A 55298-nucleotide genomic window follows, 5' to 3' on the forward strand; every position below is an offset into this window, starting at 1 on the left:
TCCACGAACTCCATCACGATGTAGAAGAGCCCGTCCGTCTCGCCGTAGTCGAAGACGGTGACGATGTTCGGCTGATTTAGCCGGGCCAGGGTCTGGGCCTCGCGGGCGAAGCGCTCGGCGAATCGTTCATCACCGGTCTTCTCCGGCCGCAGGATTTTGATCGCCACCCAGCGGTCGAGCGACTTCTGGCGCGCTTTGTAAACCACACCCATCCCGCCGCTGCCGAGACACTCGGTGACTTCGAATTGGGGAAACTTGTCCGCGATTTCCTCCGGAGTCGGCGGCGGAGGAGGGGGCGTGCTTTCTTGCCCCGCGACGATGGTCCGGGACGCCAGCGCTTGCCGAAGCAGACAGGCGGGGCAGAGCGACTGCGGGGAATCGGCGGGCAGGGGAGCTCCGCAGTCGGGGCAGGAATGGGATTCGGTCATGGTGTTCTGCCTCCGTCAAAAAGCCGCGCCGGAATTTGTTACGGAAAAACTTCTCAACCCGCCAGCACCGCGAACAGAGCCTGCATTTCATCCTCCACTGCCTCGGGCGAGGAAAGCGTGCGTGCGATCTCATCGGTCAGCAGGGCGCGGTAGCGCTTGCGCAGCCGGTGGACGGCGACGCGCAGCGCGCCCTCGCTCATGTCGAGTTCCACCGCCAGGGATGCATAGGGGATCTTGCTGGAGTCAGCGGTCAGGCAGGGCTTCAGCTTCTCGAACTGCACACTTCCTTCTTCGCGGCAGGCGGCTTCAAGGTCGTCGAGCACCTTGCCTAACAGCGTCAGTGCCCACTCCCGGTCGAAAAGGCGGTCAGGGCTCCGCTCATCGGCGACTTCCAGTTTCAGGCCTGACTCCGCCTCTTCCCAATCGAACGAAAGTAGGGGGACTCCGCCGCCGCGCTTCTGCCTCGTTTCCCGCCTCCAGTCGTTGATCATCCAGTGGTTGAACGATGCCAGCAGGAAGGCACGGAACCGCCCCTTGTCCCGGCTGGTGTCACGCAGGGCCTGGGCTTCCAGCAGATGGCCGAAGAATCCCTGCACTAGGTCTTCCGCGTCCTCCTTTGATTTTCCCCGCCGCCGCGCATAGCGATAGAGCGGCTGCCAGTAGGTGCGGAATAGCGCACCGAGGGCTTCCGTCGCCACGGCATCGCCGCCGCGGGCCGCGTCGGCCACGATGGTCCAGCGGGTTGTGGCGAAGAAGGCGGCGTCGTGTGCGGACATGGCTCGGCCTTCCTTACCACGATGAGTCGCGGCTGTTACACCGATTCTTCAGGTCCGGACTTTTTGGCTTCGCAGACCCGGACCGGGCGGCAACCCTGCCGCCGCATGACTCCCGATGTCGCCATCCTCGGAGCCGGGCCGGCGGGCTCGACACTGGCAGCCTTGCTCTCGCAGCGCGGCTTCAAGGTGCTGGTCTTCGACGATGCAAAGCGCCCCGAGCTGTTAGTGGGAGAGTCGCTGGTGCCAGCCACCGTGCCGGTGATGCAGCGGCTGGGGATCGAGGAGAAGGTAAAGAGCTACTCGCAGCACAAGCCCGGCGTCACCTTCCTGCACCGCCACGGCAGCCGGGTGGATTTCACCTTCGGAGTCGTAGCCGGCACCGTGCCCTATGCCTACAACATCCCGCGCCCTCAGTTTGACGATACCCTGCGTGAGCGGGCAGAGGAACTCGGCGCACGCTTCGTGACGCACCGGGCTGGGGTCGAGAAAGGGGAGGGGACACGTGAGATCCAGCTTTCCTCAGAGTCCCTCGCCGCTGCGGGCCTGACCGAACATCCTCGACTTTTGATCGATGCAACGGGCCGGGCACGCTTGTTCGCGCGGACGCTGGGTATCGGCGCCAAGACCGGCGAACGCAGCGATGTCGCCTACTTCGCCCACTACGAGAACTTCAAACACGACTTCCCGCCGGATGGCCAGGTCGTGATCACCATCCTTGAGCAAGGCTGGAGCTGGCGCATTCCGCTGCCCGGCCGGCTTTCCGTGGGCGTGGTCGTTCACAAGGACGCGGCGAAGACCTATGGCAACACGCCGGAGGAACGGCTGGAGTATGCCCTGAAGAACGAGCCGCTGCTGAAGGAGCACTCGAAGGACGCGAGGCGAGTGACGCCGGTGATGACCTACACGAACTACCAACTTGTTTCCGACCGTGGCCACGGGCCGGGCTGGGCAGCATGCGGCGATTCGTTCGGTTTCGTCGATCCGATGCTTTCGCCGGGCCTTTTCATGGCACTAGAGGCCGCGCGCTTGTTCGACGTGCACGTGTTTTCAAAAGGAGCCGCTGTGCTCGATCAGCCACAGGAGCTTGCCGCCGGATTCGCCGCAGCAGAAGCCGAGCTCCACGACTGGCACGAGAGCTGGTGGGAACTCATCCGCCACTTCTACGATGGCGGCATCTTCTCGATGTATGAGACCGGCACAAACTTCTCAGCCCAATTCAAGGGCTGGCCCGGGATCAACTTCGTCGAGAACCACATGACGAAGCACATCGCCTCGATGGCTTCGGGTGCTTTCACACGACGGAGATACAGCCGCGGTCTGGTGAGCTTCATGCGCAAGTACATGCTCCGCAACTGCCGCCCGCCGGAAGACTACGCGGTGCTGCCAGTGAAATAAGGGGTGTCGACGTTCCGTCGACGCGAGGTGGACAGGATGTCCACGCTCCTCACACCCCGACCGCCGCCTCTTCGTGCGCTTTCCGCACCTCCTCACCGATGATCCCGATCCCACGCCGGACGATGCTCTCATCCATCGTGAACGTCATCCGCAGGCACTCGTGGCGGTGCCTCCACGACTCATCATCATGGCCGAAGAAGAAGTAGTGCCCTGAGATGATCAGCACCCCGCGCTTCTTGAGTCGCTCATACAGCTCACGCGATGTGATCGGCAGGCCGGGGAACCACAGCCAGAGAAAGAGCGCGCCTTCGCTACGATGAATGTAGTAGTTGAAATCCTCGCCAAAGCTCTCCGCCACAAACTCCCGTGCTTGTCGCGACTTCTCGATGTAAAACGGCCTCACCGTCTCATTCGCCAATCGCAGGATCTCGCCACTCTCCACCAACGGCTGCGCGATGGCCTGGCCGATATTCGGATTGGCGAGGCCGATCACCGCACTCATCGAGGCCACAGCGGCCGCGATCTTCGGATTCGCGATCACGATGCCAGTCCGCGTTCCGGGAAGCCCGATCTTCGACAGGCTCAGCGTCAGGATGATGTGCTCATCCCACACCGGCTTCGCTTCCGTGAAGATGATGTTCGGAAACGGCGCACCGTAGGCATTGTCGATGATCAGCGGGATCCCGTGCGCCTTTGCCAGATCGGAAAGCCGCGCGATCTCCTCGTCGGTGAGGACATTGCCGGTCGGATTCGTCGGACGTGAAACACAGATCGCCGCGATGTCGTCGGTCACCTTCAGCGCCTCGAAATCCACGCGATACTTGAACTCATGCGGGCCGGTCTTCTCGATCTTCGGCGGCACCGCGCGGAAGAGATCACCACAGGATCCCTGATTCGCGTAGCCGATGTATTCCGGCACCAGCGGCAGCAGGATCTTCTTCCGGCGGCCGTCGGGCATCTCGCCGGCCAACAGATTGAAGAGAAAGAAGAATGCCGTCTGGCCGCCCGAGGTCACGGCGACGTTTTCCGTGCCGATCTTCCAGCCGAATTCGCGGCGGAACAACGTGGCGACCGCGGCGATGAATTTCGGATTTCCCCGCGGCGGATCATAGTTTGCCAGCATGCGCTCCATCGTACCCGGCTCGGCGAGGATCTCCTCCATCCGGCGGCGCCACAGGGCATTCACCTCCGGGATGTGCGCGGGCTGTCCGCCGCCGAGCATGCAGACGTCGGGGCCACCGGTGGCGAGGGCGTGGCCCAGGTCATCCATGAGTTCCTCGATGCCGCTGCCGCCGGCGAGTTGCCGGCCGAAGTTGGAGAATTCCTGTGTCATATCGCGGGTGCCGTTGACCGTCGGGTGACGGAACCTATAGTGGCCGCTCTTGCCAGAACAACCTCTGAAAAACATGCCTCTCCAAGTTGGCGAAAAAGCCCCCGACTTCACCCTCGTGACCAAGACCGCCGAAGGCCCGCAGCTCGTGAAGCTGTCGGAGCAGATCGGCAAATCGAACCTCGTGCTCCTCTTCGTGCCGATGGCCTTCACCGGCGTCTGCACCACCGAGCTGTGCGACATCTCCGGCGGCATCTCCGAGTATGAAGCGCTCGATGCGAAGGTCTTCGGCATTTCCGGCGACAGCCCGTTCGCGCAGGAAGCCTGGGCCAAGCAGGCCGGTATCACGCTGCCGCTGCTGAGCGACTATGAGCACACCGTGGCCAAGGCCTACGGCGTCGCCTACGAGCAATTCCTGCCCGAGGCGAACCTGATCATGGGTGGCGTGGCAAAGCGCTCCGCCTTCGTGATCGATAAGGAAGGCGTCATCCGCTACTCCGAAGCACAGGATCACCCGAAGGACCTGCCGAACTTCGAGGCGGTGAAGGCGACCCTCCAGTCGCTCGCTTGATCGATTCTCTCCTGAAAAGGAAAAGCAAAAGGCCGCGGGGAGCACCCGCGGCCTTCTTCGTTTTCAGAAATCGGATCAGCGCTCGACCGGGGCCTCGTTGCCCGGCGGCAGCGGCGCGGGCCCGGCATCCGGGACCGGCGGGACATCCGGCACATTCTCCGGAACGACCATCGGCGCATCGGGATCGATGACCGGTGCGATCGTCGGGGCGCCCGGATCCACCACCGGCGGGATGCTTCCCGGGGCGGCTGGATAAACCTGGATGGCGTTCGGAGAAACCTGCGATTGGGCGCCTTGGTTGCCGATCAGGACCGATGGCACGAAGCCCACCTCGCCGCTCGTCAGCTCCACCTTCGCGTAGCTGCCATCGTCATTGATGACCTTCATTTCGGTATTCGCGGGCAGCATCTTCTCTGCAGTGGAGCTCCCACTCGGACGACCCTTGAAGAACGCCGTCTCCATGCTGGCCTGGACAAAGGAACCTGGCTTCAGGCCGCGTGCGGAGGCGGTCGGCGTGCGGGTCGAGCCGGGAGTGGCCAGCGGATCGAAGCTGCCGCCGGAAACCACGGTGCTGGTTTCGCAGGACGCCATGACGAACGCCAGCGGCGCGAGGGTCAGGAAATAACGATTCATGAAGATGCCATTACGCTGCCACGCACCCATGGAGGGGTCAACGGGATATCAGGAGCGCGTCCACATGATCCCTTAGGGCTGATTTCCAGTCCCTGGGCGCTTTTTCTAGCAGATCGGTCAGCCGGTCAGTGGCCATCGCCGTGTGACGGGGCCGCGGCGCGCGAAAAGCGGTCATTCCTGCCATGGAAAGCGCCTTCACCTCAGGCGCGGCGATGCCTCTCTCCCCAAGCAACGCCACGATTTCCAAGGCCATGCCGTGCCAGCTCACCGGCTCGCCGCTCTGGCAGCCGTGGAAGATTCCGCCGGGGCAGCCAGCGTCTAGCCAGCCATCCACCCATTCGCACAGGTCCGGCGTGAAACACGGCAGCGAGTACTTGTCGGCCACCGCCGCGAGTTCCTGACCTGCCAAGGCCTTGGCCACGATCTGATCGGGAAACGCCGGCTTCTCCGGGCCGAAGACCCACGAGATCCGCATCACCGTGCCTCCCGCGGCCAACACGCCGGCTTCGCCCGCAGCCTTCGTCTTGCCATAGACCGAAAGCGGGGAGGGAACTTCATCCTCATGCCGCAGGCCCGATGTCACACCGTCGAAGACGTAGTCCGTGCTGAAATGAAGCATCGGTCGGCCGCCGCATGCCTCGGCCAGCCTGAGGGGAGCCTCCGCATTCACCCGATGCGCCAGCTCCGGATCATCCTCGCACTGCTCCAGACTCGTCAGCCCGGCGGGATTCAGTAGGACGTCGAAGTCCAGCTCCGCCAGCACGCGTTCGCAGCCATCCGCGCCCAGATCGAGCCGGGTGCGTGGCAATTCGACGATCTCGTGACAGCCCGCCAAGCGGTCGGCCAAGGCCCGGCCGACGCGGCCCGTGGTCCCGGTGATCGCCAGCCGCATCGGTCAATCAGATGCCAAGCGGTTCGTCGTAGTCGCCGTGAGCCCCGGTGTCGCGGATCTTCCGCAGACGGCGGCGCGCGCCGAACTTGCTCTCCGGCCCGTTGACAAGATTCACCACTCCGCCGATGGCCAGCGGCAGCAGCGTCGCCACACCCATGACCGCGAAGCCGATGGCCACGCCGCGGCGCGCGCGGGCATGCATCATTTCGCCGAGGATCAGACCGGCCGCCGCACCCAGCAAGGCAGGTGCTGCCAAGGCCGTTGCTTCCGTCCAGTCGCGCTCGCCGTCGTCGTCGGGGTTCATGAAAGAAAGCCTAACATCCCCGCGGCGGCAGACAATCCCTGAAAATGCGGCACGATTCACCCTTTTCCCCGCGCCCCGGCACGTTAGGTTCCTCCCGGCATGCCCGACCCCTCGTCCACCTACGCCCTGATCCTCGCCGGAGGTTCCGGCACCCGCTTCTGGCCGCTCAGCCGCAATGCGAAGCCGAAACAGCTGCTCAATCTTTTCGGCGACACCACCTTGCTGGAGCAGACGATCGCCCGCCTTGAAGGGCTGGTGCCGGTCGAAAACATCCTCATCCTGACGAATGCCCAGCAGGAAGCCGGCGTCCGCGAGGTGGCGTCGATGCTGCCGCCGGAGAACATTTTTGCCGAGCCCGCCAAACGCGATACCGCCCCGGCCGTGGCCCTCGGCATCGGTCTCGTCGCTGCCCGGAATCCCGACGCGCTGATGATGGTGCTGCCGGCCGACCAGCTCATCCAGGACACTGCCGCCTTCCACGCGGTGATGCGGGACGCGCTGGCTGCCGCACAAAAGTCGGACGGTCTTGTGACCATCGGCATCAAGCCCACCTGGCCATGTCCGTCCTACGGCTACATCGAGCGCGGCCAACGCGCTACCATTCCGGGCCTCGTCTGCGACCAGATGCCGGCCGAGGTGAAGCGCTTCCGTGAAAAGCCCAGCACCGATCTCGCCGAGCAATTCCTCGCCCAAGGTGGCTTCTGCTGGAATGCCGGCATGTTCGTCTGGTCCATCCCGAATGTGATCCGCGAGCTGACCACCCACCAGCCGGAACTCGCCTCGTTCATTTCCGAACTCCGCCGTTCCTCAAACGTCGCCGCCACCGTCGCCGCGCAGTTCCCGAAGCTCACGCCGATCTCGATCGACTACGGCCTCATGGAAAAGGCCCGCCGCGTCCTCAATATCGAGGCAACCTTCGACTGGGACGATGTCGGCTCCTGGATTTCCGTCGCCGGCTACCTCGAAAAGGTCGGCAGCGACAACCGGGTGAACGCCCCGGTGTCCGAGATCGATTCGGAAAACAACATCGTCTTCAACGCCCGCAAGGGCAGCCATATCGCGCTACTCGGCGTGGATGATTTGATCATCGTGCAAACGGAGGATGCCCTGCTCATCGCCAACCGCCATCAGGCGGATGCGATCAAGAAGCTCTCCGACAAGCTCCCGCCGGGGCTGCTTTAAGGGCCCCGCAGAGTGTGATGAGGCTTCGGTCCCTACGGCACCACTGCTTTGGTCCCAACGGGACCACTTATAAAAGCCCGGCACGAAGTGCCGGGTTAAATGGGGAGGTGGATTGCGTCCTGAAGGGACGCCTCATGCGTCTCACGAATACGGACCGGACCGAGTGCGTGGCAGATCCACGTGGAAACTGCCGCACCCCGCATGAGGTCTCCCTGTGGGAGAGGAAGCCCTCGGCCAAGGTGACCCGGCACATTGTGCCGGGCTCTTAGAAGTCGTCCCGTTGGGACGGAAAACCGGGTGATCCGATCTCAACCTCTTACTTGTTCGGCACCATCGTGTAGAGCGCCATGGTCATGCAGAAGCCTTCGTCGGCACGCATGGCCTTCTTCTCGTGACCCGAACCCCACGAATCCGTGTAGTAGATCTGGTGCTCATTCGGGTCGGGCGAGGTGAAATTGTAGCCGATGATCAGGCGCATGTGGCCGCCGAAGCTCTGCGGCAGGCCCTTCTCCGGGAACATGCCGAGGTAAAGCGTCCAGCACAGCGGGATGCCTTGGTCGACGTATTCCTTGATCTTGCGCTCGAAGTGCTCGTAGCCCGGCTGGGCCCGCTTCATGTCGCGGAAGGTCTCCTTGTTCGCATTGAACCAGAACTGGCGCGGATCGACGTAGAACATGTCGGTGTCGATATCGATGGTCTTGACCCCGGCCTTCTTTGCCGCGGCGTTGTAGGCGCGAAGGTCGCGCTCGGCCCGCTTGTCGTCGTATTCGATGTGCTTGAGCGTGCGCAGGTGGACCTTGCCGGTGATCTTCTGGAAGGCCTTGTCCATGCCATCGCCGGTGGTGCCGTTTTCGCCGGTATTGGCGAGCTGGGCCATCTCGTGCTGGTCGATGTCCGCACCGAAGTAGCGGGCCACGCGCTCGACGCTGGCGACGACGCAGTAGCCCTTCTGGCCCTGGTCGACCATCGGAACACCGTCAACGTAGGTGAAGCCCTTCTCGTCCTTCTTCACATTGGCGGAGAAGCTGTCCCGGCGCGCCATCTTGGTCGGAGCGTTCTTGGACGCGCTGATCGAGGTGAGGCGCAGGCGGATGAATTCGGCGCGCTTCTCCGAGCGGGTCACGCTGCCTTCCAGCAGCACGGCCGTGTCACCTTTCCTCCACACCCAGCCTTCCAGCGGCACGGGAGTTTGCTGGTTTCGCACTTCGGAGCGCACGGCGAGCTTTTCATCCAGCAGGGTTTTCCACTCGTTGAGCTTGGCCTGGTAGGTCTTGATCGGGATCTCGCCATCGTCGCCGCGGTTGAAGAGGGAGACGGTGGCGTCGCCAGCCTTGCCCTCGCGGCCGCGGATGATCACTTCGCCGACCTTTTTGCCAAGAAGCTGGTAGGACGCCGGATCGGCACGCAGGCCGTCCTTGGCAGTGGAAAGCCATTCCATGCCCTGGAGGATGCGCCGGACGCTTCCGGTCTCGGTCTTCTTGATGACCTCCGGCGCGGGCTTGGTCGCGGTCTGCAGATCCTCAAGTGACTTGGTCCACAGCGCTTCGTCGAAAATCACGCCATCCAGCGAGGTCGCCGGGATCTTGTCCTTGTTGTCTGTGTCCTGCGCATGCAGCGGCACCAGGAGCAGGGCCGCCAAGAGAGCGGGGAAGGAGGATTTCATAAGTGCAAGCGTGTATCAGTGAAACCTTTCATGTCGATCCTCTGTTCCCGGAAAATTCGGCGTTTTATGGAATCGACAGCTGATTTCACACGGTTTTCACAGAATGCCGTGGGTTTCCGGCAGGGAGCCCGGGGGAGACCGTGCAGATACGTCGGGCGGGGAATCAGGTTGTCAAAAACGATGGGACTGGTAGTTCAACGGGGCATGACGCAAGACTCCCGGGAAGCTTTGATCGAGCTGCTTTTCCTCGCGCTTTACTTGGATGACCACCTGTCGCTGGCCGAGGACGGCGTGATCACCGACGCGCTCAATTCGATCGGCTGGGACTCGCCCCATCCGCGGGAAATCTGCATCCTCAACGCCTTCTCCAAGGCCCGCGAAGCGCACAGCTGCGATCTGAAGACCGAGGAGTATCTGGCCGTCCGGGCCGAGGTGATCAAGAAGGCCGGAGCCGAGTCCACCGCCCTGACCTGGCTCTACAAGGTGCTGGGTGCCGATGGCATCTCCGCCACCGAGGACCGCTACCTGAAGAAGCTGGAAAAGCGCTGGTTCGCTTGAAACGCAGTCACTTCTCCTTCGTCAGCATGGTGAGGTAGGTCGTGGCAGCGCTCCCGAGTTCCGACTTGGGATCGAGCTTCTCGATTTCCTTCAAGACCGCGGCCACTCCGCTCTTCTTTTCCGGCCAGCGCTGGTAGAGGGCGAAGCGGGCAGCAAGTGCTTCCTGACGTTGGGCCTTGGTCAGCTGCGGCTTCTTCAGCCATCCGCCGATTTCATCGTCCGCTTCGGTGAACTTTCCGGCCTTGCCCTGGTCCACGGCGAGGTCGAGCAGCTTGCGACCGGGAAAGGAATAGCGGGCCAGCGCGCCGGACCGATCCTCTGGGTCGGCCTTCTTGATCTCCTCGATCACCGGCTGATACACGTTCTTCGGCCCCGCACCCAGGCCGAGCAGATCGAGCCCGGAGGCGAGTTGCGCGGCCTTCTGCGGTCCGCGCATCCCTTCGGACTTCTGCCACAGGTCATCGCGCTTCTTGCGGACGTCGACGGCGCGTTGGATCGCTTGATCGGGGCGGCCGAGCGAGTCGAGCTCGGGCGTTCCCTCGCGCAGGGCGACGAGCCGGCCTTCCTTGTCGAAAAGCGCGATGGCAGGAAGACTGCGCGGCTTCACCACACAGGCCTCATTGAGCTTCGCCAATGCCTCGTCGGCAGGGGAGGGGCGTTCCTTGCGGTCGATGTCCACCAGCAGCAGATCCTTTCCCGCTGCCTTTTCGAAAGCCTCCGAGGTCCACAGCCCCGCGAGCTTCTTGCCCGCCGTGCACCAGTCGGAGCCGTGGAAGAGCACGGCGATGTCCTGCCCGCCGGCCTTGGCCTTTTCCACCGCAGCGGGGAAATCGGCCACACGCTCGGCGGCGAACAATGCCGGGCAAACTACGAGAAAGATAGTAGTTAAAAGCTTCATTGGAGTCGTCGTCCGTAAACGTGAATGGCGGAAAGGTGGAAGACCTCCTTGCGATTGTCGTCCCGCTCGACCTTCACCCAGCTGGCGCGCGGAGCCTTGCCTGCAAGATCGACTCGCCATGGCTCGCCGGGCTTCTCGCTGCGGAAGACCTCCTGCCAGCTCTGTCCGTCTTCCGAGATGGAGACTTTAATCGGCACGATCCGGCTCGCATTGTAACCCGTGGAGGCATCAGCGACGACGATGCCGGAAAGTTCCCCGAGCTTCGGCAACCGGACCACCACGTTCGGATGGACTTCCGAGTCCGTGTGGAGTCGGCCGCCTCTCGTTTCCAGCACGGCTGCATGGCTTTCCGGTGCGTCCCAGTTCGAGGTGGTGGAGAGCCGGATCAAGCCGCCCGAGGACAGCAGTTCGCCGGGGAAAGGAGGGAGTGCTGGCAGCTTCGGGCCGTCCGGCGTGGCCACCGCTTTGGCCAGCGCCTGGAAGGCTTCCACATTGTTCGTGGCCGCGGCGGCGAGGATGGCCGGGCGCAGGGCCTTGCGTGTCGATTCTCCCGCACTGCCGCCGGTGGCGAGTCCTCTGCCGAGCACCTCATACCAAGCGGTGTTGCCACCCTTGCCGAAACGCTCGCTGCCCCAAGCAACCACCGGCGCCAGCCAGTCGGACTTCGATTGGAGCGAGACCACTTGCTCGAAGAACTCCAGCTCCGCGCCGGGTTTGCCTAACAGCTTCACCTGCTGATCGAGCGCCTTCGGCAAATCCCACATGACCGGGCCCTTGTGGCTGGCGATCGCATTATGGAAGGACAGCAGGAAAGGAATGCGCTCATCCGCAGGCACCGCCTCGATCATCGCAGCCTCAATCACCTGCGCCACATCCCAGGCCGCTTCAGGATAGTCGGCCAAGGCAGCGAGCACGTCGTCGTGGACCTTCTTCAGCGCCAGGGGTGCCGGCTTGCGGGCATCCCGCAGCCAGGTGACATACTCGGACCATAGCGGTTGATCGAGCGGCTGGTCTTTCAACGCGAGCAGGTAAGCCTTTTCCGCCAGCTCCGGATTCTTGTCCTTCAGTGCCCGCGCCTGCCAAAGATGGAGCGAACTACGGTCCGTGGCGTACTTCTCATCGAGCACCTTCTCCTGAAGGACGAGCTGGGTCCACGTCTTCCCCCACAGCGAGGTATGAAGGCCGCGTTCCCAGGAAAGCGAATAGGCAGGAGTCCATTCACCCCGTGCCGTCCGCACCGCATAGGCGCAGTGGCCGGGCTCGCCCATCGTGATCGCAGGAATGCCATTCGCGCGCGCCGCCGTCGCGCCGTAGTGGGAAAGCGAGCCACAGACTCCGCCGACTTCGCGCACCCGCTCGGCGTGGATCATCTTGTCGAAGGGCGCGTAGTAATTGCTGCCGTGAATCGAGTCGCCGAAGACGTTCTCGAGTCGATAGGGCGCCTGCCAGCAGGCACCCGTGTAATCCTTGATCGGGAGTTTCACGTGGTCGCGCAGCCAGACCAGCGAGTCTTCGCCCCAGCCACCGGGACCCGCCCAGCCGCCATTGCCGCCGGCAGAAACGACGTAACGCTTTTCCCAAGTCGCCAGCGTGTCGAAAACCGGGTGCAACTTGCCGGCCTTCCGTGAATCCCGGAAGTAGCGGTAGCGCTCGTCGGCTTGGTCCTCCGGCCAATCCTTCTTCGCATACATCAGCGCCACCGCCGCTGCGGTAGTGAGCTCGTTGCGGTCGGCCATGCCACCGCGGTCTTCCTTCCACAGCGCCTCGGCGATCCGCAGCATCTTGGCGGGATCCTCGGGGAGAGGACCGGAAAACATCAGCTCCTCCAGCAGTGCCCCCTGCATGTCGCGGAAGAAGGTCGAGCGCGGGCCGTTGGAGAGCGCCTTCCATTCCTTCGGCCCCAGCACGCGCTCAAGCTCCTCCAGCGCCCATTGGCGGCGGAAGACGGGATCCTCGGCCCTGATCTCAAGTGCCGCTTCCGATTCCGGCAGGGAAACAGCGGCAAGCCCCGTCGCTGGCAAGGCAGCGAGCAGCAGGCAAGGGGAGTGACGGAGCTTCATGGCGTGAAAACGCCATAAAAGCTTCTTTTGTTTCAGATTCCAGACGTAAAAAGACGAAATTCTGCCCAAGGGGCCACTAGAAATCGTTCTTTAGCACCTCGATCGCCCGGCGGCACAGCTCGCGGCCGTAGTCGGTCCACTGGCCTTCGCCCCAGTAGCGGTAGCAACTCGTCTGGCTACACAGCAGGTGGTACAGCGCGTTCTTGTAGCGCGGATCGGACGAGGAAACACCCGGTTTGGTGATCTTCTCCTCAAAGAGCGCGGAGGCTTCCTCCATCGGCCCGAGCACGTGGTCGTAGCCCTTCACCCACGAGATGTCATTGGTCCAGCTCCCGCCGTCCATGTGGAAGGGCTGGGCGTGCTGCTTGCAGTCCTCGATGACCTCCGCGAGTTTTTCAGGCCCGCCGCCGTCCGGCATCCGGTCCCAGATCTTCTTCTGCATCGAGGGCTGGATCGCCGTGAAGTCCGCCTCGCCAATGCCGAGCGTTTCGAGGTATTCGAGATACTCGGTCACATTGACCGCCGGGGTCTCGCTGTCGGAGGCCTCGGCCATCGCTTCGAGGAACTTCGGCGGGAACTCGTTCATCATCACGCCGCCGTTTTCACCGTCGGCAATCTGCGTGACCAGGCGCGGCACCGCCTTGCCCTTGAACTCGACGTTGGAAAGGCTCTTCGCCTCGTAGTAAGGCTGCATCTGTGCGACCAGCTTGGTGTCGCTTCCCTGCGTCTTGATGATGGCGATGATGCTCACTTCCTCGCCCGACGAATTCTTCGCGACGAGCCGATGCGGGAAATGCGGAGCCTTCAGTCCATGCCCCGTGCCGCATTCCTCCACCGTGTGCTCCTGCACCAGCACCCAGCGGTAGCCGGCATCCTTGAGGGTCTTCACGAACTCGTAGCAGACATCCGGATGATTCGGCAGCGCCATCTCGGACGGCGAGAAACCGCGCACGCGATTCAGCGCCTCATGACCGAAGAGCGCCGCGAAGTGATTCTGCCACGCCTTCACATGGAGGCGGAAATCCTGCACTGGCGTCGACGGCGCGACCGCATGGCCCCACGGCGCTCCGAGCCACTCGACACAACGGGAGTAAGCCGGATTGCTGGTCAGCGGGCGCAGCAGATCGATCACCTGCGTCGCACCCATCGAGACCAGCCCATCGAAAAGACAGCCGGAATACTCCAGCATGATCCGCGGCTTTTTCCCCTGCGCGACCAGCTGCGGCACGAACTCGCCAATCCGCTTGTAGCACCATTCGAAAACCGGAGCGTTGTGGTTATCGCCGACACCCTGGTTCTCCATCATCGCCTGGAGATTTCCGATCACCGCTGCCGTGCGAAGGTCACCACCGCCCGCCGGAATCAGCGGCTGGTGCATGTGGAGGGCGCACGCAAAAGCGGCGCGCGCCTTGCCGAAATCGATGTCGCTGTTCGGCAACGCGACCGGGCCGCTGTTGGCCATGGTGGCGGCGACTGCTTCTTCATCGCCGCAGATCGCGGGAATGTGAGTTTCCAAGGTGGGCATGGGATTCAAGGGGAAAGGGGTTGGAGAACGACGACCCTAGCCGCTTGGCCGCGGAGGGAAATCCGTTTCGTCGCTGAAGGAGCAAAATCCCGCTGCCAAACGATCAAGCCGCAGGACGCGAGCGGGACGCCATGCCCGCCGCCGGCATGACAGGCTTCGCGGCAGGCCGCGATTCCGGCTCGGAAAGAATCTCGTCCATCTTCGGCTCGACCAGCGGCCTGCCAATCAGGCGCTCGTAGATCTCGGCATAGCCATTCGTGAAACGGGCTGGGTCGAATTCACTGCGGCTCTGGCGCATGATGCGGGCGATCTCACGCTCGCGGATTTCCTTCGGGCGGAGGTGGAACCACATCGCCTCGTCGATCGCCCAGCGCAGGCCGGCAGCGTTCGGATCGTTGAAGGAAAACCCATTGCCGACCGAGTTCTCCGAATCCAAGCGGCGCACGGTATCGCGCAGGCCGCCGGTGTTGTGAACGACCGGCAGGCAGCCGTAGAGCGGCGCGATCATCTGCGGCAGGCCGCAGGGCTCGAAGAGCGAGGGCATCAGCATGTAGTCCGAGCCAGCAAAGGCCAGCCGCGCCAGGCGCTCGTCGAAGTCACGGATCGCGACCCGCTGGTGGAGGCGGTGGTGATTGTTGATGTGATGCAGGATGTGCTGGTGCGGACCATCGGCCACGACCACCACCTGAAGCTTGCGATCCCAGTAGTCCGAGACGGTGCGCTGGAGAATGTCGCAGAGAAGCTGCGGGCCCTTCTGGATCGGATCGAGACGAGAGGGCCAGAAGAAGATCGCGGCTTCCGGATCCTCTTCGAGGCCGAGCTCGCGTTGCAGGGCGAGCTTGTTCGCGGCCTTGCCTTGGACGTGGTCGTGATCGGCATACGTCATCTCCAGCGACGGGTCCGACTCCGGGTCATAGGACGGGTCGGGAGAATTCAGCACGCCGGACGCGCGGCCGGAGCCCATCTTCTGGCAGATCTCGCCACGCAGGAAGGCACCGCCGTGGTGCTTGCCATCCGCCAACTCTTGAAGGAATCCCGGGCTGACGGTGGTGAGGTGGTCGGCGGCATAGACGCCAGTGCCGAGCATGTGGACCGGCACCGTGGTGCGGCACTGGTGATACTGGCCCGGCGGGCGGAGGAAATAGAGCTGGTTCCAGAAATCGGCCGCGCCGATGCCCGACTGCTCCATGCGCTCCAGCGTCACGTCGCGGCTGTGGATATTGTGCAGCGTGAAGAGGCACTTGATCCCGCGGCGCTTCGCCATCGCGGGCACCAGCCCGGTCATCCAGTCATTGCAGTGGATGATGTCCGGCTGAACCTTCGGGACGATCTGCTGCATCACCTCCCGCTGGAAGACCAGCGCGGTGTTCAGGCACTCGTGCGGGTTGTGGCTGTAGACCCGGTCGAGATTGTGGAAGGCGAGGTCGTCCGCGAGGTGGATGCGCTGGTCGCGCGGATGAACCGAGGAGTTGATGATTTCATCCGGCAGCCGGCCGAGATGATCGCGTTGGAAGAGACGTCGGAAATTCGGCACCGCCACATGCACCTCTGCCCCCAGATCGACCAAGCCAGCTACCAGTGCCGCGGTCGCATCCGCCAGTCCGCCTGCTTTCGCCCGGATCAAGCTGGCACCAGGGCCGAGCGCTGAGGGCAAGTGGGTGATTTCAGGCGTGACGATCAGGATGCGCGGCGGCTTGGCGGTCAATGAATCAGACATGGGGCGGGGCGACGGAAGAGGCTGGAGGGGTGACGGGAAATGCGCGGCAGGACAATAAGGCGTTGCTCCGAGGCTCGGGCCACTCAAACACGGTGGCGATATTGTGAATAACCCGAATCAGCAGTCAGCGTGCCGACCTGCCAGCGCTTCCTGCGTAAAATCTCCCGTAGACGCGAATCGAGATAAATCAACTAACTGTTGGAGTCATTGCGATTCCACGTACGCGAGGCGCATAGGAACCCGGGCCGTCACCCCTGCGTCACGGGAAAGATCTCGACTTTGGCCCGGCCATTGCTCACGACGGAACGCGGCCTGTCTGACCTGTGGATGCAGGCACCCATCGGTCTCATACCCTCGATGAATCGCATTCGTGTTCTCAAACTCGGTTGGGAGTTTCCCCCGTTGATCAATGGCGGTTTAGGGGTGGCCTGCCTCGGTCTTTCACAGGCGCTGGCAAAGCACGTCGACCTTCAGGTGATCGTGCCACGCTCAGCCCCGGAGGCCGATTTTGAGGACTTCAAGCTCACCGGTCTGAACAACCTGCGGGTGGAAGACCTCCAGACGGTGGAGGGAAAATATCACTACGAGAGCTTCGCCGAGATCCAGCGGGTTCCGATTCATCTAGACCCCTATGAGTCGGATGAAACGACCGCTTCAAAGATAGTGCGGGAGCCCGGTGGAGAGATTCGCTTTTCCCAGACCACGCGCACCCAGCTCGACCAGTTCAAGAAGGGCGAGCTCTACGGCGCGGATCTCGGCGACAAGGTGATCGAGTTCTCCAAGGTGGCCGCCAAAATGGCGATGCTGATGGACTTCGACGTTGTCCATGCCCACGACTGGATGACCTTTCTGGCAGGGGTGGAAGTGAAGAAGGCGACCGGCAAGCCGCTGGTCATTCACGTCCATGCCTCGCAGTACGACCGCGCCGGGGCTGATGCCCGCGGCTGGATCTACGATCTCGAAAAGTACGGCATGGAAGAGGCGGACGCCATCATCCCGGTCAGCCGCTACACCGGCCAGATCTGCGCCGGTCACTACAATATCGACCCCGCGAAGATCCACCCGGTCCACAATGGCGCCGAGCCGGTGGAAGCCTTCACGACGAAGAAGCCGTTCCCGGAGAAGCTCGTGCTCTTCCTCGGCCGCCTGACCGCACAGAAGGGCCCGGAGTTCTTCCTGGAGATCGCCGCGAAGGTGCTGGAGAAGACCCGGAACGTCCGCTTCGTCATGGCCGGCACTGGCGAGCGGCTTAAGCCGCTGGCCGAGAGCACCGCCTTCCGTGGCCTGGGCGGCTACATGCATTTCACCGGCTTCCTGAACAAGGAGAAGGTCAACGAGCTGCTCTCGATGACCGATATCTACTGCATGCCCTCCGTCTCCGAGCCCTTCGGCCTGTCCGCGCTGGAGGCCGCCCAGTTCGGCATCCCCGCCGTCATCTCCAAGCAGTCCGGCGTCGCCGAGGTGCTGAAGGGCGCTCTCAAGGCCGACTACTGGGACGTCGACGTGATGGCACAGCACATCATCGATTTGTTAGAGGACGACGAACTCCGTGCGAGCGTCGTCAAGCAAGCGGAGCAGGACATCGCCGCCGCCACGTGGGACGCCGCCGCCGAGAAGGTGGTCGCGATCTACAAGGAGCTGGTCGCACGTCCGCCGCGCCCACCCGGGACTGCCGACCCGCTGAGCCTTTTCCGGGACTGACGGCACGGTCCCTCTCCCCACCCAAGCCATGCACACCTGCCTCTACTTTCAGGTGCATCAGCCGAACCGGCTGATCCCGTATGACTTTTTCCGCATCGGCCAGCACGCCTTCTACGAGGACGATGGCCTGAACGCGGAGGTTCTCTCGAAGGTGGCCGAGAAGTGCTACCTGCCGGCCAATGCCCTTTTCAAAGAGGTCATCGAGAGAACCCACGGCCGCTTCCGCATGACGCTTTCGATCAGCGGCACCGTGATCGAGCAGATGCAGCACCACCGGCCGGATGTGCTGAAGTCCTTCCAGGATCTCGTCGCCACCGGCAGCGTCGAGCTGCTGGCGGAGACTTACTACCACTCGCTGGCGATCCTCCATTCGAAGAAGGAATTCGAGCGCCAGGTCGAACGGCACTTGGAAATCCTCGAGTCGGTCTTCCACGTGCGGCCCCGTGTGTTCCGCAATACCGAGCTGATCTACAACAACGCCATCGCCGCGCAGGCCGAGACCATGGGCTTCGACGGCATCATGGCGGAGGGCGTGCCATGGGTCCTCAATGGCCAGTCTCCGAATTACGTCTATCGCGCGCCCTACGTCACCCGGCTCAAGACGCTGCTTCGCAATTCCGCGCTGTCCGATGACCTCGGCTTCCGTTTCTCCGACAAGACTTGGAATGAGTGGCCGCTTACCCCGGAGAAGTTCGCCACTTGGGTGAAAGGGGCACCCGGCGACGTGGTGAACCTCTTCATGGACTACGAGACCATCGGCGAGCACCAGTGGAAGGACACCGGCGTCTTCGAGTTCTGGCAGCAACTTCCGGAAGCGATGCTCGATGAGGGCATCCATTGGGTGACCCCGGGCGAGGTCGTCGATCTCTTCAGCGCCACCCGCGAGTATGATTGCCACTGGCCGACCTCATGGGCGGATGCCGAGCGCGACCTCAGCGCGTGGACCGGCAATGTGATGCAGCAAGAGGCCATCGCAAAGATCCACCGTCTCGAGGAGGAGGTCCTCGCCGCGAAGGACCCGGACCTCGCGCACGTCTGGGCGAAACTCCAGACCTCGGATCACTTCTACTGGATGTCCACCAAGGGCGGCACCGACGGCAGCGTGCACCAGTACTTCTCGCCGTATGGCACGCCCTACGACGCCTACATTTACTTCATGAACGCGCTCGGCGATCTTCAGGTACGCCTGCGCCGCATTCGCGAGGAGCGGCATGCTGCTGCTCAAAGGACCGGCGGGCTCTGAAAGGGCAGCTTACTGAGACTGCATATCGTTTCGCTTGGGATGATATTCCCCATGCTCTGCGCGCGGCCTAACAGAAGCCTGCCCCCCGGTCCGTGGGTTATTCACAAGTTGCTGGTAATGAGTTCACAAGTGGTCGCTTCATTGAAGCGTGGCGAAACCGTTCCAGCGATGCCCGACCCCACACTTGCCGCACCGGCAGCTCGGTTTTAATCACTCGGTCAGATCTGCCGTTCTCGCTCCCGAATTTTTCCGAGACGTCATTGGAAAAGGCCGAAGGGAGCGAAACGGCGGATAAGTTCCCCCCCCAGAACTGATAAAACGGCTCTTCGTCTCTCCCCCGACAGAAGGCCGCTGGTTATGACCCCGTCCGAACTGCTCCTCCTCTGTCTGTCCCCCCTGTTGCTCGCGCCGGAAACCCAGGCGCAGTCCCCCGGAGTGCAGTCGGGCGGGAAGCCGGCGGAACTGCGATCCTCGGATTGGCGGGAGATCCGTGCAGCCCGTGAGGCGGCTCGCCATGCCATCGTGCCAGAGGCGGACAGCGGCTTTCGCGCGCCGAATCCCGGCCAGGAATGGCAGGCGAAGTTCGATGCCTCCGGCTTCACGGTCACCCCGGATCACGGCACCTGGACTTGGGGACTGGAGCTTTCGGGGGCGGCTCGCGGCGCCATCGAAGCCAAAGGCGGCAGCATCACTCACCGTCGCGATGACCGGATCACCGAGTGGTTTGTCAATGACCGACATGGTCTCCAGCAGGGATGGACGATCCGGGAGCCAGCGGCAAAAGGAGCGCTGTGCTTGCAGCTCCGTGTGCGCGGTGGTCTCAAGCCTCAGCTGGACCCGGACCGGCTCGGCGTCGCTTTCCAGGATGCCCATGGGGAGAATGCGGTCACTTACCGCGGCCTGAAGGCGTGGGATGCGGATGGCCGCGATCTGCCCGCCAGCTTCACCTTGAAAGGTGCCAGCCAGCTCGTGCTAACCGTGGACGATGCCGGAGCGCGCTATCCGGTCACCATCGATCCGATCGCCCAGCAGGCCTACGTGAAGGCCTCTAACACCGAGAGCGAGGACGGCTTTGGAACCTCAGTGGCCGTTTCGGGAAACACCGTCGTGGTCGGCGCTCCCTTGGAGTCGAGCAATGCCACCGGCGTGAATGGCAACGCTTTCAACAACAACGCACCGGCCTCGGGCGCGGCCTACGTTTTTGTTCGCAATGGCGAGACGTGGTCCCAGCAAGCCTACCTCAAGGCCTCCAACACCGGTGATGGCGACGGCTTCGGATGGTCCGTCACCATCTCTAACAACACCATCGTGGTCGGCGCTTACCAGGAGGATAGCAACGCCACCGCGATCAATGGCAGTGGTTCTAACAACAGCGCCTCCGCAGCAGGCGCGGCGTATGTCTTCACCCGCAGCGGCACCACCTGGACGCAGCAGGCCTACCTCAAGGCTTCAAACTCCGGGGCAGGGGATCTCTTCGGCTCGGTGGTAGCCTTGGCTGGAGACACCGCGGTCGTCGGCGCGAACCGTGAGTCGAGCCAGGCGACCGGGATCAATGGCGATGCCTCTAACAACGCGGCCTACGCTTCCGGCGCGGCCTACGTCTTCGTGAGAAGCGGTAACACGTGGACCCAGCAGGCCTACGTGAAGGCATCGGACACCGCTGCCGGAGCCGAGTTCGGATCCTCCCTCGGGATTTCGGGGGAGTCGATGGTGGTGGGTTCTCCCTTGGCGGCGGGTGGGGCAGGGGCTGTCTATGTCTTTGTTCGCAGTGGCACGGTGTGGAGCCAGCAAGCCCGCCTGCAAGCGTCTAACAGCGCGGCCTCCTCGTGGTTCGGCCAGGCGGTCGGAATCTCCGGCGACACCGTGGTGGCCGGTGCCCCCGGCGAGGCGAGCAACGCCACCGGCGTGAATGGCAACCAAGCCAACACCTCCGCCCAAGACGCGGGCGCCGCCTATGCCTTCACCCGGACTGGCGTCACATGGACCCAGCAGGCCTATCTGAAGGCCTCCAACACCGCGGCGAGCGATGGCTTCGGTCGCACGGTTTCGTTGGAAGGCTCCGCCTTGCTCGTCGGCGCGCCCGGAGAGGACAGCGCCGCGACCGGCATGGATGGCAATCAGGCGGACAACACCGCCGCCTCATCGGGCGCCGCCTACGCCTTCTCGAGGGTCAATGGCTCGTGGAGCCAGTATTCCTATTTGAAGGCCTCGAACACCGGGGCAGGGGACGAGTTCGGCAAGTCGCTGGCCATGGCCAATGGCATCGTGGTGGTTGGCGCGGCCCGCGAGTCGAGCAATGCCCTCGGCATCCAAGGTCTCCAGTCGAATAATTCGGCCTTGTGGTCGGGAGCGGCCTATCTGTTTACCATTCCCGTGCTCGGAGTCCCTGAGATCGCGATGTGGCATCAGACCACCGAGCTCTTCGACGCCGGGGCCGGCGTTACCTTCGAGCCCGTGATCAGCGGCACCAGTCTCAGTTGCACCCTGAAGATTCGCAACATCGGCAGCGAAACGCTGCTGCGCGGCACCCCGGTCATCACCGGTCCGGACGCGGCGCGCTTTTCCGTCAATTTCACCGGCTTGCCCACCGACTTCGCCAGCGGTCAGGAGGGCACGCTGGTGGTGACCTTCACCGCACCGTCGATCGCCACCTATCATGCGACGCTGGAGATCCCGAGCAACGATGCCGACGAGTCGCCGTTCGAGGTTCCCTTCACGGCCACCATGATGGCCGCCGCCGATCTCTATCCCGCCTGGGCGGCAGGCGAGGGCCTGACCGGGCCCGCGGCGCAATCGACGGCTATTCCTTTCCAAGACAGCGTGCCGAATCTCCTCAAATACGCCTTCAATCTCGATGGCGACCGTGCCGATACGCGGTGCCTGATACCCGGGACGGGAACCGTGGGACTGCCGGCATTCCGTCTGGTCGGCAGCGGGGCGCAGGCGGTGCTGCGCGTCGAGTATCTGCGGCGGATCGGCAGTGGCTTGACCTACACCCCGAAGGCCTCGACCTCCGTTTCTCCCGGATCATTCGTCCCGATGGTGGGGACAGTCACCGTCACTCCCGTCAGCCCCGGTTGGGAGCGCGTGATCATGTCCGAGCCTCGGAATCCGGCGATCACGCCGCGGGTCTTTGGCATCGTGGAGGTAACTCTTCCCTGAGGTGCCATGCGCGGCACTTGCTCCGCTTGAGGTGGCCACGTAAGGCCTTGCCGTGCCCGATGGTCCCGCTGCCCTAGCCCTCGCCATGCTGGCGGCCTTTTGCATCGGCATGTCGAAGGCTGGCTTCAGCGGCATCTCGTTGATCGCCGTCTTCATCATGGCCGAGCTGTATGGGGCTGTCCCATCGACCGGCATCATGCTGCCGCTGCTGATCGCCGCGGACCTCGCGGTCTATCCGGCCTTTCGCAAGCACGCCTCGTGGAAGCCGGTCTGGAAACTCCTGCCCGCCACACTCGTCGGGCTGGCCATTGGCATCTGGCTGCTGAAAGTGATCCTCACCCAACAGGGATCCGATCAGATCGCCCGCCGCGTGATCGGCGGCTGCATCATGGGAATGGTCGCCCTGCAGGCATTGCGCGCGTGGAAGCCGGACTTCGCCGAGCGCATGGCGAACTCGCGGGCCTTCGGCACCGCTGCCGGCGTCACGGGAGGCATCACCACCATGCTTGCGAATGCGGCCGGGCCCGTCATCCAGCTCTACCTGCTTTCCCGCCGCATCCCGAAGATGGAGCTGCTTGGCATCGGCGCGCGCTTCTTCCTGCTGGTCAATCTGATCAAGGTCCCGCTCAGCGGCAGCTTCAACCTCATCACCCGGGCCACCTTGCTGGACAACCTGAAGTGCCTGCCTGCCATCTTCGTCGGGATCTGGGTTGGCAAGTGGCTGGTCCAGCGCGTCTCGCAGCGGATCTTCGAGTGGATGGTGATCGTCTTCTCGCTCCTCGTCGCCGCCCGCCTGCTGCTGGCGTGAGTCGAATCACTGCCAGTGATACTCCTTCATCGCCTGGTAGTTCTTCCAGGCGAGGTAGCCGAAAAAGAAGATCGTGTAGGTGGAGTCCCGCCACACGAATCCCAGGATGGCTGCGGCCACCGCCGTCGCCACACTGATTTGGAAGGCCCGCTTCTGCGGCGTCACGAACAGTTGGGCGATCTGGCCGCCGTCCAGGGGCAGGATCGGCAACAGGTTGAGGATTCCCCACCAGAAGTTGATCCACAGCATGCTGTTGAGCAGCGACATCAGCGGCGGGCGGTTCTGAATGAACTCCATCGTTTCCGAGGAGACGGCAGAGTCGGTAATTCCGAATAGCGAGAAACCCGCGAAGGTGGCGGCGTCGTGAACGCCGAACATGGACACAAGGATCACGAAGATCAGGCCCCCCAGGAGAAAGCCCGCCCCGGGGCCTGCGGCGATCATCCAGAATCGGCCGCTTCGCGTGAATCGTCCACCATGGTTGGTGGCCAAGCCGCCCAGAGCCCACAGCTGGATCGTCGCGTAGCCACCGCCCAGCCGTCGGCCGGTCAGGGCGTGACCGAACTCGTGAACCAGGATCGAAATCGTGGCAGCGAGGACGAAGATCAGCACGTACTGCATCGCCTCCGGCGTGGCGCTGAAGAGGCCTCCGCTGAAGTAGGCGGTGGCGAGCCAGAACCACGGTTGGATTTCAACCGGGACGCCGAAGAGAGTGAAACGGACCATGGGCGCCGGAGGAAAGACCGGATCCCCACCCGGCGCAAGGGCCGCGCCCGCCTCGGCTAAAAAGGTCACCCGGCCAAAAAAAGCCGCCCGGCAAAGGGCGGCTGGATTTTCCGGAGCAGTCCGCCCGGCGGATCGGGGAGCTGACCCGCCGGGCGGCTGACACGGTCGACACACACACTTCGGGGGGGAAGTCGGCGGCGTGGATCGGGGGGAATCAAGCTGCCGGGTGTCTCGGAACTTCTCTCGGGATTGGGGGGAATCCGTCGGTCAGTCCATATGTTCCTTCGCGGCGGGCTGGGGGGAACCTTTCGCTCGGGTGTCCGGTGAGGGACGGGCGGAGTAGAGGGGAGAATGGTTTAACTAGCAAGACGTTTTTGTGAGAGAAAAAGCCTTGCATGGTATATGATGACGGGAGGCCGATATTCCCGGGGATGAGGTATTTCAAGGCCTTGATTCCACGTGGAATAAGGGTTTCCGAGTGTTTTATTAAGGTGTGTTAAATGTTAGATTATGTCGACCTGCTGTAGATGTTTGATTCAAGTGAATCTTATAGAGCCCGTGTGAGGTCCAAAATCGGCGGATTTTGAACGGAAGCGGAGCTCAGGCGTCGTCAGAGCGAAAATCGGGCCAACGCCGGAGTCGTTAGATCACGACAATACCGTGATCGCGTAATGCGGAATTCTCCCATTGCCCACCATGTGCTTCGAATCGCGGGGTTCCCGCAGATGGTAGCGGGACGACTGCGTCGTTCCGGCTGGGTGCGGACCGCACCGGCAATGTGGGCGGCGATCAAGTGGGGGATTCCTTCCAACTGGAGGGACACAATTCTTCGGCTAAAGGAAAACCGAAGGATCTTCAGGGAGGTGCGAATTCCGCTACTCCGCTAATTCCGCCTATAGGCATACCGGATTAGCGGAGTGCTTCCGCGCGCCATCCGAACGACCGGCCAGGCTCAACTTCCCTTCGCCGCCTTCGGCGCACGCGGCGGGAACTCGAAGCCTACCTTGCCGTCGGCCAGGGAGAAGGTCAGGAAAGCATCGAAGCCGCGCTTGGTCTTGTTCGAGACGAAGCCCTTGATCAGCTCGGTCTTGCCCTCGGCCAGCATCTTGACCACCTGCTCCTGCGGGACTTCCTTCTGGAGGATGGTCTTGCCGATGCGCACACCTTCGGGGTCCTTCTTGGTCTTCAGCTCGGGAATCAAGTAGGCCTTCTCCGTGCCGTAGATCTTCACCTGACGGCCATCCGCCAGCGATGCCGTGCCGACGATCATTTCGTCGGTGAGTTCCACATCGGGCTCGTCCTTGTCGCCGAAGACGAAGTTGATCTTGAACTTGTCGTCGAGCTCCAGCGCCGCATCGAAGGGCTTGTTGAACTTGCTCTTGAAGCCTTCCAGTGGGCCGACCAGGCGCTTGCTGAAAAGCTCGCGTGCCTCGTCTTCCGAAATCAGGCGGCCGGCGATGTACTTCTTCGCCTTGAAGCCGCAGTCGGGCGTCCGGCACTCGTAGGATTCGTCGGTCTGCTTGAGTCCCTCGGTCCCGCACTTCGGGCAGGTGGCCTGGAGGTCGGGGAAGGCGCGATTCTTGATCTCGGCAGCGAGAGACTTGGCACGGACCACGATGTCCTTCGTGTAGTCCTCGATCTCCTTCATGAACGCGGCGCGCTGGAGTTGGCCGTGTTCCATCTGCCGCAGCTTGTACTCCCACTCGCCGGTCATGGCGGGCGAGGTCAGGCCGGCGATCTGCATCTCATTCAGGATGTGGATCAGCCGCATGCCGTTCGGCGTGACGTGCAGGTCGCGGGCATCGCGGACGATGTATTTCTGCGCGATGAGGCCTTCGATGATCGCTGCGCGGGTGGCAGGCGTGCCGAGGCCGCGCTCGGACATGGCTTCGGCCAGCGCCTCGTCATCGACGAGCTTGCCGGCGCCTTCCATGGCGGAAAGAAGCGTGGATTCCGTGAAGCGGGCGGGCGGCTTGGTCTGCTCGTGCTTCACCTCGATTTCCTTCACCGGGGCTTTCTCACCGGCAGCGACCTGGGTGAGCTCGTCCTTGCCGGAAGCGACACCGGGGCGGCGACCGTAGACTTCGAGGTAACCGGGCTTCACCAGCACGCGGCCTTCGGTTTTGAAAGTGTCCGTGATGTCGCCGGTCGCGATGCGGGTCAGACGGGTGGTTTGCTCGAACTCCGCGCTCGGGAAGAACACGGCGATGAAACGCTTCACGATCATGTCGTAGAGCTTCTCCTCGGTGTCGCTGAGCTTCACGAACTTGCCGGTCGGGATGATCGCAAAGTGATCGGAGACTTTCTTCGAATCGAACACGCGCTTCGACTTGTGGAAACGCGGCCCGCTCTCCTGTTTCCCATCAAGCACGGCCCGGGCGTATTTCGCCACGCCGAGGTCGGAGCTGGCGATGTCGCGCAAGGTCTCGCGCACGGTGTCCCCGTAGTCCTCCGGCAGGTAGCGGGAGTCGGTACGAGGGTAGGTGATCATCTTGTGCTTCTCGTACAGCGCCTGGGCGATGGCGAGCGTGCCCTTTGCGGTGAACGGAGCCTCGCGTTGCAGCGTGGTCAGGTCGTAAAGCTGCGGGGAGATCTGTGACTGCGCCTTCTTCTCCTCGGAAACGGTGCCGGTCTTCCCATCGCAGCGGGCCTTGACTGCCTCCGCTGCGGTCAGGTCCCAAATCCGCTCCGGGCGGCCGTGTGGGTTGGCTTCGTTCCGCTTGAAAGCCTCGTCAATCCACTTGCCGAGGTAGTCGCCAGCAGCGACGCCGAAGGTGGCGTGCACTTCATAATAGGCGCTCGGCTTGAAGGCCTGGATCTCGGCTTCACGGGCGGACAGGATCGCCAGCGTCGGCGTCTGGACCCGGCCGGCGGCGGTGATGTTGAAGCCACCGTGGCGGGAGCGGAAGCAAGTCAGGGCGCGGGTCGCGTTCAGGCCGACCAGCCAGTCGGACTCGGAGCGGCACTTCGCGGCATCGGCCAGCGGGCGCATTTCCTCGTCGGAGCGGAGTTTTTCCCAGGCATCGATGATCGCCTGGTTGGTCATCGACTGCATCCACAGCCGTTTCACCGGCTTCTGGATCCCGCCGATGTCCATGATGTAGCGGAAAATCAGCTCGCCCTCGCGGCCGGCGTCGCAGGCATTGACGACTTGGTCGACATCCTTGCGCTTGGCCAGCTTGAGCACTTGTTTCAATCGGGCCTCGGAATCCGGGATTGGATCGAGCTCGAAACGGTCGGGAATCGCCGGCAAAACCTCGAATTTCCAAGGCAGTTTCTTGCCGTTCGGGCCGGTCGGCATGCGCAATTCGACCAAATGGCCGACGGCCGAGGTGATGATCGCGTTGTCGTTCTCAAACCACGAATCACGGCCGGATCCCTCCTTCTCGAACTTCCCCAGAGCCTTGGCCAAAGCCTTGCTCAGGTCGGTCATCACGGAGGGCTTTTCAGCTATGATAAGGATTTTACCCATGAAATTCGGCAGGTCGGTCGACGGCGACGCACTAGACGTGCCGGGGCCAACTTGGCAAGGGCATTCCTGAAACCGGCGGCCAATCCCCGTAGGGGATGAAAATTTTGCCCGCCGGCATTTCCCCTTATTAATACAGCGGTTTTGCTCCCTCCGGGCCCGCCAGAAGCTCGTCCCGCCAGCCATTCGCCAATTTCGTCCTCAATCGCATGGAGAACCCCAAAAGGACGAATCCCGACACCGAAAACAAGATCCAGAGCAGCGGGAAAGCCGGCTCCCCGGTGAAAAGGGAAATCATGGACAGGACGAAAAACCCCACCGAGACCGCGGCGAGGAGCTGATCGAGGATTTCCATGGCCACATAGGCTGGCAGCCGGTGGCCCGGCATCCGGTAGTGGTGGGAACCATTCAGCCACGAGACCGTTGCTACCATCGTATAGCCGATGAGATTTGTCATGAGGGATGCCCAGAGCCATTTCAAGCTGATGAGCCGTCCTGCCGAGGGCATGGCGATTAGGTAAACCATGCTCGCCATCGTGGCGAAGAGGCCTCCCAGCCACATGAGCACGCTGGGCAGGCCGAGCAGCATGGTGGCCATGACCCGAATCGCGCGCGGCATCGCGACTGGTGCTTCTATTTCTTCGATCCTGTCCATCCCGGGCCCTCCTTCCTAGCTGCCGGTGCCAATCGGGGAAGTCGATTCCGCGCGCCAGATGCTCCCCTTTGACCGGAGGGTTCGGTGGGTTGTCACCAGCAAGAGAATCATGATTGCCTCAAATAACGTCCAAACCAAGCAGAGCATCGCTTTTTTGTCCGCAAGCGAGCACATTGCGGCGAGGGCACCGCCCACGACTGCGACGGCCAGCAACCCCTCGAGTAGCTCGAGGCCGAGATAGCCGGGGAGCCTCGCACGTGGCATCCGATACCGCTTGCCGCCATTGATCATCTCCACGGTGGCGACCATGGCGAAGCCGATCGCAGAGCAGACGACTGATCCTGCCAAAAAAATGAGCGCCGGGAGCTGCTCGCCGGGCGGACATTTCACGAGCGCCCAAGAGGAGAAGAGGCAAGAGACCATCCCGACAATCCACATGAGGCCGCCGGGAATCCCGATGAGGAGGAATGCGATGGCGCGGACAAACGGAGGCATGGCGTCTGATGGTAAGGCGCTAGGCGGGCCGGGGGCAACTTGGCAACGGCTTCCTGAGACCGGCTAGGATCCCGTAGGGAAAAATTTGCGGAAATGGACCCGGATCGCCCGGCAGGTGGGTGGTTTCAGAAGCGTTCTTCCTTCTCTTCCGAGACCCATTTTTTTCTGTGGGAACGGTAAAACACGGTAATGGCAATGCAACCCGAGGCGGCGACGAGGATCATGGCGGCCAGTCGCAAATCAAAGGTTCCGCTGAACAGGTCGACTACTAGGCCAGACAGGCAACCTATGAAGATTCCTCCGAGCAGAAACGCCGTGAATTGGTAGCCGATGAGTGCGGGAAGTCGTCTGGTGGGAAGGAGTTCGTAGTGCGCCCCGGTGAGAAATCTGCCGGCGTGGAACATCAGGAAGCCAACGCAGGAAACCGCCGCCGATGCTCCAATGTGGATTGCTCCGTCAGGCCAAAAGATGTCCAAGCCGACCGACGTGGCAGCGACGCTGCCGATGAAGGTGACAAAGCCGCAAAGCCAGAGGATCATTCCCGGCCATCCCAAGAAGAGAACAAAGATCGAGCGCCTGAAGAGCGATGACTGCGTCGAATTCATCGCTTCACGTAACGGAACCCCGGCAGCGCCCGGACCAACCTCCGCATCTCCAGCTTCATGAGCGTGGCCGAGACCGTTTGGGCGGGCAGTCCGGTCCGTTCGATCAAGCGGTCCACGCCCGATTCTCCCTCGCCGAGTGCCGAGAAAACCTTCGCCTCCTCCGGCGGAAGCTCGGGCACGGCTTGGCTGTCGGCTTCCTTGACGGATGACTGCCGGGCGAAGGGCAGCTCGCCGAGGTCGTCGGCGATGTCGCTGGCGTCCATCACCAGCGTCGCGCCGTCCCGGATCAGCTTGTTGCAGCCGGTGGAGGTCGGCGCATTGATCGGCCCCGGCACGGCATAGACCGGCCGGCCGTAGTCGCTGGCGAGATTCGCGGTGATCAGCGAGCCGGACCACGCCGGGCACTCGGTCACCAGCAGCGCCTCCGACCATGCGGCCACGATGCGATTTCGCTGCGGGAAGGTCTGCTTGTCCGGCGCGGTGTGAAGCGGGAACTCGCTTACCACCGCGCCATGGCCGGAGGCGATCTTCTCGGCAAGCCCGAGGTTTTCGGCGGGGAAGAGCTTGGCCAATCCCGAGCCCAGCACCGCCACCGTGCGGCCGCCCGCAGCGAGCGCCGCCTCATGCGCCACCGTATCAACACCACGGGCCAGGCCGGACACGATCGTGAACCCGGCGTGCGCGAGTTGATAGGAGAGCTTCTTAGTCGCCTCGCGGCCGTAGTGAGTGATGCGCCGCGTGCCGACCACGCCGATCGCATGGCGGTCGCGTTCTTCCAACTTCCCCCAGACGTAGAGGAAAAGAGGCGCATCGTAAGCCTGTCGCAATGCCGGGGGAAACGTGGGATCCGCAGGGGTGACCAGCGAAAGCCCGCGCTGCTTCACTTCTAGCAGCTCCTTCGAAGGATCGGCGTGATCCTGCCATTTCAGGAGAATGCCCGCTGTTTCCGCTCCGATGCCATCCACCTGCATCAGTTTGTCCTTCGTCGCGCTGAGCACGTCCTCGGCGGAATCAAATCGTTCTAACAGACGGCGGACCCGCACCGGTCCGATCTTCGGCAGCAGATTGAGGGCGACGAGGGCTTCGAGGTGGGTCATGGGGGAGACAAGGATACCAAAACTAGGATCGCCACTGCCCGAGCTGTTCCGGGAACGGGCAATCGGCGCAATCGCTCGCGTCTTCCAGGCAGAAGTCGCGGTAAATCTGCAGCAGCGCTTGATGGTGCGCGGCCTTCTTCAGCCACGTCGCCGCGGCGTCCTCGCTGCCGAATAGCCGGATCGCACAACGCCGGACCTTCTCATTCCGCGCACCGGCGGCGAGCTTCAAGTAGCAGTCGAAAGGTTCGCCTTCATGCAAGGCGAGCGGGAACAAGTGATTCGCCAGCAATTCAACCGCCTGCGCCTTTCCGAACAAGGCCAGCGGCTGTGCCGTCGCCGCGGACGCCAGCGTGTAGCGCTTCGTCCAGAACGGGTCATCGAGCTTCGACAGGAACTTCACCAGCGCATCCGCATCGAGCGGCCGTGACGTGGCGAGCTTCCGGAATTTCGGCCACTCGCGGACCACCGCAGCGAGCGCCGCCACACGCCGGTGCGGATGATTCGCCGGCCGCTGGCCACCCGCCTTCCACGGGATCGCATGGGTGGACTCCCACTGGCCGCGCGCCTTCCACCAGGTTTCCCATAAGCCGCGCAGGTGCTCGCGGGTGTCCGCCGGTGCCTTCTCATGGAGATCCGGCGAGAGAAAGCCGGCGGCACCAAACAGCAGCGCCTCGGTGTGCGCAGGATCTTCGCGTAGTGCCGAGAGCGGCATCCGCTGCGAAAGCAGCCTCATCGCGAGCGCATTCGCGCGATAGCCAAGTGTTTCCGCCACCGCCTGATAGAGTGCGGCATCGCGACCATGGGCATCGGCGATCCTTGCGAAACGGGCCGCCTTCCGCGCCGCCCGATGCTCCGCTGCCTCGCGCAATAAATGGGCCACGGCCACCGGTGGCATCGCCGCCAGCGGATGCACGCAGCGTCCCGGCTTTGCGATCGCCGTCTCGCTCCGCGGATGTTGGAGCGCTTCCTCTAACAAATCCCTGGGAATGATTACCCTCGGCACGTCGCGATGGCCGAGCGTGCGGGTGAAGCTCTTCGGTCCGCCGTCGCCGAAAACCACATGCAATACCGTATCTTCGAAAGCCGGATCAGCTCCATGACCGTGCGCTTCCCAATCCGCCGGACGCAAGTCCAGCTCGATCGGCCCCTCGCGCCTCTCCCCGGCGATCTCGACCGCCGCGTGCAGGAAATCCGGCCCGGCCGAACGGTTCCACTCGCCGAATTGTACGATGCGCACCGTATTTCCCGCTGCGTCGCTGAAATCCCGCCCGAAGGCCCCGGCGAACCACAGCGCCTGAAGCTCCAGCTCCGGAGGTAGTGCAAACGCCGATGGCTCGGCCACGCCGGACCGGTCCCACACGGCAGCGAGCAGTCCCGAGTAGTTCTTCATTTCTGAGGGGGCTGCGGCTGGGCTGGCGGCGGGGGTGGGGGATCCAGGATATTCAGCCACGAGGTTGCCGCGAGCGACTCCGGGATGTCTGCATACAGGGTGCGCGCGCCGCGCAGCACCTTGATCGCCTCGGCCTTCTTGCCGGCCTCGCGTTCCATGGCCGCTAGGTGCAGGTCCATCCGCAGCCGGTCCGGCTTGTCCGCGTAGTAGAGCTTGGCCTTGCGGAACTCCTCGGCCGCTGCCGTCTCCTCCTTCCGGTTCGCGAGTGAAAGGGCCTCCGCTTCTAACAAGACACCGCTTTTCATCCGGTCCGCCGCTTCCCGCAGCATCGCCTCCAGCTGCTTCGGGTCATCCTTCCAGCGCAGGGCCGCCAGCCGCATCGCGCGGTAGACCCGGTCGGCGTCGGCCTTCTCGCCGCTGCCATCCAGGTGAATGAAGGGCCGGTAGAGCGGATCGCCGATTACGACGTTCTGCCAGGAAAGAACCGGCACCGCCATGTAGGCGGCCTCCACCAGCGTGTAGCCTGCCATCAGGCGGGCATTGAAGATGTCGAAATTGTGGGTCAGCGGCAGATAGGGCTCGTAGACATTGCCGAGCGTGGCGGCAGCACCCTTCGCCAGCAGCGGGGCGCACCAGTTCTTGGTGGCATCGCGGAGCTGCGTGGCACTGAAGGAGTGCAGATGCACCGCCACCGCACCCTTCTTGAACTTGAAGTTCGGGTTGGTGAAGGGCCCGTTCACATTCCAGTCATACCATCCGAAATAGAGGGCCGTGTCATGCAGTGGGTAGTTCGTCGGCAGGGTATCGGGAAAGCGGTCGATGATCACCGGAATGCCAGCATCGCGATGGGCCTTGGCCACCTTCTCCATCGCCGGGTCACCTTCCGGGCTCTCGAGATACTTTTGCGACAGGTCGACGACGGACATTCCCCACAGGCCGGTCTGCTCCGTCTCGATCGCGTCCTTGATCATCTGCCCGCAGATCTCCTTGGTCGGCCCGTCAATGCGTCCCACCAGGGTCATCGGCAATCTCGCCTCGGCGGCGGTCTTCTCCTGCTTGAAGTAGGGGTTGTTCACCATGCCCTCGACGGGCACGCCTTCGTTCCCCAGCAGGGCCAGCTCCGAATCCACCGCGGCCTGGGTGGTGTCGGTGAAGGGCTGCTTTCCCGGCGGCGGCGGAAGCGCTGGTCCAGTGCCGGCGATCCGGCTCGGCACGCCCCGCATGCAGACCAGGATGCGGATCTTCGACTGCGTCGGCGACAAGTTCCCCTGGGCATCGCGGCCGCGGACCCACCACTCGCGGCGGTCATACTCGCGGATCAGCCGGTTGCGCAGCTTGTCATCGAAATCCTTGCGGGAGATTTCCTCCGCATCCGGAAGTTCCAAGCCCACCAGATGGTCCGCGGGAATGCCGCGCACCTTGGCATAGAACTCCGCCAGTGCCTTCGAATCCTCGGACGTGGAATTGAACAGCACCGCCACCGACGCGGGCTCGGGAGGTGCGGGCAGGGCCTGCAAAACCCCGCAAAAACATAACAATAAGCCGAGTCGCCGCATCACCCGGCGAACAATGCCTGTTGGAGACGGCGAGGCAAGCCCGGGGAGGGGGCCGGAACCGGCAGAAATTTCGGATTTCCGAAATGCTTTTGTTGCGATTGAATGCCGCCACCTTGATCGAGATTTTCCCATCCTTGGCCCATCCCGTCTGGTACGTGCCGGCCTTCCTGATCGGCGCCTGCATCGGGTCGTTCCTGAACGTGGTCATTTATCGCGTGCCCATCGGGTTGTCGGTAAATGAGCCGAAGCGCTCCTTCTGTCCGAAGTGCAAGGCGGACATCCCGATGCGCCTGAACATCCCGCTGATCAGCTGGCTGTGGCTGCGCGGGAAATGTGCGAACTGCCGGGCTCCGATCGCCTTCCGCTACTTTGGGGTGGAACTGCTGACGGCGGTGCTCTTCGCGGCGATCTGGTGGTTTCTCCAGACCTCGGTGCCGCTCGGTCTCTTCCTCAAGCCGGAGCTCGGCGCACTGCTGCCGCTGTGGATCATGGCCGGCTTGTTCGTGGCGATTGCCTTCATCGATATCGAGCACCTGATCATCCCGACCTCGTTCACCACGGCGATTTCGATCGTGGGCTTGGGCGCGGCGGCACTGTGGCCCCGGTTGCCGGATCTCTCCGGCTGGGCCAGCCTCGATCCGTTGTTGGCCGATGGCTTGAAGCAGTCCGTGCTCGGCTGGATCATCGGCTTCTGCGGCCTTTGGTGCATGGTGCTGTTAGGAAAGCTCGCCTTCGGGAAGAAGAAGATGGAATTCGCCGAGCCGGTCGCATGGAAGCTGATCGAGCCGGAGAACGACGTGGACCCGATCTTCTTCGAGATGAATGACGAGAAGACCGCATGGTGGGACATCTTTTACCGCAAGACCGACCGGCTGATCCTCACCGCGACGGAAGTCATTGCCAATGGCGAGAGCCATGGAGCTGGCGAAGTGACGATCCGGGAACAGAGCGTGGAACTGCCCGGGGGAACGGTGATCCCGCTGGATGAGCTGAAGTCGCTGGAAGGAAAGGGAACCCGCGCCGTGATCCCTCGCGAGGCGATGGGAATGGGCGACGTGCACCTCATGGGAGCCATCGGCGCCTTCTTCGGTTGGGCCGGTGTTTTCTTCAGCCTCTTCTCGGCGTCCCTCTTTGCGATCGTGGCCGCGGTCTTGGGTCGGATCGGTTTTGGCAAGCAGCTTCCTTTTGGCCCCTTCCTGATCCTTGGCGCACTGACCTGGATGTTCGGCGGATGGAAGCTCGCCGAATGGTATTTTAGCAGGTTCACGATCGGCCACTAAAGCCGGTCAGTGGCAGCACGATGGCAGTTCCTTTTCCTGCACTACCTCCGGGGTTCGGACCGGAAGCGTATCGTGCAAGCGCCACGCCAGCACCAGAGCGGTGACCAGGGCCAGTCCGCGCTGGATGCGAGCCATGCCGGTGGGCGTGAGCTTCTTCCGCAGTCGCTGGAATTGATGCTGCACCACCCACAGCAGCGGCACCGTGCCGAGGCCGAAGGCGAGCGCCACCTCCGCGCCACGCGCCGCGGATCCCGAGGCAAGCAACGCGAGGAAGACCGCATACAGCGGCCCACAGGGAAGGAATGGCGTGAAGAGGCCAGTCAATCCCGCGCCGGCAATCACCGGCAGCTTCATCGTCCTGAAACGCAGCCTCGCGATGAAGCGCATCAGGAAGGCGGGGCGTGGGATCTTCTTCTCCAAGCCCGTGGCTAACAGCAGCAGCGCTGCCACCAGTGCCCACGGCAGCAGCACCGCCGGCGAATGGAAGAACCAGCCGAGCGGCTCTTTTCCCAGTGCCCCGCACAATGCGCCAATCGTGCTGTAAGCGAAAAGCCGTCCCGCGTGGTAGGCCGAAGCCGCGGTCATGCGCTCGCTCTCGCTTTTCGCCATCATGCCGACTCCGCACGCCAGCGGACCGCACATGCCAGCGCAGTGCAAGCTGGTGGCTAGTCCGGCCACGAGGGCTCCGGCGAGCGTCAAGTCCATGGTGTGGGGAATGACGAATTCAGAATGTCCGAATGTCGAAGGGCTCCTGTTCAGGGCATTTCATTCGTCATTCGGAAATTCGTCATTCGGCCTTAATTTCGATCTGCTGCGGGGCTTGCTTCACGGCCACGGTGATAAGAGCGGTCCATGCCGTGATCAGCAGCAGAAAGGCGAAGCAGACGAAGATCCATGGATGGCGGACGAAGAAGGCGGGACGTTCGGAGTTCATGATGGGTCAGGGTTGAGGAGTGGAAGGCTCGGGGCCGAGGAAACGCATCTGGTGACGCAGCACCACGTCACCCGGCTCTGCATGGATTTCGATTTCGAGGTCGGCGGCTCCGCGATAAGCTGTCGTGGGAGCCACTACGATGGCGGGGCGGGTGATCTCTCCGCCCGGCGGTACCTCGATGGAGGTATCGGCGCCGCTCAGCGTGTAGCCTTCCGGCGCGTTGGAGAGATGCAGCGTGAAACGAGCGGGCTGGTTGCGCTTGTTGTAGAAGCGGACCTGGTAGTGGTTTCGCACCGCCGTGGCATCGGTGTAGAAGGGTTGGCCGCGCATGCGGGTGAAGTCGGCAGTGAAGGGCCGCGCTTGTCTCCAGCCCGCGATCGCGAAGGCGATCAGCCCCAGCGCTCCCAGAATGGTGTAGGCAATCACGCGCGGGCGGATGAGGCGGCGCTTCTTCCCGGTGAGGCCATTCAACGAATCGTAGCGGACCAGTCCTTTCGGCCGGCCGATCTTCGTCATGATGTCGTCGCATGCGTCGATGCAGGCGGCGCAGCCGATGCACTCGAGCTGCAGGCCATTGCGGATATCGATGCCGGTCGGACAGACATTCACGCAACGCCGGCAATCGATGCAGTCGCCCGTCACCTTGCCCTTGGAACCACGGGGCTCGCCGCGCTTTTCATCGTAACCGACGTTCACCGTGTCGTCATCGGTCAGCGCACTCTGCAAGCGGCCGTAGGGGCACATGATCACGCAGAACTGCTCACGGAACCACCCGAAGCAGAACCACAACGATGCGGTGAGGAAGATGACGATGCCAAACGAAGTCGCGTGCGCCAACGGTCCCTCATGCATGTGCTCGTAGAGCCGCGGGATCGAGACGAAGTAGGAGAGGAAGACGTGGGCGATCAGCGCGGAGCAGATCGCGTAGAGCAGGTGCTTCGTCCCGCGCCGGGCGATTTTCCCAGCGCTCCACGACGCGGCATCCAGCTTGCGGCGCGCGACCGCATCGCCCTCGGTCCAGCGCTCGATGCGGCGGAAGACGTGGTCAAGGAAGACGGTGTAGGGGCAAGCCCAGCCGCACCACAGCCGGCCTAACAATGCAGTCACGAAGAACAGCGTGAAGCCCAGTCCCGTGACGCCGAAGAACATCACCCACAGGTCCTGCGGGACCAGCGTCAGGCCGAAGACGTGGAAGCGGCGCTGTTCGACATCGAAGAACAGGGCCGGGTTGCCATTGATGGGAATCCACGGCAGCGCGATGTAGATGGCGATCAAGAAAGCGCCGAAGATCCGCCGCGCGGTGGTCCACTTTCCCGACACGTCCGCAGTGTGCAGGAAAAAGCGCGATCCATCCTGATTGATCGTGGTGACGGAATCGAGGTTCGGACGCTTCTGGACCGGGGAAGACATGATGGAGCGGACAGGGGAACGGTGGCAGGCCGGCGGCTCCGTGACTGCGCATCCTCTCGCAGAGAGTCCGCGGATTCCACCTGTAGCGGAACGACTGCGTCGTTCCGGCTGGGCACGGGTCGCATCAGCAATTCAAGCGGCGCTTCCCCTTCAAGCATCGCCCCGCCGGAAGAGCGCAGCCCTCCCGCTACATGGGCTGAGCGCTTCCAGCCGTCTCTTGCAGCTTCGCCATTCATCCATCGAACATTCGGTCTTCGAACATTCGAATTCGCAGAGCGCCAAACCATCGGGAACAGGCTGAACAATGGCTTGGAACAGTCGTTCGCGGAAGCGTGGGTGATCGTGGTGGTGGTCGGTTTCGTTGGTTTTCATTTGGGGGGATCGGTAAAGGCAGCACTCAGCCGCCGAAGTCCTTCGGATTCCTCGAAATCAGGAACGCCGTCAGCTCGGCGATCTGTTTCGGCGTGAGCATCTGTCCCCAGGCCTGCATCTTCGCGCCATTGTTGCCGGGGGAGTCGGCTGGCGTGCCCTTGTTGATCAGGTTGAAGATGTCCATCGGCTTCGCGCCATACTTCCACTGGCCGTCGGTGAGGGGCAGGCCGGGCAGCGGGATCTTGTTGCCGCCCACGTTCATGGTAGCGCTCAAGTCGGCGGCGTGGCAGGCGACGCAATTGATCGAGAACGTCGCTTCTCCCGATGTCACGATCGACGGATCGGTGGACCACTTCGAGATCAGCGTGGCGTCATCGAGCGATGCTAGCGTGGCAGCAAGCTCCTTGTCCTTCTTTTCCTGAAGCGCGGTGACCTCCGCGATGATGTGCTGCTGGTCCGTCTTGTAGACAGCCGTGTGGTAGTAGAGCACCCAGTAAGCAACGAACCACACGATGCCACCGTAGAAAGTGAAGAGCCACCAGTTCGGCAGCTTCTGGTCGAATTCCTGGATGCCGTCGTACTCGTGCTCGCGCAGGATGACCTCGCCCTTCTCCTTGGCGTAGTCGCCGCGTTTGATCTCGTCGTCGGGATTCATGGATCGGAAGGTTTGTCGGAATCGTTCAAGGGAAGGTCGGCCATGCGCTTTTGCTCGTCTGGCTTCAGGCGGATCGCGCGCAGCGTGGTGACGAGGAAGACGGTAAAGAGGACGCCGAAGGCGATCATCGGGACGATGGTCGCCCAGTCTTCGAGGATGACGCGTTTGAACATGGCAGTATCACGGGTTGGCGGAGGTTTCGCCCTTGCCAAAGGCCTTGGTCTTGTCGGTGACGTTGCGGTAGCTGTCCGGATCGAGCGGCACTGCCGCGGGCGGGCCGTCCTTGTGGATCTCGTGGTAGGTGCCGAGCTTCTGGACGTAGGCGATCAGCGCGACGACTTGGCTTTCCGAGAAATGGCGGACCAGTTCCTCGGTGCTCGCGCCCTTCATCGGCTCGTAGCCGACGGGTGAAGATCCTTCGAAGAGCGAGCGGGCGATGGCCATGCCTTGTTCGCGGGCCTGCTGGTCGATCTCATCCTTCGTCCATGCCGGGAAGGGGACACCGAGTTGGCGTTGGACGGCGATCTTGTTCGGCAGCGATTTGAAGTCGGTCTTCTGCTCGTAGAGCCATGGGTAAGGGGGCATGTTCGAGTCGTCATTCGCCCAACGCGGGTTCATGAAGTGGAACCAGTGCCACTTGTTGTCGCGCTTGCCGGAGCGGACCTTGTCCGAGCCCTGGACGAAGTTGCCGCCCTCACGGGCGAGGTCGGGCCCCGTGCGCTTGGAGCCCCATTGATACGGGTAATCGTAAAGCGACTCGCCGAGGTGCGAGAAGTCGTCCTTCACGCCGGCACGGCCGTAGCGCATCACATCCGGCATCAGCGTGCGGATCATTTGCGAGTGGCAGTTGTAGCAGCCCTCGCTGACGTAGAGATCGCGGCCGGCGAGCTCGAGTGGTGTGTAGAGTTCCTGTAAGCGCCCTTCGATGTTCTTCTCGCGGTTTACCAGCAGCGACGGGACGATCTGGACGCTGCCGCCGATGGCCACGGCGATGAAAGTGAGCAAGGTGAAGGGCAGGTAGTTCCGCAGCAGGCTTTCGTGCCACTGGTCCCAGGCACCGCCCTTGGCCTTGAAGACGCGGACGGCCTTGATCACCAGCAGGATCGTGGCTAGCAGCGCGGCCTTGTCGGCATGCGGCGGCAGGAAGAACCACAGGATCATCATCGCGAGCGCGGCCACGCAGTAGGCGACCGGATCGCTGAAGAGGGCTTCTCCGAAGCGCAGGCGATCGTAGGTCTTCTCCGGCACGGCGACTTCCACCGTGTCATCGGTCGCCTTGCCCGAGCGGGCGGTCATGAAGATATTCAGCGCGCAGAAGAAGAAGCCGAGCAGGTAGAGTCCGCCGCCGAAGGAGCGCAGGATGTAGGGGAGCTGGATCGCCTTGAGCGTTTCCACGAACTCATACTTCAGCGTGGTGCCGCCTTCTGCGACTTCGCCAAGCATCAGCCCCTGCGTGATGCCGGCCGTCCACATCGCCGTCACGTAGAGCAGGATGCCGACGAGCCCGACCCAGAAGTGCATGTTGGCGAGCGAACTCGACCACAGTTTGGTTTTCCACAGTCGCGGAGCCAGCCAGTAGAACATGCCGGCGGCCATGAAGCCATTCCAGCCGAGCGCACCGGAGTGGACGTGACCGATGCCCCAGTCGGTGTAGTGCGAGAGTGCATTCACCGCGCGGATCGAAAGCAGCGGTCCTTCAAACGTGGCCATGCCGTAGAAGGTGATCCCGGCGGCGAAAAACTTGATCACCGGATCGGTGCGCAGCTTCGCCCATGCGCCGCGCAAGGTGAGCAGGCCATTCAACATGCCACCCCACGAGGGAGCCCACAGCATCAGCGAGAAGAGCATGCCAAGCATCTGCAGCCAGCGCGGCAGCGAGGTATTCAGCAGGTGGTGAGGCCCGGCCCAGATGTAGATGAAGACCAGCGACCAGAAGTGAACGATTGAGAGACGATAGCTATAGACCGGCCGGTTCGCTGCCTTTGGCAGGAAGTAATACATGATCCCGAGGATCGGGGTCGTCAGGAAGAAGGCGACGGCGTTGTGGCCATACCACCACTGCACCAGGCCATCCTGCAGGCCGCCGAAGATCGGGTATGAGTGGATCCACGAAGTCGGGATCGAGAGGTGATTGACGATATAGAGCATCGCGACCGTCACGATGGTGGCGATGTAAAACCACAGCGCGACGTAGAGGCTCGGCTCATTGCGCTTGGCCAGCGTCCAGAAAAAGTTGATCCCGAAGATCACCCAGACCAGTGCGACCGCGATATTGATCGGCCAGATCAGCTCGGCGTATTCCTTCCCGCGGGTGAGACCTGCCGGTAGGGTGATCGCTGCCGCCACGATGATGAGCTGCCAGCCCCACATATGGATCTTGGAAAGGAGATCCGAGGCCGTGCGCGTCTTGCACAATCGCTGGGTGGAATAGTAGATGCCCGCGAAGGCCATGTTGCCGACGAAGGCGAAGATCACCGCATTCGTGTGCAGTGGTCGCAAACGGCCGAAGGTGATGTATTGCAGGCCCTCGCCTTTGAACAAACCGCCGGTGATGGTCTCGATGAACTTGCCGTTCATCTGCCACCACGAGAGCTGGGTGGCGCAGATCACGCCGACGAGCATACCCACGATGCCCCACACGATGGAGGCGATCATGAACTGCCGCACCGTGCGGTCGTCGTAGGTGATAGTGGTGGTCTTGGCGGTCGCGGTGTTCATTTCGAAGTCGGGGTGTCGTCGTCGAGGGGCAGCAGGGAATCGCGTTCGGGCGACGAACGGCGCGAGCGGCGGAACTCGCCGGCGAAGCAGAAGATGAAGATCCCGGCCAGGCAGGAGCTCACGAGGATGGTCAGGGCGATGACGTTCATGGCATCACGGCCAGTAAAATGCGGCCGCATGAACCCGTCCCCGCGCCGCTTGCCAGAGAGTGCGCGGATTCTATCAAACCGTGTCCGCCATCTCGCGTGTGGTGCTCCACTCAAGGTAGGTGTCGCCGATGATCGATGGCAGCGAGCGGTCGCTGAAAAGCTCCGGCCGCAGGATGAGGTGGAGACCTTTCCCGTCGGCGGGCGCCGGTCCCAAGGAGACGCGGAAGACGTTGGTGAGATCGACGCATCCCTCGACTGCAAGGAGGCCATCAAGCACCGCATGACCGCGCCGGGCGAGCGCCCCCAGTACCTTGCGGCGGCTGCAGGGGCTGTTCGGCGGGCAATTCTTGCAGCCGTCGTCCATGCCCAGCAGACTCCGCTGGGTCGGCGTTTCGGAGATGGCTTGGATCAATTCCGGGGCGAAGGCGGTCCATCTGCCTGCTGCGTCATCGTCAAACTCATTCAAATGTCGGGCAATCGCAGGAGCGAGGCCGGCAGGAAGCTCCGGGAAGCCATGAAGCACCACGCCCGGCGCAGCGGTCCGGGGAGCGAGGAACCATCGATGGAAGGCGGGTAGATTGCTGGCGAGCATGACCCGGAGCGTAGGAGTCCGGGCGGGCTTCTGCTGCGCATCCGTTTCGAAAAGGCGCGCGGATTTTCTGAAATCAGCTAGCGGCGAGGGGGACCGGAAGGCAATGCAGCGCAAAAAACGTTCGCCATCCCGCGCCGGGTCGTTCGGAATCCCGCCTGTGATCCATCCGACGGCGATCATTTCCCCGGAAGCCAAGCTCGGCGCGAACGTTCGCGTCGGGCCCTACTGCGTCATCGAGGCCGGAGTCGAACTCGGCGACGGCTGCGTGCTCCACTCCCACGTCGTGCTCGGTGGTCCGTCCCGGATCGGCAAGGACAACGAGTTCTTCCCGTTCGCCGTGATCGGCGGGAAAACCCAGGACCTCAAGTACGAGGGCGAGCCGACCTACCTCGAAATCGGCGACCGCAATGTTTTCCGCGAGAACACGACCGTTCACCGCGGCACTCACGCCCATACTCCGACGCGGATCGGCAGCGATAACCTGTTCCTCTGCTACTCGCACGTCGCCCACGACTGCCAGCTGGGGAACCACATCATTCTCTCCAACAACGGCACCCTCGCCGGTCACGTGGAAGTGGCAGACCACGCGATCGTCTCCGGTCTCGCGGCCATCCACCAGTTCTGCCGGATCGGTTGCCACTCGATCATCGGCGGCTGCGCGAAGATCGTGCAGGACGTGCCGCCCTACATGATCGTCGATGGCAATCCCGGTGCGACCCGCGGGCTCAATCTCGTCGGCCTACAGCGTCGCGGATTTTCCGAGGACGACATCAAGGCGCTCAAGAAGGCCTACAAGAAGCTCTTCCTCAAGAAGGACGGCAACCTCGCGAACCTGCTCAGCTCGCTGAAAGCGGATCGCCCCGCGAACTCCGAGCCGGTGAAGCACCTGATCGAGTTCATCGAGCGCTCGCAGCGGGGGATCTCGCGGTAGGCGAACTCAGGGCGTCACCGGAGACCGCTCGGCTCCGTTGACGAGCACCTTTCCTTTGTCCCGAAGATTGACCACGTCGCCCGACTTGAGGGCTCCGTAGTCCTTGCCATCCACGGTCAAGGTCTTGCCGTCGGTCTTTGCTTTCACGCTCTCCCCGTTGAATTCGATCCCGCCCGTCCCTGACGAGGAGGATGAAGTTTCGTCGGGGACTTGGAATGTGATGCCTTGACCCTTCAGTTCCGTCCCGGTCGAGACGACAGCCTTGAACTTGCACGAGCCGAGAACGAGGACGGCGAGCAGGGGCAGAACGGACCATTTCATCCGGATGAGCCTAGCCTGACTGGCCTTCAAGACAAGCCAGCGGTTTAGACCGTCATCTCGCCTGCCTGAGCGGGATTGGCCGGATCGAGTGGAACCCCGGAAACCAGATGGATATGCAAGTGTGGCGTGCTCTGATAGCTGCCGCCATTCGTGATGATCTTGTAGTTCGTCTCCGCAAGCCCGCGTTCGCGGATGATCGACACCGCGACCTCGAGAAGCTCCGAAAGCAACGTCGAATCGGTCACATCGACCAGCCGCGCGATGTGCTGCTTCGGGATGATCACCACGTGCATCTCCCAAGTCGGCCGGGTGTGCTCGAAGGCAAGCACCCGGTCCGTCTCCGCCACCACGGTGACGGGGACACGGCCGCTCAGAACGGAGTCGCAGTAGAAGTCGCCAGCCACGGCGGAAGGGAAGAAGGAGGAAATCAACCCTCGATTTCCGCTCGTGCATAGAGTTCGGCCAGCGGCAGCGAGGCTTCGATTTCCGGTAGGGGAACGGCAGCCTCCAGACCGTCGTAATGCTCTACGGCAAATCCGCCTTCGGAACGGCGGCGGTAGGCTGTGACCGATGCCCCGTCGGGCTCGACGAGAAGTAGAACCTTGAGTGAGGAGACGGTCAGGTAAGCGTCACGCTTCTCGCCAAGATCAGCGCGGCGAGTCGATTCACTTAGGACTTCGATCACGACTACCGGTTGGTCTTGGAAGTGGTCGGTTGCCGGGTTGGGGTGGCAGACGACCATCGCGTCAGGATAGTAAAAGCGGGTGTGATCGGGGAACTCGATGCGAACTTTGGTGTCGCCGTTGAAAGGCTGGCAGGGCTTGCCCCGGAGCTGGACGGCGAGGAGAACAAGGGCATCGGTGGCGATGACATTGTGCCGGTTCGTCGCGCCAGCCATGGCGTGAACCGTGCCGCCGATATACTCGTGCTTCACATCGCTGACTTCCTCGCCGGCAAGGTAGTCAGCGATTGAAAGAGGCGATGCTTTCGCGAGAGCGGTCATGGTGCGAAACTATAGGATATGCTGTTTGGCGGCAAACCGGGATTTTGGGCTCACACGCACACCGGGCACTCGTTGATCTTTTTGAAGAAGTCGTTGCCCTTGTCATCCACGAGAATGAAGGCGGGGAAGTTCTCCACGCGGATCTTCCACACGGCTTCCATACCGAGCTCGGGATACTCGACGACTTCCTGGCTCTTGATGTGTTCCTTCGCGAGCAGGGCGGCGGGGCCGCCAGCGGAGCCGAGGTAGAAGCCGCCGTGGGCCTTGCAGGCATCGGTCACGGCCTGCGAGCGGTTGCCCTTGGCGAGCATCACCTTCGAGCCGCCGTGGCTTTGGAAGAGATCCACGTAGGAGTCCATGCGGCCTGCGGTGGTCGGCCCGAAGGAGCCTGACGGATAGCCCGCGGGAGTCTTGGCCGGGCCGGCGTAGTAGACCGGGTAGTCCTTGATATAGGCGGGCAAGTCGCCGGTTTCATCGAGGACTTCCTTGAGCTTCGCGTGGGCGATATCGCGGGCGACGATGATGGTGCCGCTCAGTGAGACCGCGGTGGTGACCGGGTACTTGCTCAGCGTGGCGAGGGTCTTCTCCATGCCCTGATCGAGGTCGATCTCCACGCCCTTGAATTTCCAGTCGCGATACTTCTCCGGGATGAAGCGGCCGGGGTTCTTCTCCAGCTTCTCAAGGAAGATCCCGTCCTTGGTGATCTTCGCTTTCGCCTGGCGGTCGGCGGAGCAGGAGACGCCGATGCCGACCGGACAGGAGGCACCGTGGCGCGGCAGTCGCACCACGCGGACATCCAGCGCGAAGTATTTCCCGCCGAATTGCGCGCCGATTCCAATCTGCTGTGCCAATCCTAACAGCTCCTTCTCCAGCTCCAGATCGCGGAATGCCTGGCCTTGGATATTGCCGGAGGTCGGCAGTGCATCATAGTAGCGCGTCGAAGCCATCTTCACCGTTTTCAGGCAGGTCTCCGCCGAAGTGCCACCGATGACGATCGCGAGGTGATACGGCGGGCAGGCAGCCGTGCCCAGCGAGCGCATCTTCTCGACGCAGAATTCCTTCAGGCGTTTCGGATTCAGCAGCGCCTTCGTCTCCTGATAGAGGAAAGTCTTGTTGGCCGAGCCGCCGCCCTTGCTGACGAAGAGGAATTTGTAGGCGTCACCGTCGGAGGCATAGAGGTCGATCTGCGCCGGCAGGTTCGTCTTGGTATTCGCCTCGTCATACATCGTGAGCGGGGCAGTCTGCGAGTAGCGCAGGTTTTCCTCCTGATACGTCTTGTGAATGCCCTTCGACAGCCACTCGGCGTCATCACAGCCAGTCCACACCTGCTGGCCCTTCTTGCCGACGACTGTCGCGGTGCCGGTGTCCTGGCAAGCGGGGAGGATGCCCTTGGCAGCGATCTCTGCATTCTTCAGCAGCATCAGCGCGACCATGCGGTCGTTCTCAGTCGCCTCGGGGTCATCGAGGATCGCGGCGACCTGCGCGAGGTGACTCGGACGCAGCGTGAAATTGATCGCCTTCATCGCCTCGTTCGCAAGCAGCGCGAGACCTTCCGGCGCGACCTTCAGGACCGGCTTCCCTTCGAATTCCGAGACCGACACGTGCTCCGTGGTGAGGCACTCATACTCGGTCGTGTCGGGACCGAGCGGGAAGGGATCCTGATAGACGAATTCGGACATGCGGGGGAGCTTAGGCACGGCCCGCGGGGCGTCCAGTCCCGGGAAAAAATTGAATCCCCGCCGGCACGGGGCCGGACGGGGATCCGTTGGGGAGGATGGTTTCAGGCGCGGCGGCGGCGCAGCAGGGCCAGCAGGCCGAAGGCACCGAGCAAGGCGGACGAAGGCTCGGGGACCACGACCCAGAGACGGTCTTGGCCGTTCGGGACGGGGTCATTCCCGGCATCGACCGGCTTGGCATACTGGAAAGTGAATCCGGGCTGGTAGGTCCAGCCGCCAGCGACACCGGCGAGGAAGGTCTCGGCATTGCTCCGACCCAGCGCGATGTCCGGGTCCGCCACCGTGTCGACGCTGAAGTTCCCGCTGTCGAGATTACCCGATGCCGGATCGTGGATGATTTCCCACAAGGCGAGCTGCATGCCGGCCGAGTAGGCGAGGAGATCATTGTAGCCGCCATACCCGGCGTCCGGCCAATCGCCACCGCTGGCGGAAATCGCGTCGCGCACCATGCCGTCGAAGACCGGCAGGGTATTGTAGAGCAGGGCGGAGATGTCGTCGGACTGGGCAAGCGTCAGGCTGCCGAAGCCCGAACTCACGTCGTAGTGAGTGCTTTCGTTGAAGCCCGCGCCGAAGTCGGCACAGAAATCGAAGATCCACGCGCCCCCCGGACCCGTCCGCAGATCCGCTCCGGCATATTGATTCACCGAAGAGGCACCGAGCGTGATCAAATACTGCCCGGACTCATAACGCTGCTCCAGATCCGGCTGCAACGTCTGGGCCAACGCAGGCAAGGCCAGCGCGGCAAAAGACAGAACGGTCGTGAGCGTGGGGAACCGCATCGTTTTGAGGGATGCACCGGCGAACTGGACCGACGGTGCAGCGGAGGTGAGGCGATATTTAAGAAATCCTAAATGATCCGCAAGCTTTCATTTCCGCTCGCGGGCGCATCGATTGGAGACGAACCGTGCCCCGAGCGGCATTTGGAAAAGCACGCGCGCCATGGCAGTCATCGATACCTTCCTGAAACTGATGTTAGAGAAGCGCGCCGAGCGCCTAGTTCTGGTCTCGGACGCTGTCCCGTACCTGCTGAAAGGCGGGGAAACGATCGAGCTGTCGATGCCGGCCCTCAGGGAGGACATGCTGGCGCGGATGGTGAAGGAGATCACCGGCGATGAACTTTCGGCACGGAAGGAAGGGACGTTCCGCGCAGCCGATGGAGCCTTTGGCTATGCGGTGCTTCCGTCGGCAGGGGAACTCCGGATCGAAATCCACGCCGCCGGAGCAATGCCGCCAGCCGCGGAAGAGGAGGATCCTCTCACCAAGGCGGTGGCCGACTTCGCCAAGTCGCACGAGCCTGCCACGCCGAAAAGTCCGCCGCCCGCCCGCTCCGGTCCGGATCTGCTCGCGCTCATCGATCAGGCGGCTGCCCTCGACGCTTCCGATCTCTTCCTGTCTTCGGGGAAGCATCCGCGAGTGCGGAGAAATGGCACCCTTTCCTTCCTCGAAGCCGACCCGCCCGACGCCGCGAAGATCCTGGAGCTGATCCCCGACGATGCAGCCCGTCGCGAGTTCGAGGAAAGCGGCAGTACCGACTTCGCCGCCCGCTGGGAGCTATCCGGTGGCAGTCGGCGTTTCCGCATCAATGTCTTTCGCCATCGCGACGGAGTGGCTGCCGCGCTCCGGCCCATTCGTCAAAAGATCCCGCCGCTCACCGACCTCGGCTTGCCCGAGGACCTGTTGGATCTCGTCTCCTTCCCCAATGGCCTCGTGCTCGTCACCGGCACCTCGGGCTCGGGGAAATCCACGACACTCGCCGCACTGGTCGATCACTTGAATCGCACCCGGTCACGGCACGTCATCACGATCGAGGACCCGGTGGAATACGAGCACCGGGATAACCAATGCCTCATCCACCAGCGGGAGGTTGGAACAGATGTGGAAAGTTTCAGCACCGGCCTGCGGGCTGCCCTGCGCGAGAATCCGGACGTCATCCTGTTAGGCGAGCTACGGGACCTCGATACGATCTCTTCGGCGCTCACGGCGGCGGAGACCGGCCACCTGGTCTTCGGCACGCTGCACTCCGGCACTGCGAGTTCGGCGGTGAATCGCGTCGTCGATGTCTTTCCCGGCTACCAGCAGTCGCACATCCGGACACAGCTCGCCCTGTCCCTCCGCGCCGTGGTCTCGCAACGCCTCGTTCCAACGAAAGCGAAGAAGTTGGTGCCCGCGATCGAAAAACTCATCGTCACGTCCGCCGTCGCCACCGGCATTCGCGAAGGGCAGGATCACTACGTCCGCACCGCCATGCTGACCGGGGTGGAGGAGGGGATGGTCACCCTTGAGCGTTCGCTGGCTTCCCTCGTCCGCAAGGGCATCATCGACCGCGAAACGGCTGTCCGTCACGCCATGGACCCGAAAGCTCTCCAGCACCTGATGGAGTGACCTGTTAGTGCAGCCTGTCGTCGGCCTCGATGTAGTCCATGAAGGTCACGATGTCGTGGCGATCCTGGAGACCGGACTCGGCCTTGCGCTGGATTAGCCTCTCGGCGAGGTCATCCCGGAAGCCGCGGGTCCGCATGAAAGACGTCCACCAGGTGAACTCCGGCGTGCCGCGGGAAACGCCGTTCTCCTGCGCCCACGCGAGCGCTTCGCTATCCGACTTGCCGGAGAGGATCTGCTCCGCCAGCGCCGGGTATTCCACGCCGAGGAACTGGCAGGTCCACAGGTCCATGCCCGAGCCGAGGTTGTCGTGATACTTCGGATGCAGCTTGCCGGACGCGTGCAGCCGCACCTTGTCACAAAGCCGCGGAAAGTAGATCACACCGTCGATTTCATCGCGCGGACTGCGGGGTACTTCGAAGCTCTGGGACATGGCAGCAGGTTGCAAATTCCTTCTCTCGGCACAAGTCCCGCAAACTTCGATCGAGTTCCAACGGAATTCCTACAAGAACTGAAATCCCCGCCTCGGGTTCTCGGTATCCGGCCTTCGATACACTTCGGTGTTTCCTCCATGAAATCCCTGCCGTCCCTTCGTTGGTCTGGTCTCTTGGGCTGCGCTGCCGCCCTGTTCACTTGGTTCCTTCCCGTCATTGCTCACGCCGAGAGGGAATTCGAATGGCACCCCCTCAAAATGGAGGGCCGCGACTACCTCTCCGCCGAGGAGATCGGTCGCTTCTACGATCTGAAGCTCCGCCGCGACGGAAAGAAGATCTTCTTGGAAAAGCTGGCCGACAAGAAGGCTGTCTCCATCAGCATGGAGGTCGGCTCTCCCGAGTGCGTGATGAACGGTCTCAAGTTCATCTTCATCACTCCCGTGATCGAAGCGGATTCCGTTGTCCAAATCTCCCGGTCGGATCTCAGCCGCGTTCTCGATCCCGTGCTTCGGCCCGAGCTGATCAAAACCAGCGGACACTTGGAAACCGTGATCCTCGACCCTGACAGCGGCGGTGACGACCGCGGCACCACGGCGGGCGATGCACTGCAGATCGCCAGGATGGCAGCGAGGGACCTCGAAGCGATGGGTTTCAAGGTCGTGCTGACTCGCGACGAGGCTGGCGCGGTGGCACCGGAGAAGCGTCTTGAGTTGGCAAACGCGGTGGAAGGCGGTGCCGCGTTCGTCGGGGTCCGATTCGACAGCGGGGAGCATGGAAAGCGCGGCATCAGGACGGCGCCTCTCTCCTTCCACAAGGATGCCCCGGCGGACGACAAGTTGGTGCAAGGAGACCTGGGTCCCGCGAGCATGGCCCTCGCCTCCGGCGTTCATTCATCGGCGTCCCAAATGCTCAGGATGCCGTCTGAGCAGTCCAAGACCTACATGGTCGATCTCGGTATCCAGCCTTCCTACGATGCCGTCTTTTCCAAGCTGAAGCACCCTGCGATCTTCTTTAGTGTGGGCTGCCTGAGTGATCCCGAGGACGCCAAGCTCCTTCGCAATGAGGGTTATCGAGCGACCCTTGCAAAATCGATCAGCAGCGGGATCCGGAGATATCAGGCCGCCACCGGGCGGTAGCAGGGCGAACTCCTTATTCCTCCGCACCCTCTCGAACGTGCCAGTCCCTCCGACGGGGAATTGCCCGTATTGGGACGGTTGAATCGGAATGCTCCTTTGCTTTTTCTAAGATCTCCGTAGGATGCGCGGAATGAAATTGGCCGTGTTCTCCGCCTTGTTGCTCGCCGTGCTGCCGGTGGCTGCCCAGCACACTGTCACGCCACCGAGCCCGCCGCGCTTGCCGATGGCGACCGTCTTCAAGGGCGAGGCAAAGTTCCGCGCCATGATCCAGCTCGCGGAAAAGGAGAATTGGCGGCAGCTACCGCTCGGCGCCCGTACCATCCGCGCCGCCCGCGCGATGGTTGGCACCCCCTACACGAACTACACGCTGGAGGTGGATGACCGCATCGAGTCGCCCGTGGTGAACCTCGGCGCGATGGACTGCTGGACCTACTACGAGAACGCCTTGGCCTTCGCCCGCATGCTCCGCTACAAGCCGGGCCCGTACACCCCGCAGGACATGCTCCACATGGTCGAGGTGGAGCGCTACCGTGGCGGCGTCTGCACCGGCGGCTACCTCAGCCGCATGCACCAGCTCGAGGAGGTGTTCTCGGACAATCAGCGCCGGGGCTTCGCCAGGAACATCACCCCGAATCTGCCCGGTGCCGTCCGCCTCCAGCGCGAGATCCACGAGATGACCGTGCAGTGGAAGAGCTACCGCTACCTGCGGAATAATCCTTCGCTGCTCCCGGAAATGGGCCGCATCGAGGCCCGCGTCTCGAATCTCCCGGTCTGGCACATCCCGAAGGGGAAAGTCCGTGCCATCGAGGGCTACCTGCAGGACGGCGACGTCTGCGCGATCACCTGCAACGACAACAGCAGCTACACCTCCCACGTCGGGATGATCACCAGGATCCAAGGCCGCGCCTATTTCACCCACGCCACCTCCGACCGCGACAAGGGCCGGATGGTCATCATCGACTGCCCGATCACCGACTACCTGAACCAAGGCTCCAAACACGCCGGAATCGTGATTTTGAGGCCAAATGACCTGCCTCCGTCGAAGTTCTGGCAGCGCCCGCTGGCGACCCGGTGACGATCCCGTTGCGGAAAAATCCCAAGTTTGGGCTTGCACCGCCCGGCTGGTGGGGTATTCACCGCGCCCCGAATTATGGCCAAGAAGAGCTGGATCGCCAGAAACGAGCGCAAAGCGCGCACCGTCGCTAAATTTTCCGACCTCCGTCACAAGTTGAAGGCGGAGAAGGACTATATTGGCCTTACCATGCTGCCGCGCGACGCCAGCCCGACCCGTCTGGTGAACCGCTGCGAGTTCACCGGCCGCCGCCGCGCTTTCATCCGCCGCTTCCGCCTCTCCCGTATCAGCTTCCGCGAGCTCGCCTCGCACGGCATGATTCCGGGCGTGACGAAGTCGAGCTGGTAATTCCGGCACGCCGCCCGCTTAGGTTGACGGAAGGCGGTAACTGCCCGTCCTTCCGTCTTATCCATGCCTATCTACGAATACCTTTCCGAAAACCCCGAGGATCCTGAACGATCTTGCCGCGTCTGCCGCAAGGGGTTTGAACTGAGACGGCCCATTGACCGTCCGGCACTGGACCAGTGCCCGCTTTGCCGCAAGCCTGTGCGCAAGGTGATTTCCAAGGTGAACACGCCGCGGATCGCGAAACCGCTATCCGTGAGCGACGCCAAATCGGCGGGCTTCACCATCCTCGAACGCCGCGATCAGGGCGTTTACGAAAAACTCTGACCGGGGATGAGCGCATTCGACTCCATCCTCCTCCTCGCCAGCGGTTTGCCCGAGGGCCCTGTGAAATGGGAGTGGCCGACTCCACTGGAGACCATTCTCTACCTCGGCGGCATTGCGTTCTTCCTGCTGCTGAACGCGTTCTTCGTCGCGTCCGAGTTCGCCATCGTCAAGGTCCGGCCCAGCCAGATCGAGACCGTGGCCAAGGAGAAACCCGTTCAGGCCGCCCGTGCCCAGCGTGTGGTGGATCACTTGGACGGCTACCTTTCCGCCAACCAGTTCGGCATCACCATCGCCTCGCTGTTCCTCGGCTTCCTCGGCGAGCCCTTCGTGACGAAGGTGGTGGGCCCGCTGCTGGCGATGACCGGCATGTCGGACAATGCGATCAAGTGGATCGCCTACATTTTCGCCATCGGCTCGTTCACCTTCCTGCACGTGGTGTTTGGTGAATTGGTCCCGAAGTCGATCGCCATCCGCAAGGCGCTCCCCGCCACGCTGGTCCTCGCTGGCCCGCTGCATGTTTTCTACAAGACCTTCAATCTCGCGATCCGCCTGCTCAATGGCACCGCGAACGCGATCCTGAAGCATGTCTTCCGCATCGAACCGGTCGGTGAAGGCGAACACGTCCACTCTTCGGATGAGCTCGCGCTGCTGGTCGCTGAGAGCGAGCGCGCCCAGGAGGTCACCGAGACCGAGCGCGAGATCCTGATCAATGCGCTGGAGCTGAATGAACTCTGGGTCCGCGACGTGATGACGCCGCGCCAGGAGGTCGTGGTGCTGAATGTCGATGAGCCCTTCGAGAAGGCCCTCGAGATTGCCCGGCGTTCCAAGCATACCCGCTTCCCGCTGGTGAAGGGCGGCCATCTCGACAACGCGATCGGCCTGATCCACATCAAGGACATCCTCAAGCTGGTCGGCACGCCCGATCCCGACCTCATGCGCATCAAGCGCGAGCTCAGGATGGTCCCGGACACCATGCCGCTGGACATGCTGCTCAAGTTCTTCCTCAAGGAGCGCGCCCACCTTGCCATGGCGGTCGATGAGTTCGGCACACCCGTCGGCATCGTCTTCCTCGACAACGTCATCGAAGAGCTCGTCGGCGACATCCAGGATGAGTTCGACAACGAGAAGCCCGAGTCGAATTGGATCAACGAAAACGAGTTCGTGATCGAAGGCTCGATGACCCTCAACGACCTCGCCAGCATGGACGAGGAACTCGAACTCGAAAGCGGCGAAGTCACCACCGTCGGCGGTTACCTCACCCAGCAGCTCGGACGTTTCCCGGAGATCGGCGAGACCATGGAGATCAATGGTTGGGAAGCCAAGGTCACCAGCACGGATGGCCGTCGCGTGGGGCAAATCTACTTCCGCAAGCTGGAGCCCGCCTTCGCCGAAGTCGGCGGGGACGAGGAGGAGTGACCTTGCGGTTGCGCTTCCGGGTGAGCGTTGCAGACTCGTGGCGCTCGAAAGGCTCTCCCGCGCATGAGGCTGCTGCTTTGGTTCATTGCCGTTTCCGTCCTGATCCTCGTCAGCTGGTTGCTGTGGGGAGGCTCGTTGGAGAAGAGCTTCTCCCTTGAGGGCTCGGTGGCATGGCTGGTCAAGGCGGGGCCCTGGGGATGGGCCGCGGGGATTGGCCTGCTGGCGTCGGACGTGGTGCTGCCGGTTCCGGGCACCGTCGTGATGTCGGCTCTCGGCTACGTCTATGGCCTGGCGATCGGCGGCCTTGTCGCGTCGGCGGGTTGCATCGCCGCGGGAGTGTGCGGCTACGGCGTCGGTCGCCTGATCGGCGAGAAGGCGGCGCGGCGCTGGCTGGGCGACGCCGATTTTGAAAAAGGCAAGCTGCTCTTCGCCCGGGGTGGCGGCTGGATGGTCGCGGTGTCTCGGTCACTACCGATCCTTCCGGAGGCGATCTCGTGCACCGCCGGCTTGGTGCGCATGCCGTTCGGTCGCTTCATGGCGTCGCTGGTGTGTGGCAGCCTGCCGGTCGGCTATCTCTTCGCGTGGATCGGTGTGGCCGGACGCGAGACGCCGGGCTGGGCGCTCGTCTTCAGCCTGCTCGCGCCAGCCGTGCTATGGCTGGCCGCGAAGAAATGGCTTCGGTGACAACGCAAGTTCAGCGCCGGATGCCAGAGATCTCACAGATCCAGTTCCACGACCCGGTAGAAGTACTTTGTGTCAGTTTCGGAGAGAGGGAAATCTTTGGTCAAGGTGCTGCCGGTGCCTTCTTCCTCTCCCTCACTGCTCCAGCACCTGAGGTTGGTGCATCCCTCGATCCGGTAGGATTTCCCCAGCACCGTTTTCCAGCTCAGGCGGATTCCCGTCGCGGTCTTTGAGATCGTGGTCGGCACGGTGGGCTGGCTGATCTGGACGCTTGATGGCGTGATGGAAAAATTGATGGCCGAAGTGCCCGCTTGGACCGTGCCCGTGCCGGATGTCATGGCGCAGACGCTTGTCGTGCTGGTTGGCAGCGTCAGCACATTGAAGAGAGTGGCCGGAGCGGTGTCGTCGCGGAATTCCAGCTTGAGCGCACGCACGGTTTCGGAGCCAGTCTGGGGGAAGCTTGGGAATGTTCCACCTCGCGCGGCATCCAGGGTCACCCGGAACCAATCCGGGCTGCCACCCGTGTAATCCCGGCAGGAGGACTCCATCACGTTGGCGGTGTCGAGGATGGTTGGCAGCTGTCCTGTCCACACCTGGTTCCGGATCTTCACGGTGATTTCCAGATTGGGGGTGCCATAGAACCATGCGGTTCCCGCGAAGCCGTCTCCGAGCGGGAAGATGCTTTTGGTAACGACCTGGGTGTTTGAATCATAACCCATGCTGATCTCGACCGCGTCTCCCGCCACCACGCCGGTCCCGGTGAGCACGGTTCCCGTCAGGTTGGAAACCGTTCCGCGGGCGGTCCAGCGAACCTCGGAAGCTGACAAACTCATCATTCCGAGGGCGAATGCAGCGATGGGGGATGCTTTCATTGGCGGCGAGATCAAGCCCTTGCGCCCGGGGCTGGCAAGCGCCAAATCATAACGATTCCTCAACTCGCGAAGTCAGGGCTTAGTGTCCTTCCGGCTCCGTCTGGCCATGGCCGCTGACGTTTGCCCCGTCGCTACGCATCAGTGTCAGGAACGTCACCGAACTCGCGACGCTCACCGCGCCTAACAGCATGAACGCCTTGTGAAGCGCCGGCACCAGCAGCGCGGGATTCGAGCGGTCGATGCTGCCGAGGAATGCCCCGGTGACCAGCGAGGCGAAGGCGATGCCGAAGCTGATCGAAAGCTGCTGCGCCGTGCTCGCGATGGTGCTGGCGTCGCTCGCCTCGGCATCGCTGGTGTCGGCGTAGGCCAGTGAATTCATCGCGGTGAATTGCAGCGCGGACACACAGCCCTGGCACACGCTGAAAAGCAGGATCGCCCACACCGGCGTGCCGGGGCCGACCTGCGAGAATGCCGCGATCAAAATGCCCATCAGCACCGTGTTCCCCACTAGCACCTGCTTGTGGCCGAAGGCACCGAGAATTCGTTCTGTTAGAAGCTTCATCCCGATCGCCGCGCCCGCCTGCGGCATCACCAGCAGGCCCGCTTGCCACGGTGAGAAGCCCATGCCGAGCTGATAGAGCAGCGGCAGCAGGAAGGGCATGCCACTGATGCCCAGTCGCGTGAGGAAGCCACCGGCGACCGAGACGCGGAAGGTGCGGATCTTGAAAAGATCCACCGGCAGCAGCGGCTGCGGCGTCCTCTTCGCCCTCCACAAATAAGCGCCGATCAAGGCCACCGACAACGCCGCCAGTGACGCCACCCACAGCGTGTTCATGGAGTGCTCACCGAAGATCTCCAGCACCCACGACAGCAGCGCCACACCACTGCCGAAGAGCAGGAAGCCCGGCGTATCCAGCCGGTCGGCCTCGGTCGTCCGGTGATCCGGCATGTGTTGCTTCACCAGCCACAGGCCCAGCAGCCCGATCGGGAGGTTGATCAGGAAGATCATCCGCCACGGCAGCCAGTGGACGATCAGTCCACCCGTCAGTGGGCCGAGCAGCGGCCCCAACAGCGCCGGGATGATCACGAAATTCATCGCCCGCAGGATGCCCGACTTCGGAAACGTCTTCAGCAGCGCGATCCGCCCGACCGGCATCATGAAGGCCGCGCCCACGCCTTGCAGCACCCGCGAGGCGACCAGCATCGGCAGATTCCGCGATAGCCCGCAGGCCAACGACCCGAGCGTGAAGACCGCCACCGCGAAGCCGAACACCCGCTTGGTCCCGAACCGATCCGCCAGCCAGCCGCTCAGCGGAATCAGCACGCCGATCGCGATCGTGTAGCTGGTGAGCACCGATTTGAGGCTCAGGGGTGTCACGCCCAGCGAGACCGCCATCGTCGGCACCGCGGTGTTCACGATCGTCCCGTCGAGCTGCTGCATGAACAGGGCCACCGCCACCACCCACGGCAGGTAGCGGCGGGTTTTCTCCAGTTCGGTTTCGACCGCCTCGCCCATCGTCCGCGCCACCATAGCCGGGGGAATTGCCTCTACAACCGGGGATTCCCGCATTGCACGCAGCGCTGTCGTCTTTCAAGCTCCCGCGCATGTCCCAGCCGCGCATCGTCGTCAAAGTCTTCCTCTACCAGATCACGCCGCAGATCTGGCGGCAATTCTCGGTGCCCGCGTCCTTCAATT

54 protein-coding genes (2 of these 54 only partly in view) are annotated in these 55298 nt (G+C 62.8%); 18 read left to right on the forward strand and 36 right to left on the reverse strand.

Translation table 11 applies throughout. The features are described 5' to 3' along the window. Both WKV53_RS19400 and WKV53_RS19405 read right to left on the reverse strand, forming a co-directional pair. Positions 1 to 428, reverse strand: the 5' portion of a protein-coding gene (locus WKV53_RS19400; RefSeq protein WP_341406447.1) for a protein kinase domain-containing protein. Its footprint begins 1855 nt before the window's first position; 428 of the gene's 2283 nt are visible here — the first part of the coding sequence; its start codon is at positions 426 to 428; the stop codon falls past the left edge of the window. Between the two features lie 53 nt (positions 429 to 481). Next, positions 482 to 1204: an RNA polymerase sigma factor gene (locus WKV53_RS19405; RefSeq protein ID WP_341406448.1), complete on the reverse strand. Its 723-nt coding sequence runs from the start codon at positions 1202 to 1204 to the stop codon at positions 482 to 484. 105 nt (positions 1205 to 1309) lie between these two features. Between WKV53_RS19405 and WKV53_RS19410 the strand changes: the two genes are divergently transcribed. Beyond that, positions 1310 to 2599: an NAD(P)/FAD-dependent oxidoreductase gene (locus tag WKV53_RS19410; RefSeq protein ID WP_341406449.1), complete on the forward strand. Its 1290-nt coding sequence runs from the start codon at positions 1310 to 1312 to the stop codon at positions 2597 to 2599. Between the two features lie 49 nt (positions 2600 to 2648). On the opposite strand, the gene WKV53_RS19415 is transcribed toward WKV53_RS19410, so the two are convergent. Next, positions 2649 to 3932 carry a valine--pyruvate transaminase gene (locus WKV53_RS19415; RefSeq protein WP_341406450.1) on the reverse strand — a complete coding sequence of 428 codons (1284 nt, stop codon included), beginning with the start codon at positions 3930 to 3932 and terminating at the stop codon, positions 2649 to 2651. Positions 3933 to 4005: 73 nt separating this feature from the next. On the opposite strand from WKV53_RS19415, the gene WKV53_RS19420 reads away from it, so the two are divergent. Further along, the gene (locus WKV53_RS19420) at positions 4006 to 4500 is read left to right on the forward strand and encodes a redoxin domain-containing protein (protein ID WP_341406451.1); all 495 of its coding nucleotides are present in this window, start codon (positions 4006 to 4008) and stop codon (positions 4498 to 4500) included. 75 nt (positions 4501 to 4575) lie between these two features. Here the strand turns inward: WKV53_RS19420 and WKV53_RS19425 are convergent, their stop codons facing one another. Genes WKV53_RS19425 through WKV53_RS19435 form a run of 3 tightly spaced genes read right to left on the reverse strand, consistent with a single transcriptional unit; the run spans position 4576 to position 6329 of the window. Further along, positions 4576 to 5133 (reverse strand): SH3 domain-containing protein, encoded by a 558-nt coding sequence (locus WKV53_RS19425; protein WP_341406452.1) that lies wholly within the window; start codon positions 5131 to 5133, stop codon positions 4576 to 4578. Positions 5134 to 5170: 37 nt separating this feature from the next. Beyond that, entirely contained in the window at positions 5171 to 6025 is an 855-nt protein-coding gene (locus WKV53_RS19430) for an SDR family oxidoreductase (RefSeq protein WP_341406453.1), read from the reverse strand. 7 nt (positions 6026 to 6032) lie between these two features. After that, the gene (locus tag WKV53_RS19435; protein ID WP_341406454.1) at positions 6033 to 6329 is read right to left on the reverse strand and encodes a hypothetical protein; all 297 of its coding nucleotides are present in this window, start codon (positions 6327 to 6329) and stop codon (positions 6033 to 6035) included. A gap of 99 nt (positions 6330 to 6428) precedes the next feature. Between WKV53_RS19435 and WKV53_RS19440 the strand changes: the two genes are divergently transcribed. Next, entirely contained in the window at positions 6429 to 7511 is a 1083-nt protein-coding gene (locus WKV53_RS19440; protein WP_341406455.1) for a mannose-1-phosphate guanylyltransferase, read from the forward strand. Positions 7512 to 7827: 316 nt separating this feature from the next. Here WKV53_RS19440 and WKV53_RS19445 read toward each other — a convergent pair whose 3' ends face one another. Then, positions 7828 to 9174, reverse strand: coding sequence for a C39 family peptidase (locus tag WKV53_RS19445; RefSeq protein ID WP_341406456.1), 1347 nt, complete (start codon positions 9172 to 9174; stop codon positions 7828 to 7830). Between the two features lie 204 nt (positions 9175 to 9378). Between WKV53_RS19445 and WKV53_RS19450 the strand changes: the two genes are divergently transcribed. Further along, positions 9379 to 9732: a hypothetical protein gene (locus tag WKV53_RS19450; protein WP_341406457.1), complete on the forward strand. Its 354-nt coding sequence runs from the start codon at positions 9379 to 9381 to the stop codon at positions 9730 to 9732. 7 nt (positions 9733 to 9739) lie between these two features. On the opposite strand, the gene WKV53_RS19455 is transcribed toward WKV53_RS19450, so the two are convergent. The 4 genes from WKV53_RS19455 to WKV53_RS19470 all read right to left on the reverse strand — a co-directional run bounded on the left by WKV53_RS19455 (position 9740) and on the right by WKV53_RS19470 (position 15932). Continuing rightward, positions 9740 to 10630 (reverse strand): hypothetical protein, encoded by an 891-nt coding sequence (locus WKV53_RS19455; protein ID WP_341406458.1) that lies wholly within the window; start codon positions 10628 to 10630, stop codon positions 9740 to 9742. After that, positions 10627 to 12690, reverse strand: coding sequence for a hypothetical protein (locus WKV53_RS19460; RefSeq protein ID WP_341406459.1), 2064 nt, complete (start codon positions 12688 to 12690; stop codon positions 10627 to 10629). Before WKV53_RS19460 ends, WKV53_RS19455 begins: the two co-directional genes overlap by 4 nt. Before the next feature lie 76 nt (positions 12691 to 12766). Continuing rightward, the gene (locus WKV53_RS19465; RefSeq protein WP_375341836.1) at positions 12767 to 14224 is read right to left on the reverse strand and encodes a polysaccharide deacetylase family protein; all 1458 of its coding nucleotides are present in this window, start codon (positions 14222 to 14224) and stop codon (positions 12767 to 12769) included. A 94-nt stretch (positions 14225 to 14318) separates the two neighbouring features. Continuing rightward, positions 14319 to 15932: a glycogen synthase gene (locus tag WKV53_RS19470; RefSeq protein WP_341406461.1), complete on the reverse strand. Its 1614-nt coding sequence runs from the start codon at positions 15930 to 15932 to the stop codon at positions 14319 to 14321. A 357-nt stretch (positions 15933 to 16289) separates the two neighbouring features. Here WKV53_RS19470 and WKV53_RS19475 point away from each other — a divergent pair, with 357 nt between their 5' ends. From WKV53_RS19475 to WKV53_RS19490, 4 genes are all read left to right on the forward strand, one after another. After that, positions 16290 to 17633, forward strand: coding sequence for a glycosyltransferase (locus WKV53_RS19475; protein ID WP_341406462.1), 1344 nt, complete (start codon positions 16290 to 16292; stop codon positions 17631 to 17633). A gap of 28 nt (positions 17634 to 17661) precedes the next feature. Further along, entirely contained in the window at positions 17662 to 18876 is a 1215-nt protein-coding gene (locus tag WKV53_RS19480; RefSeq protein ID WP_341406463.1) for a glycoside hydrolase family 57 protein, read from the forward strand. A gap of 357 nt (positions 18877 to 19233) precedes the next feature. Beyond that, a complete protein-coding gene (locus WKV53_RS19485) occupies positions 19234 to 22038 on the forward strand; it encodes a hypothetical protein (RefSeq protein ID WP_341406464.1) in 2805 nt (934 codons plus the stop codon). Positions 22039 to 22090: 52 nt separating this feature from the next. Next, the gene (locus WKV53_RS19490; RefSeq protein WP_341406465.1) at positions 22091 to 22846 is read left to right on the forward strand and encodes a sulfite exporter TauE/SafE family protein; all 756 of its coding nucleotides are present in this window, start codon (positions 22091 to 22093) and stop codon (positions 22844 to 22846) included. 6 nt (positions 22847 to 22852) lie between these two features. Here WKV53_RS19490 and WKV53_RS19495 read toward each other — a convergent pair whose 3' ends face one another. The 8 genes from WKV53_RS19495 to WKV53_RS19530 all read right to left on the reverse strand — a co-directional run bounded on the left by WKV53_RS19495 (position 22853) and on the right by WKV53_RS19530 (position 32800). Continuing rightward, positions 22853 to 23572 carry a M50 family metallopeptidase gene (locus WKV53_RS19495; protein ID WP_341406466.1) on the reverse strand — a complete coding sequence of 240 codons (720 nt, stop codon included), beginning with the start codon at positions 23570 to 23572 and terminating at the stop codon, positions 22853 to 22855. Between the two features lie 952 nt (positions 23573 to 24524). After that, entirely contained in the window at positions 24525 to 27044 is a 2520-nt protein-coding gene (topB, locus tag WKV53_RS19500; RefSeq protein ID WP_341406467.1) for a DNA topoisomerase III, read from the reverse strand. A gap of 127 nt (positions 27045 to 27171) precedes the next feature. Further along, a complete protein-coding gene (locus tag WKV53_RS19505; RefSeq protein WP_341406468.1) occupies positions 27172 to 27639 on the reverse strand; it encodes a hypothetical protein in 468 nt (155 codons plus the stop codon). Positions 27640 to 27711: 72 nt separating this feature from the next. Then, entirely contained in the window at positions 27712 to 28191 is a 480-nt protein-coding gene (locus tag WKV53_RS19510; RefSeq protein WP_341406469.1) for a hypothetical protein, read from the reverse strand. Between the two features lie 125 nt (positions 28192 to 28316). Beyond that, positions 28317 to 28730, reverse strand: coding sequence for a hypothetical protein (locus tag WKV53_RS19515; protein WP_341406470.1), 414 nt, complete (start codon positions 28728 to 28730; stop codon positions 28317 to 28319). A 62-nt stretch (positions 28731 to 28792) separates the two neighbouring features. Then, positions 28793 to 29893: a DNA-processing protein DprA gene (gene dprA, locus WKV53_RS19520; protein ID WP_341406471.1), complete on the reverse strand. Its 1101-nt coding sequence runs from the start codon at positions 29891 to 29893 to the stop codon at positions 28793 to 28795. Positions 29894 to 29915: 22 nt separating this feature from the next. Then, positions 29916 to 31283, reverse strand: a complete 1368-nt coding sequence (locus tag WKV53_RS19525) for a DUF2851 family protein (RefSeq protein ID WP_341406472.1) — start codon at positions 31281 to 31283, stop codon at positions 29916 to 29918. Then, complete coding sequence (locus WKV53_RS19530) at positions 31280 to 32800, reverse strand: TIGR03790 family protein (RefSeq protein ID WP_341406473.1); 1521 nt, start codon at positions 32798 to 32800, stop codon at positions 31280 to 31282. The genes WKV53_RS19525 and WKV53_RS19530 overlap by 4 nt, the downstream gene beginning before the upstream one ends. Before the next feature lie 122 nt (positions 32801 to 32922). Between WKV53_RS19530 and WKV53_RS19535 the strand changes: the two genes are divergently transcribed. Further along, positions 32923 to 34119 carry a prepilin peptidase gene (locus tag WKV53_RS19535; RefSeq protein ID WP_341406474.1) on the forward strand — a complete coding sequence of 399 codons (1197 nt, stop codon included), beginning with the start codon at positions 32923 to 32925 and terminating at the stop codon, positions 34117 to 34119. Positions 34120 to 34125: 6 nt separating this feature from the next. On the opposite strand, the gene WKV53_RS19540 is transcribed toward WKV53_RS19535, so the two are convergent. The 9 genes from WKV53_RS19540 to WKV53_RS19580 form a co-directional block, all read right to left on the reverse strand. Beyond that, complete coding sequence (locus tag WKV53_RS19540; protein WP_341406475.1) at positions 34126 to 34824, reverse strand: sulfite exporter TauE/SafE family protein; 699 nt, start codon at positions 34822 to 34824, stop codon at positions 34126 to 34128. Between the two features lie 82 nt (positions 34825 to 34906). Then, complete coding sequence (locus tag WKV53_RS19545) at positions 34907 to 35053, reverse strand: hypothetical protein (RefSeq protein ID WP_341406476.1); 147 nt, start codon at positions 35051 to 35053, stop codon at positions 34907 to 34909. Positions 35054 to 35059: 6 nt separating this feature from the next. Further along, positions 35060 to 36463 (reverse strand): cytochrome c oxidase accessory protein CcoG, encoded by a 1404-nt coding sequence (gene ccoG, locus WKV53_RS19550; RefSeq protein ID WP_341406477.1) that lies wholly within the window; start codon positions 36461 to 36463, stop codon positions 35060 to 35062. Positions 36464 to 36613: 150 nt separating this feature from the next. Further along, entirely contained in the window at positions 36614 to 36835 is a 222-nt protein-coding gene (locus tag WKV53_RS19555; RefSeq protein ID WP_341406478.1) for a hypothetical protein, read from the reverse strand. Between the two features lie 25 nt (positions 36836 to 36860). Then, on the reverse strand, positions 36861 to 37490 hold the full coding sequence (locus WKV53_RS19560; protein ID WP_341406479.1) for a cbb3-type cytochrome c oxidase N-terminal domain-containing protein: 630 nt from the start codon (positions 37488 to 37490) through the stop codon (positions 36861 to 36863). Continuing rightward, the gene (locus WKV53_RS19565) at positions 37487 to 37663 is read right to left on the reverse strand and encodes a hypothetical protein (RefSeq protein WP_341406480.1); all 177 of its coding nucleotides are present in this window, start codon (positions 37661 to 37663) and stop codon (positions 37487 to 37489) included. Before WKV53_RS19565 ends, WKV53_RS19560 begins: the two co-directional genes overlap by 4 nt. Positions 37664 to 37670: 7 nt before the next feature. Next, positions 37671 to 40208, reverse strand: coding sequence for a cytochrome-c oxidase, cbb3-type subunit I (gene ccoN, locus WKV53_RS19570; RefSeq protein WP_341406481.1), 2538 nt, complete (start codon positions 40206 to 40208; stop codon positions 37671 to 37673). Continuing rightward, complete coding sequence (locus tag WKV53_RS19575; protein ID WP_341406482.1) at positions 40205 to 40357, reverse strand: hypothetical protein; 153 nt, start codon at positions 40355 to 40357, stop codon at positions 40205 to 40207. The genes ccoN and WKV53_RS19575 overlap by 4 nt, the downstream gene beginning before the upstream one ends. 73 nt (positions 40358 to 40430) lie before the next feature. Beyond that, positions 40431 to 40949, reverse strand: a complete 519-nt coding sequence (locus WKV53_RS19580) for a hypothetical protein (protein WP_341406483.1) — start codon at positions 40947 to 40949, stop codon at positions 40431 to 40433. A gap of 103 nt (positions 40950 to 41052) precedes the next feature. On the opposite strand from WKV53_RS19580, the gene lpxA reads away from it, so the two are divergent. Beyond that, positions 41053 to 41880 carry an acyl-ACP--UDP-N-acetylglucosamine O-acyltransferase gene (gene lpxA / locus WKV53_RS19585; protein ID WP_375341837.1) on the forward strand — a complete coding sequence of 276 codons (828 nt, stop codon included), beginning with the start codon at positions 41053 to 41055 and terminating at the stop codon, positions 41878 to 41880. Positions 41881 to 41886: 6 nt separating this feature from the next. On the opposite strand, the gene WKV53_RS19590 is transcribed toward lpxA, so the two are convergent. The 5 genes from WKV53_RS19590 to WKV53_RS19610 all read right to left on the reverse strand — a co-directional run bounded on the left by WKV53_RS19590 (position 41887) and on the right by WKV53_RS19610 (position 45719). Then, the gene (locus WKV53_RS19590) at positions 41887 to 42201 is read right to left on the reverse strand and encodes a hypothetical protein (RefSeq protein ID WP_341406485.1); all 315 of its coding nucleotides are present in this window, start codon (positions 42199 to 42201) and stop codon (positions 41887 to 41889) included. A gap of 44 nt (positions 42202 to 42245) precedes the next feature. Continuing rightward, complete coding sequence (locus WKV53_RS19595; protein ID WP_341406486.1) at positions 42246 to 42605, reverse strand: HIT domain-containing protein; 360 nt, start codon at positions 42603 to 42605, stop codon at positions 42246 to 42248. A 23-nt stretch (positions 42606 to 42628) separates the two neighbouring features. Next, positions 42629 to 43204, reverse strand: a complete 576-nt coding sequence (locus tag WKV53_RS19600) for a Uma2 family endonuclease (RefSeq protein WP_341406487.1) — start codon at positions 43202 to 43204, stop codon at positions 42629 to 42631. 50 nt (positions 43205 to 43254) lie between these two features. Continuing rightward, positions 43255 to 44883 carry a fumarate hydratase gene (locus WKV53_RS19605; RefSeq protein ID WP_341406488.1) on the reverse strand — a complete coding sequence of 543 codons (1629 nt, stop codon included), beginning with the start codon at positions 44881 to 44883 and terminating at the stop codon, positions 43255 to 43257. A 101-nt stretch (positions 44884 to 44984) separates the two neighbouring features. Then, entirely contained in the window at positions 44985 to 45719 is a 735-nt protein-coding gene (locus WKV53_RS19610; protein WP_341406489.1) for a hypothetical protein, read from the reverse strand. 160 nt (positions 45720 to 45879) lie between these two features. Here WKV53_RS19610 and WKV53_RS19615 point away from each other — a divergent pair, with 160 nt between their 5' ends. After that, entirely contained in the window at positions 45880 to 47322 is a 1443-nt protein-coding gene (locus WKV53_RS19615; protein WP_341406490.1) for a type IV pilus twitching motility protein PilT, read from the forward strand. A gap of 4 nt (positions 47323 to 47326) precedes the next feature. Here the strand turns inward: WKV53_RS19615 and WKV53_RS19620 are convergent, their stop codons facing one another. Next, positions 47327 to 47752, reverse strand: a complete 426-nt coding sequence (locus WKV53_RS19620; protein WP_341406491.1) for a DUF5069 domain-containing protein — start codon at positions 47750 to 47752, stop codon at positions 47327 to 47329. 138 nt (positions 47753 to 47890) lie between these two features. On the opposite strand from WKV53_RS19620, the gene WKV53_RS19625 reads away from it, so the two are divergent. The 6 genes from WKV53_RS19625 (at position 47891) to WKV53_RS19650 (ending at position 52733) form a co-directional block, all read left to right on the forward strand. Beyond that, entirely contained in the window at positions 47891 to 48889 is a 999-nt protein-coding gene (locus WKV53_RS19625; protein ID WP_341406492.1) for an N-acetylmuramoyl-L-alanine amidase family protein, read from the forward strand. A 130-nt stretch (positions 48890 to 49019) separates the two neighbouring features. After that, positions 49020 to 49964: an N-acetylmuramoyl-L-alanine amidase-like domain-containing protein gene (locus WKV53_RS19630; protein WP_341406493.1), complete on the forward strand. Its 945-nt coding sequence runs from the start codon at positions 49020 to 49022 to the stop codon at positions 49962 to 49964. Positions 49965 to 50039: 75 nt separating this feature from the next. After that, a complete protein-coding gene (gene rpsN / locus WKV53_RS19635) occupies positions 50040 to 50309 on the forward strand; it encodes a 30S ribosomal protein S14 (RefSeq protein ID WP_341406494.1) in 270 nt (89 codons plus the stop codon). 63 nt (positions 50310 to 50372) lie between these two features. Continuing rightward, positions 50373 to 50633 (forward strand): FmdB family zinc ribbon protein, encoded by a 261-nt coding sequence (locus tag WKV53_RS19640; RefSeq protein WP_341406495.1) that lies wholly within the window; start codon positions 50373 to 50375, stop codon positions 50631 to 50633. 6 nt (positions 50634 to 50639) lie between these two features. Next, the gene (locus WKV53_RS19645) at positions 50640 to 52049 is read left to right on the forward strand and encodes a hemolysin family protein (protein WP_341406496.1); all 1410 of its coding nucleotides are present in this window, start codon (positions 50640 to 50642) and stop codon (positions 52047 to 52049) included. A gap of 63 nt (positions 52050 to 52112) precedes the next feature. Continuing rightward, positions 52113 to 52733: a TVP38/TMEM64 family protein gene (locus WKV53_RS19650; protein ID WP_341406497.1), complete on the forward strand. Its 621-nt coding sequence runs from the start codon at positions 52113 to 52115 to the stop codon at positions 52731 to 52733. Positions 52734 to 52765: 32 nt separating this feature from the next. Here WKV53_RS19650 and WKV53_RS19655 read toward each other — a convergent pair whose 3' ends face one another. After that, positions 52766 to 53602 (reverse strand): hypothetical protein, encoded by an 837-nt coding sequence (locus tag WKV53_RS19655; protein WP_341406498.1) that lies wholly within the window; start codon positions 53600 to 53602, stop codon positions 52766 to 52768. Between the two features lie 79 nt (positions 53603 to 53681). Then, complete coding sequence (locus WKV53_RS19660) at positions 53682 to 55133, reverse strand: DHA2 family efflux MFS transporter permease subunit (protein WP_341406499.1); 1452 nt, start codon at positions 55131 to 55133, stop codon at positions 53682 to 53684. Positions 55134 to 55207: 74 nt separating this feature from the next. Between WKV53_RS19660 and WKV53_RS19665 the strand changes: the two genes are divergently transcribed. Continuing rightward, positions 55208 to 55298, forward strand: the start of a protein-coding gene (locus WKV53_RS19665) for a plasmid pRiA4b ORF-3 family protein (protein WP_341406500.1). The gene runs 473 nt beyond the window's last position; 91 of the gene's 564 nt are visible here — the first part of the coding sequence; its start codon is at positions 55208 to 55210; its stop codon lies beyond the right edge, outside the window.

Source organism: Luteolibacter sp. Y139 (assembly GCF_038066715.1).
In the GTDB taxonomy this organism is placed as follows: Bacteria; Verrucomicrobiota; Verrucomicrobiia; order Verrucomicrobiales; family Akkermansiaceae; genus Haloferula; species Haloferula soli.

Coding starts and splice junctions, on each gene's coding strand:
- WKV53_RS19405 (WP_341406448.1), bottom strand. CDS start 1,204: ATGTCCGCACACGACGCCGCCTTCTTCGCCACAACCCGCTGGACCATC.
- WKV53_RS19410 (WP_341406449.1), top strand. CDS start 1,310: ATGACTCCCGATGTCGCCATCCTCGGAGCCGGGCCGGCGGGCTCGACA.
- WKV53_RS19415 (WP_341406450.1), bottom strand. CDS start 3,932: ATGACACAGGAATTCTCCAACTTCGGCCGGCAACTCGCCGGCGGCAGC.
- WKV53_RS19420 (WP_341406451.1), top strand. CDS start 4,006: ATGCCTCTCCAAGTTGGCGAAAAAGCCCCCGACTTCACCCTCGTGACC.
- WKV53_RS19425 (WP_341406452.1), bottom strand. CDS start 5,133: ATGAATCGTTATTTCCTGACCCTCGCGCCGCTGGCGTTCGTCATGGCG.
- WKV53_RS19430 (WP_341406453.1), bottom strand. CDS start 6,025: ATGCGGCTGGCGATCACCGGGACCACGGGCCGCGTCGGCCGGGCCTTG.
- WKV53_RS19435 (WP_341406454.1), bottom strand. CDS start 6,329: ATGAACCCCGACGACGACGGCGAGCGCGACTGGACGGAAGCAACGGCC.
- WKV53_RS19440 (WP_341406455.1), top strand. CDS start 6,429: ATGCCCGACCCCTCGTCCACCTACGCCCTGATCCTCGCCGGAGGTTCC.
- WKV53_RS19445 (WP_341406456.1), bottom strand. CDS start 9,174: ATGAAATCCTCCTTCCCCGCTCTCTTGGCGGCCCTGCTCCTGGTGCCG.
- WKV53_RS19450 (WP_341406457.1), top strand. CDS start 9,379: ATGACGCAAGACTCCCGGGAAGCTTTGATCGAGCTGCTTTTCCTCGCG.
- WKV53_RS19455 (WP_341406458.1), bottom strand. CDS start 10,630: ATGAAGCTTTTAACTACTATCTTTCTCGTAGTTTGCCCGGCATTGTTC.
- WKV53_RS19460 (WP_341406459.1), bottom strand. CDS start 12,690: ATGAAGCTCCGTCACTCCCCTTGCCTGCTGCTCGCTGCCTTGCCAGCG.
- WKV53_RS19470 (WP_341406461.1), bottom strand. CDS start 15,932: ATGTCTGATTCATTGACCGCCAAGCCGCCGCGCATCCTGATCGTCACG.
- WKV53_RS19475 (WP_341406462.1), top strand. CDS start 16,290: ATGAATCGCATTCGTGTTCTCAAACTCGGTTGGGAGTTTCCCCCGTTG.
- WKV53_RS19480 (WP_341406463.1), top strand. CDS start 17,662: ATGCACACCTGCCTCTACTTTCAGGTGCATCAGCCGAACCGGCTGATC.
- WKV53_RS19485 (WP_341406464.1), top strand. CDS start 19,234: ATGACCCCGTCCGAACTGCTCCTCCTCTGTCTGTCCCCCCTGTTGCTC.
- WKV53_RS19495 (WP_341406466.1), bottom strand. CDS start 23,572: ATGGTCCGTTTCACTCTCTTCGGCGTCCCGGTTGAAATCCAACCGTGG.
- topB (WP_341406467.1), bottom strand. CDS start 27,044: ATGGGTAAAATCCTTATCATAGCTGAAAAGCCCTCCGTGATGACCGAC.
- WKV53_RS19505 (WP_341406468.1), bottom strand. CDS start 27,639: ATGGCCACCATGCTGCTCGGCCTGCCCAGCGTGCTCATGTGGCTGGGA.
- WKV53_RS19510 (WP_341406469.1), bottom strand. CDS start 28,191: ATGCCTCCGTTTGTCCGCGCCATCGCATTCCTCCTCATCGGGATTCCC.
- WKV53_RS19515 (WP_341406470.1), bottom strand. CDS start 28,730: ATGATCCTCTGGCTTTGCGGCTTTGTCACCTTCATCGGCAGCGTCGCT.
- dprA (WP_341406471.1), bottom strand. CDS start 29,893: ATGACCCACCTCGAAGCCCTCGTCGCCCTCAATCTGCTGCCGAAGATC.
- WKV53_RS19525 (WP_341406472.1), bottom strand. CDS start 31,283: ATGAAGAACTACTCGGGACTGCTCGCTGCCGTGTGGGACCGGTCCGGC.
- WKV53_RS19535 (WP_341406474.1), top strand. CDS start 32,923: ATGCTTTTGTTGCGATTGAATGCCGCCACCTTGATCGAGATTTTCCCA.
- WKV53_RS19540 (WP_341406475.1), bottom strand. CDS start 34,824: ATGGACTTGACGCTCGCCGGAGCCCTCGTGGCCGGACTAGCCACCAGC.
- WKV53_RS19545 (WP_341406476.1), bottom strand. CDS start 35,053: ATGAACTCCGAACGTCCCGCCTTCTTCGTCCGCCATCCATGGATCTTC.
- ccoG (WP_341406477.1), bottom strand. CDS start 36,463: ATGTCTTCCCCGGTCCAGAAGCGTCCGAACCTCGATTCCGTCACCACG.
- WKV53_RS19555 (WP_341406478.1), bottom strand. CDS start 36,835: ATGAAAACCAACGAAACCGACCACCACCACGATCACCCACGCTTCCGC.
- WKV53_RS19560 (WP_341406479.1), bottom strand. CDS start 37,490: ATGAATCCCGACGACGAGATCAAACGCGGCGACTACGCCAAGGAGAAG.
- WKV53_RS19565 (WP_341406480.1), bottom strand. CDS start 37,663: ATGTTCAAACGCGTCATCCTCGAAGACTGGGCGACCATCGTCCCGATG.
- ccoN (WP_341406481.1), bottom strand. CDS start 40,208: ATGAACACCGCGACCGCCAAGACCACCACTATCACCTACGACGACCGC.
- WKV53_RS19575 (WP_341406482.1), bottom strand. CDS start 40,357: ATGAACGTCATCGCCCTGACCATCCTCGTGAGCTCCTGCCTGGCCGGG.
- WKV53_RS19580 (WP_341406483.1), bottom strand. CDS start 40,949: ATGCTCGCCAGCAATCTACCCGCCTTCCATCGATGGTTCCTCGCTCCC.
- lpxA (WP_375341837.1), top strand. CDS start 41,053: ATGCAGCGCAAAAAACGTTCGCCATCCCGCGCCGGGTCGTTCGGAATC.
- WKV53_RS19590 (WP_341406485.1), bottom strand. CDS start 42,201: ATGAAATGGTCCGTTCTGCCCCTGCTCGCCGTCCTCGTTCTCGGCTCG.
- WKV53_RS19600 (WP_341406487.1), bottom strand. CDS start 43,204: ATGACCGCTCTCGCGAAAGCATCGCCTCTTTCAATCGCTGACTACCTT.
- WKV53_RS19605 (WP_341406488.1), bottom strand. CDS start 44,883: ATGTCCGAATTCGTCTATCAGGATCCCTTCCCGCTCGGTCCCGACACG.
- WKV53_RS19610 (WP_341406489.1), bottom strand. CDS start 45,719: ATGCGGTTCCCCACGCTCACGACCGTTCTGTCTTTTGCCGCGCTGGCC.
- WKV53_RS19615 (WP_341406490.1), top strand. CDS start 45,880: ATGGCAGTCATCGATACCTTCCTGAAACTGATGTTAGAGAAGCGCGCC.
- WKV53_RS19620 (WP_341406491.1), bottom strand. CDS start 47,752: ATGTCCCAGAGCTTCGAAGTACCCCGCAGTCCGCGCGATGAAATCGAC.
- WKV53_RS19625 (WP_341406492.1), top strand. CDS start 47,891: ATGAAATCCCTGCCGTCCCTTCGTTGGTCTGGTCTCTTGGGCTGCGCT.
- WKV53_RS19630 (WP_341406493.1), top strand. CDS start 49,020: ATGAAATTGGCCGTGTTCTCCGCCTTGTTGCTCGCCGTGCTGCCGGTG.
- rpsN (WP_341406494.1), top strand. CDS start 50,040: ATGGCCAAGAAGAGCTGGATCGCCAGAAACGAGCGCAAAGCGCGCACC.
- WKV53_RS19640 (WP_341406495.1), top strand. CDS start 50,373: ATGCCTATCTACGAATACCTTTCCGAAAACCCCGAGGATCCTGAACGA.
- WKV53_RS19645 (WP_341406496.1), top strand. CDS start 50,640: ATGAGCGCATTCGACTCCATCCTCCTCCTCGCCAGCGGTTTGCCCGAG.
- WKV53_RS19650 (WP_341406497.1), top strand. CDS start 52,113: ATGAGGCTGCTGCTTTGGTTCATTGCCGTTTCCGTCCTGATCCTCGTC.
- WKV53_RS19655 (WP_341406498.1), bottom strand. CDS start 53,602: ATGAAAGCATCCCCCATCGCTGCATTCGCCCTCGGAATGATGAGTTTG.
- WKV53_RS19660 (WP_341406499.1), bottom strand. CDS start 55,133: ATGGTGGCGCGGACGATGGGCGAGGCGGTCGAAACCGAACTGGAGAAA.